The sequence below is a fragment of the Comamonas testosteroni genome, from assembly GCF_030505195.1.
GTDB lineage: Bacteria > Pseudomonadota > Gammaproteobacteria > Burkholderiales > Burkholderiaceae_C > Comamonas > Comamonas testosteroni_G.
Genome location: NZ_CP129672.1, coordinates 852,562 through 908,698, shown reverse-complemented (window position 1 = coordinate 908,698; position 56,137 = coordinate 852,562). Strand labels below are relative to the sequence as shown.

At 59.6% G+C, this 56,137-nt stretch carries 51 protein-coding genes, 2 tRNA genes and 2 pseudogenes (2 of these 55 running past the window's edge); 26 read left to right on the top strand and 29 right to left on the bottom strand.

Annotated elements, in window-relative coordinates:
- Positions 1-683, bottom strand: partial view of a heavy metal translocating P-type ATPase gene (locus tag QYQ99_RS04145; protein ID WP_302091552.1) — the 5' end (the start) only. 1,453 nt of this gene lie to the left of the window's left edge; the window shows 683 of its 2,136 coding nt (coding positions 1-683); the start codon lies at positions 681-683; the stop codon falls past the left edge of the window.
- A gap of 39 nt (positions 684-722) precedes the next feature.
- Between QYQ99_RS04145 and QYQ99_RS04140 the strand changes: the two genes are divergently transcribed.
- From QYQ99_RS04140 to QYQ99_RS04125, 4 genes are read left to right on the top strand one after another with little or no spacing between them, the layout of a single operon-like run.
- Complete coding sequence (locus tag QYQ99_RS04140; RefSeq protein WP_034395549.1) at positions 723-1,196, top strand: Cd(II)/Pb(II)-responsive transcriptional regulator; 474 nt, start codon at positions 723-725, stop codon at positions 1,194-1,196.
- A 57-nt stretch (positions 1,197-1,253) separates the two neighbouring features.
- A complete protein-coding gene (locus tag QYQ99_RS04135) occupies positions 1,254-2,057 on the top strand; it encodes an MlaE family ABC transporter permease (protein ID WP_302091551.1) in 804 nt (267 codons plus the stop codon).
- A gap of 12 nt (positions 2,058-2,069) precedes the next feature.
- On the top strand, positions 2,070-3,059 hold the full coding sequence (locus QYQ99_RS04130; RefSeq protein ID WP_302091550.1) for an MlaD family protein: 990 nt from the start codon (positions 2,070-2,072) through the stop codon (positions 3,057-3,059).
- The gene (locus QYQ99_RS04125) at positions 3,056-3,760 is read left to right on the top strand and encodes a hypothetical protein (RefSeq protein WP_302091549.1); all 705 of its coding nucleotides are present in this window, start codon (positions 3,056-3,058) and stop codon (positions 3,758-3,760) included. Before QYQ99_RS04130 ends, QYQ99_RS04125 begins: the two co-directional genes overlap by 4 nt.
- Positions 3,761-3,853: 93 nt before the next feature.
- Here the strand turns inward: QYQ99_RS04125 and QYQ99_RS04120 are convergent, their stop codons facing one another.
- Positions 3,854-4,894, bottom strand: coding sequence for a porin (locus QYQ99_RS04120; protein ID WP_302091548.1), 1,041 nt, complete (start codon positions 4,892-4,894; stop codon positions 3,854-3,856).
- A gap of 520 nt (positions 4,895-5,414) precedes the next feature.
- Between QYQ99_RS04120 and QYQ99_RS04115 the strand changes: the two genes are divergently transcribed.
- Together QYQ99_RS04115 and QYQ99_RS04110 are read left to right on the top strand one after the other, a co-directional pair.
- Positions 5,415-5,491, top strand: a tRNA-Pro gene (locus tag QYQ99_RS04115).
- A 183-nt stretch (positions 5,492-5,674) separates the two neighbouring features.
- Positions 5,675-5,751, top strand: a tRNA-Pro gene (locus tag QYQ99_RS04110).
- A gap of 103 nt (positions 5,752-5,854) precedes the next feature.
- On the opposite strand, the gene QYQ99_RS04105 is transcribed toward QYQ99_RS04110, so the two are convergent.
- Positions 5,855-6,295 carry a YbaN family protein gene (locus tag QYQ99_RS04105; RefSeq protein WP_302091547.1) on the bottom strand — a complete coding sequence of 147 codons (441 nt, stop codon included), beginning with the start codon at positions 6,293-6,295 and terminating at the stop codon, positions 5,855-5,857.
- Positions 6,296-6,512: 217 nt separating this feature from the next.
- Here QYQ99_RS04105 and QYQ99_RS04100 point away from each other — a divergent pair, with 217 nt between their 5' ends.
- A complete protein-coding gene (locus QYQ99_RS04100; protein ID WP_302091546.1) occupies positions 6,513-7,616 on the top strand; it encodes an enoyl-CoA hydratase/isomerase family protein in 1,104 nt (367 codons plus the stop codon).
- A 111-nt stretch (positions 7,617-7,727) separates the two neighbouring features.
- Here the strand turns inward: QYQ99_RS04100 and QYQ99_RS04095 are convergent, their stop codons facing one another.
- On the bottom strand, positions 7,728-8,846 hold the full coding sequence (locus QYQ99_RS04095; protein WP_302091545.1) for a DUF72 domain-containing protein: 1,119 nt from the start codon (positions 8,844-8,846) through the stop codon (positions 7,728-7,730).
- A gap of 179 nt (positions 8,847-9,025) precedes the next feature.
- On the opposite strand from QYQ99_RS04095, the gene QYQ99_RS04090 reads away from it, so the two are divergent.
- Entirely contained in the window at positions 9,026-11,407 is a 2,382-nt protein-coding gene (locus QYQ99_RS04090; RefSeq protein WP_302091544.1) for a Tex family protein, read from the top strand.
- Between the two features lie 57 nt (positions 11,408-11,464).
- Here the strand turns inward: QYQ99_RS04090 and QYQ99_RS04085 are convergent, their stop codons facing one another.
- Entirely contained in the window at positions 11,465-11,851 is a 387-nt protein-coding gene (locus QYQ99_RS04085; RefSeq protein WP_302091543.1) for a hypothetical protein, read from the bottom strand.
- Between QYQ99_RS04085 and QYQ99_RS04080 the strand changes: the two genes are divergently transcribed.
- The 6 genes from QYQ99_RS04080 to QYQ99_RS04055 all read left to right on the top strand — a co-directional run bounded on the left by QYQ99_RS04080 (position 11,825) and on the right by QYQ99_RS04055 (position 19,344).
- Positions 11,825-12,715, top strand: a complete 891-nt coding sequence (locus QYQ99_RS04080; protein ID WP_302091542.1) for an alpha/beta hydrolase family protein — start codon at positions 11,825-11,827, stop codon at positions 12,713-12,715. The genes QYQ99_RS04085 and QYQ99_RS04080 overlap by 27 nt on opposite strands.
- 66 nt (positions 12,716-12,781) lie before the next feature.
- On the top strand, positions 12,782-13,624 hold the full coding sequence (locus QYQ99_RS04075) for an HDOD domain-containing protein (protein ID WP_302093107.1): 843 nt from the start codon (positions 12,782-12,784) through the stop codon (positions 13,622-13,624).
- A 208-nt stretch (positions 13,625-13,832) separates the two neighbouring features.
- Positions 13,833-14,594: a response regulator gene (locus QYQ99_RS04070; RefSeq protein WP_302091541.1), complete on the top strand. Its 762-nt coding sequence runs from the start codon at positions 13,833-13,835 to the stop codon at positions 14,592-14,594.
- 27 nt (positions 14,595-14,621) lie between these two features.
- Complete coding sequence (locus tag QYQ99_RS04065; protein WP_302091540.1) at positions 14,622-15,464, top strand: sensor histidine kinase; 843 nt, start codon at positions 14,622-14,624, stop codon at positions 15,462-15,464.
- 133 nt (positions 15,465-15,597) lie between these two features.
- Positions 15,598-16,617, top strand: a complete 1,020-nt coding sequence (locus QYQ99_RS04060; protein ID WP_302091539.1) for a patatin-like phospholipase family protein — start codon at positions 15,598-15,600, stop codon at positions 16,615-16,617.
- Positions 16,618-16,917: 300 nt separating this feature from the next.
- Positions 16,918-19,344: an AI-2E family transporter gene (locus tag QYQ99_RS04055; RefSeq protein ID WP_302093106.1), complete on the top strand. Its 2,427-nt coding sequence runs from the start codon at positions 16,918-16,920 to the stop codon at positions 19,342-19,344.
- Between the two features lie 17 nt (positions 19,345-19,361).
- On the opposite strand, the gene QYQ99_RS04050 is transcribed toward QYQ99_RS04055, so the two are convergent.
- Together QYQ99_RS04050 and QYQ99_RS04045 are read right to left on the bottom strand one after the other, a co-directional pair.
- Entirely contained in the window at positions 19,362-20,498 is a 1,137-nt protein-coding gene (locus tag QYQ99_RS04050; protein WP_302091538.1) for an iron-containing alcohol dehydrogenase, read from the bottom strand.
- Positions 20,499-21,239: 741 nt separating this feature from the next.
- Positions 21,240-21,785, bottom strand: a complete 546-nt coding sequence (locus QYQ99_RS04045; protein ID WP_302091537.1) for a PaaI family thioesterase — start codon at positions 21,783-21,785, stop codon at positions 21,240-21,242.
- 59 nt (positions 21,786-21,844) lie between these two features.
- On the opposite strand from QYQ99_RS04045, the gene QYQ99_RS04040 reads away from it, so the two are divergent.
- Together QYQ99_RS04040 and QYQ99_RS04035 are read left to right on the top strand one after the other, a co-directional pair.
- A complete protein-coding gene (locus QYQ99_RS04040) occupies positions 21,845-22,306 on the top strand; it encodes a MarR family winged helix-turn-helix transcriptional regulator (protein ID WP_302091536.1) in 462 nt (153 codons plus the stop codon).
- A complete protein-coding gene (locus QYQ99_RS04035) occupies positions 22,236-23,474 on the top strand; it encodes a multidrug effflux MFS transporter (RefSeq protein ID WP_302091535.1) in 1,239 nt (412 codons plus the stop codon). The genes QYQ99_RS04040 and QYQ99_RS04035 overlap by 71 nt, the downstream gene beginning before the upstream one ends.
- A 10-nt stretch (positions 23,475-23,484) precedes the next feature.
- Here QYQ99_RS04035 and QYQ99_RS04030 read toward each other — a convergent pair whose 3' ends face one another.
- Positions 23,485-24,108 (bottom strand): TetR/AcrR family transcriptional regulator, encoded by a 624-nt coding sequence (locus tag QYQ99_RS04030; protein WP_302091534.1) that lies wholly within the window; start codon positions 24,106-24,108, stop codon positions 23,485-23,487.
- A 132-nt stretch (positions 24,109-24,240) separates the two neighbouring features.
- Between QYQ99_RS04030 and QYQ99_RS04025 the strand changes: the two genes are divergently transcribed.
- The 5 genes from QYQ99_RS04025 to QYQ99_RS04005 all read left to right on the top strand — a co-directional run bounded on the left by QYQ99_RS04025 (position 24,241) and on the right by QYQ99_RS04005 (position 29,190).
- Entirely contained in the window at positions 24,241-25,323 is a 1,083-nt protein-coding gene (locus QYQ99_RS04025; protein WP_302091533.1) for an alkene reductase, read from the top strand.
- A gap of 82 nt (positions 25,324-25,405) precedes the next feature.
- Positions 25,406-26,254: an alpha/beta fold hydrolase gene (locus QYQ99_RS04020; protein ID WP_302091532.1), complete on the top strand. Its 849-nt coding sequence runs from the start codon at positions 25,406-25,408 to the stop codon at positions 26,252-26,254.
- Positions 26,255-26,303: 49 nt separating this feature from the next.
- Complete coding sequence (locus QYQ99_RS04015; RefSeq protein WP_302091531.1) at positions 26,304-27,092, top strand: SDR family NAD(P)-dependent oxidoreductase; 789 nt, start codon at positions 26,304-26,306, stop codon at positions 27,090-27,092.
- Between the two features lie 27 nt (positions 27,093-27,119).
- Complete coding sequence (locus QYQ99_RS04010) at positions 27,120-28,082, top strand: alpha/beta fold hydrolase (protein WP_302091530.1); 963 nt, start codon at positions 27,120-27,122, stop codon at positions 28,080-28,082.
- A 106-nt stretch (positions 28,083-28,188) separates the two neighbouring features.
- Positions 28,189-29,190: an NADP-dependent oxidoreductase gene (locus tag QYQ99_RS04005; protein ID WP_302091529.1), complete on the top strand. Its 1,002-nt coding sequence runs from the start codon at positions 28,189-28,191 to the stop codon at positions 29,188-29,190.
- A gap of 543 nt (positions 29,191-29,733) precedes the next feature.
- On the opposite strand, the pseudogene QYQ99_RS04000 reads toward QYQ99_RS04005, so the two are convergent.
- The 4 genes and pseudogenes from QYQ99_RS04000 to QYQ99_RS03985 all read right to left on the bottom strand — a co-directional run.
- A pseudogene (locus QYQ99_RS04000) lies at positions 29,734-29,979 on the bottom strand (integrase catalytic domain-containing protein); the annotation flags it as partial.
- A 207-nt stretch (positions 29,980-30,186) separates the two neighbouring features.
- On the bottom strand, positions 30,187-31,419 hold the full coding sequence (locus QYQ99_RS03995; protein WP_437439061.1) for an MFS transporter: 1,233 nt from the start codon (positions 31,417-31,419) through the stop codon (positions 30,187-30,189).
- Between the two features lie 110 nt (positions 31,420-31,529).
- Entirely contained in the window at positions 31,530-32,654 is a 1,125-nt protein-coding gene (locus QYQ99_RS03990; RefSeq protein WP_302091528.1) for an alpha/beta hydrolase, read from the bottom strand.
- A gap of 53 nt (positions 32,655-32,707) precedes the next feature.
- Complete coding sequence (locus QYQ99_RS03985; protein WP_302091527.1) at positions 32,708-33,205, bottom strand: cyclophilin-like fold protein; 498 nt, start codon at positions 33,203-33,205, stop codon at positions 32,708-32,710.
- A gap of 97 nt (positions 33,206-33,302) precedes the next feature.
- Between QYQ99_RS03985 and QYQ99_RS03980 the strand changes: the two genes are divergently transcribed.
- Positions 33,303-34,214, top strand: coding sequence for a LysR family transcriptional regulator (locus QYQ99_RS03980; protein WP_302091526.1), 912 nt, complete (start codon positions 33,303-33,305; stop codon positions 34,212-34,214).
- Between the two features lie 518 nt (positions 34,215-34,732).
- Here QYQ99_RS03980 and QYQ99_RS03975 read toward each other — a convergent pair.
- From QYQ99_RS03975 to QYQ99_RS03945, 7 genes are read right to left on the bottom strand one after another with little or no spacing between them, the layout of a single operon-like run.
- Positions 34,733-35,710 carry an NAD(P)H-dependent flavin oxidoreductase gene (locus QYQ99_RS03975; protein WP_302091525.1) on the bottom strand — a complete coding sequence of 326 codons (978 nt, stop codon included), beginning with the start codon at positions 35,708-35,710 and terminating at the stop codon, positions 34,733-34,735.
- Positions 35,711-35,719: 9 nt separating this feature from the next.
- Positions 35,720-36,889 carry a CaiB/BaiF CoA transferase family protein gene (locus QYQ99_RS03970; protein ID WP_302091524.1) on the bottom strand — a complete coding sequence of 390 codons (1,170 nt, stop codon included), beginning with the start codon at positions 36,887-36,889 and terminating at the stop codon, positions 35,720-35,722.
- Between the two features lie 5 nt (positions 36,890-36,894).
- Positions 36,895-37,692 carry an enoyl-CoA hydratase/isomerase family protein gene (locus QYQ99_RS03965; RefSeq protein WP_302091523.1) on the bottom strand — a complete coding sequence of 266 codons (798 nt, stop codon included), beginning with the start codon at positions 37,690-37,692 and terminating at the stop codon, positions 36,895-36,897.
- Positions 37,689-38,801, bottom strand: a complete 1,113-nt coding sequence (locus tag QYQ99_RS03960) for an acyl-CoA dehydrogenase family protein (RefSeq protein WP_302091522.1) — start codon at positions 38,799-38,801, stop codon at positions 37,689-37,691. The genes QYQ99_RS03965 and QYQ99_RS03960 overlap by 4 nt, the downstream gene beginning before the upstream one ends.
- Positions 38,798-39,985 (bottom strand): acyl-CoA dehydrogenase family protein, encoded by a 1,188-nt coding sequence (locus QYQ99_RS03955; RefSeq protein ID WP_302091521.1) that lies wholly within the window; start codon positions 39,983-39,985, stop codon positions 38,798-38,800. Before QYQ99_RS03955 ends, QYQ99_RS03960 begins: the two co-directional genes overlap by 4 nt.
- A 43-nt stretch (positions 39,986-40,028) precedes the next feature.
- Positions 40,029-41,198, bottom strand: a complete 1,170-nt coding sequence (locus tag QYQ99_RS03950) for an acyl-CoA dehydrogenase family protein (protein WP_302091520.1) — start codon at positions 41,196-41,198, stop codon at positions 40,029-40,031.
- Positions 41,195-42,175 (bottom strand): tripartite tricarboxylate transporter substrate binding protein, encoded by a 981-nt coding sequence (locus QYQ99_RS03945; RefSeq protein WP_302091519.1) that lies wholly within the window; start codon positions 42,173-42,175, stop codon positions 41,195-41,197. Before QYQ99_RS03945 ends, QYQ99_RS03950 begins: the two co-directional genes overlap by 4 nt.
- A 167-nt stretch (positions 42,176-42,342) precedes the next feature.
- Between QYQ99_RS03945 and QYQ99_RS03940 the strand changes: the two genes are divergently transcribed.
- Positions 42,343-43,122: a GntR family transcriptional regulator gene (locus tag QYQ99_RS03940; protein ID WP_302091518.1), complete on the top strand. Its 780-nt coding sequence runs from the start codon at positions 42,343-42,345 to the stop codon at positions 43,120-43,122.
- Positions 43,123-43,891: 769 nt separating this feature from the next.
- Entirely contained in the window at positions 43,892-44,509 is a 618-nt protein-coding gene (locus tag QYQ99_RS03935) for a flavin reductase family protein (protein WP_302091517.1), read from the top strand.
- A 45-nt stretch (positions 44,510-44,554) separates the two neighbouring features.
- Here the strand turns inward: QYQ99_RS03935 and QYQ99_RS28465 are convergent.
- The 8 genes and pseudogenes from QYQ99_RS28465 to QYQ99_RS03900 form a co-directional block, all read right to left on the bottom strand.
- A pseudogene (locus QYQ99_RS28465) lies at positions 44,555-44,680 on the bottom strand (IS3 family transposase); the annotation flags it as partial.
- 209 nt (positions 44,681-44,889) lie between these two features.
- Positions 44,890-45,234, bottom strand: coding sequence for a DUF4148 domain-containing protein (locus QYQ99_RS03930; protein ID WP_302091516.1), 345 nt, complete (start codon positions 45,232-45,234; stop codon positions 44,890-44,892).
- A 279-nt stretch (positions 45,235-45,513) separates the two neighbouring features.
- Entirely contained in the window at positions 45,514-46,608 is a 1,095-nt protein-coding gene (locus QYQ99_RS03925) for a porin (RefSeq protein WP_302091515.1), read from the bottom strand.
- A 107-nt stretch (positions 46,609-46,715) separates the two neighbouring features.
- Positions 46,716-47,519 carry a CoxG family protein gene (locus tag QYQ99_RS03920; RefSeq protein ID WP_302091514.1) on the bottom strand — a complete coding sequence of 268 codons (804 nt, stop codon included), beginning with the start codon at positions 47,517-47,519 and terminating at the stop codon, positions 46,716-46,718.
- Complete coding sequence (locus tag QYQ99_RS03915) at positions 47,509-47,988, bottom strand: (2Fe-2S)-binding protein (RefSeq protein ID WP_302091513.1); 480 nt, start codon at positions 47,986-47,988, stop codon at positions 47,509-47,511. The genes QYQ99_RS03920 and QYQ99_RS03915 overlap by 11 nt, the downstream gene beginning before the upstream one ends.
- Positions 47,985-48,866, bottom strand: coding sequence for an FAD binding domain-containing protein (locus tag QYQ99_RS03910; protein ID WP_302091512.1), 882 nt, complete (start codon positions 48,864-48,866; stop codon positions 47,985-47,987). Before QYQ99_RS03910 ends, QYQ99_RS03915 begins: the two co-directional genes overlap by 4 nt.
- On the bottom strand, positions 48,859-51,165 hold the full coding sequence (locus QYQ99_RS03905) for a xanthine dehydrogenase family protein molybdopterin-binding subunit (protein WP_302091511.1): 2,307 nt from the start codon (positions 51,163-51,165) through the stop codon (positions 48,859-48,861). Before QYQ99_RS03905 ends, QYQ99_RS03910 begins: the two co-directional genes overlap by 8 nt.
- A gap of 115 nt (positions 51,166-51,280) precedes the next feature.
- Entirely contained in the window at positions 51,281-52,264 is a 984-nt protein-coding gene (locus QYQ99_RS03900) for a Bug family tripartite tricarboxylate transporter substrate binding protein (RefSeq protein WP_302091510.1), read from the bottom strand.
- A gap of 178 nt (positions 52,265-52,442) precedes the next feature.
- Here QYQ99_RS03900 and QYQ99_RS03895 point away from each other — a divergent pair, with 178 nt between their 5' ends.
- Entirely contained in the window at positions 52,443-52,967 is a 525-nt protein-coding gene (locus QYQ99_RS03895; protein ID WP_302091509.1) for a MarR family winged helix-turn-helix transcriptional regulator, read from the top strand.
- Positions 52,968-53,467: 500 nt separating this feature from the next.
- On the opposite strand, the gene QYQ99_RS03890 is transcribed toward QYQ99_RS03895, so the two are convergent.
- Positions 53,468-54,619, bottom strand: coding sequence for an FAD-dependent monooxygenase (locus QYQ99_RS03890; RefSeq protein ID WP_302091508.1), 1,152 nt, complete (start codon positions 54,617-54,619; stop codon positions 53,468-53,470).
- Positions 54,620-54,762: 143 nt separating this feature from the next.
- Between QYQ99_RS03890 and QYQ99_RS03885 the strand changes: the two genes are divergently transcribed.
- Positions 54,763-55,734: an AraC family transcriptional regulator gene (locus QYQ99_RS03885; protein WP_302091507.1), complete on the top strand. Its 972-nt coding sequence runs from the start codon at positions 54,763-54,765 to the stop codon at positions 55,732-55,734.
- A gap of 146 nt (positions 55,735-55,880) precedes the next feature.
- On the opposite strand, the gene QYQ99_RS03880 is transcribed toward QYQ99_RS03885, so the two are convergent.
- Positions 55,881-56,137, bottom strand: partial view of a TonB-dependent siderophore receptor gene (locus tag QYQ99_RS03880; protein WP_302091506.1) — the 3' end only. It continues 1,930 nt past the right edge of the window; the window shows 257 of its 2,187 coding nt (coding positions 1,931-2,187); the start codon falls outside the window, past its right edge; it ends in the stop codon at positions 55,881-55,883.

Sequence of the window (56,137 nt, the reverse complement as noted above, 5' to 3'; positions counted from 1 at the left end):
GGCATCACGCGCAGCACGGCGCCCAGAGGCACCTCGCTGGCGGCCATGCGCTGGGTGCTGCCGTCGGGTTGCAGCACATCGGCGGTCTCGGGCGCCAGCTGCAGCAGATTGCGGATGGCCAGGCGAGCCTTGTCCATGGCCTGGTCTTCGATGCGCTCGGCTGCCGCATAAAGTGCCATGACCATTGCGGCTTCGGGCCACTGGCCGATGATGAAGGCGCCCGTGACGGCCACGGCCATTAGTGCATGAATCCCGAGCTTGAAGCGCAGCAGATCCTTGAGACCGGCCTTGTAGACCCCCAGACCCGACAGCGCTATACCCAGCACAGCCAGTGCCATGCCCAGGTATTGAAGCGTCGAGTTAGCACCGTCGCCGCCAAACCAGTGGCAGGCCTCGGCCGCCAGAGCCGCCGCCAGAGCGGCGTAGATGCGCGGCCAGCCGGGCAGCACGCCGTGGTCGTGAGCATGGTCATGACCGTCACTCTCATCGTGAGCTTGGCTCTTGGCCGGCTCGCTGATGGAAAACGGGGCGCAGCAGCCGGTTCCGCAGGCCGATGTGGCCGTGGCGGCAATAGGTTTCGCAGTGGCGGGCACATGTTCATGCGGATGTGCATGATCGTGATCACGTGAATGACCATTGTGGCCGCCGCCATGGGCGTGTGTGGACAGTCGTTCTTGCTTCATGGCAGTATTGAAAACAATAAAGTCACTTCAAGGTCAAGCATGTCCCTCAATTCGCACGATATTCCGCGCTGGCGTATTGGCGAGGCAGCCAAGCGTTCCGGCATCGCCGCGGCCAATATCCGCTATTACGAGAAGGAGCAACTGCTCTCGCCCGGCGTGCGTGAGGACAACCAGTACCGGCTCTATACCGATGGCGATGTGCACCGTCTGCGCTTTATCCGGCTGTGCCGGGCCATGGATATGTCGCTCGATGAGGTACGAACCCTGCTGGCGCTCGATGGTGCACGCAAGGCCGATTGCGTGGCTGCCAACAAGACCCTGGATGCCCATCTGGGTCATGTGCGCGAGCGGCTGGCCGAGCTGCAGGCGCTGGAGCACGAGCTGATGCAGCTGCGCAGCCAGTGCGACGGCTCGGACAGCTTCTGCCACATCATCGAAGCCCTGCATGCCCAGGCTGACGAGCCCCTGCCCGAAGGCCTGCAGGGCAGCGCTGCGGCAAAGCGCCATGTCTGACAGACTGCAACAGCGGCGGCTGCGCCTGCACCCTGAAGTGGACGCTATCATTCCTGCATGAGCTGGAGTGAAACCACCATCAAGCTGCCGGGGCGGATCTGGGCCGCGCTTGGCGCGCAGGCCCTGGCGTGGTGGCGCAGCATTTATCTGACCGCCGTGCTGCTGGTGCTGGTCGGCTCGCCGTCGAGCTATCAGAAGCGGGGGCGGGCCATATTGGCCCAGCAGATGTATGCGCAGACCGCGCCCATACTCACGGGCTTCACCGCGCTGGCAGCTCTGCTGTGTGCGGTGATTTCGCGCATCGTCATTGTTACCGCACAAAGTTATGGCCTGTCGCGCTATGCGTTGGATCTGGTGGTGCGTGTGATGGTGATCGAGCTGATACCGCTGACGGCCGCACTGTTTGTGGCCATGCGCTGCACCATTCCGGCCGGTGTGCAGGTGGTGCAGATGCGTATGCAGGGCCAGCTCGCGAAGTGGAAGACGCAAGGCATTGACCCTGTCCGTGCGGCGTTGGTGCCGCGGGCTGCAGCGGGGGTGTTTGCGGCCGTCACGCTGGCTGCGCTCAGCTGCATCGTGGCCTTGGTCACCGTGTATCTGAGCGTCTACGGCTTCAGTCTTGCCGGATTTGTCGCCTACACGCGCATTTTTGGCCAGATCTTCACACCGTCGCTGACGCTGGTGTTCGTGCTCAAGACCTGGTTTTTCAGCCTCACGGTGGCTGTCATGCCACTGGCATCCGCTATGTATACGCCTGTTGCGCGGCACAGGCAGGGTGGGGCTGAGCTGGGTGGCTTCGCACGCATGTTTGCCGTGTTGCTCCTGATCGAGGTGATCTCGCTCATGGGCAACTATTACTGAAAGGATGGAGCCATGAGCGAAACGCGGATGGCCGAGGAGCAACTGATCGATGAAGAGTTGCTCAGCTTCAAACCCGTCGCGCATCTGCGCGCCAAGGCAGCCGCGCTGCTGGCGCTGACCTTGGTCCTGATTCTGAGTGCGGCCGCTTATCTGCTCTACGCGCGCGGAGTATTCGAGCCTACGCAGCGTCTGGTGCTGACGGCCGATGACTCCGAAGGCGTGGTCGTGGGTATGGATATGACGTTCTCGGGCTTTCCCATAGGCCGCGTGCGCAGGATAGAACTGGCCGAGGACGGCTCGGTTCGCATTCTGGTCGATGTGACCGAAAAGGATGCCCACTGGCTGCGCCAGTCCAGCGTGTTCACCTTGGTCAAGGGACTGGTGGGCGGCACTACCATCAAAGCTTATACCGGCATGCTGGGCGATGCACCGCTACCGCCGGACTCCGTGCGACCCGTGCTCAGCGGTGATGCCACGGCAGAGCTGCCTCAGATCATCAGTTCCGCCAAGGAGGTACTTGCCAATGTGGCAGCTCTGACCGCCACAGATTCGGCATTGGGCGGATCGCTGGCCGAAGTGCGCAAGCTGGCCGAGCGCATGCAGGGGCAAGGTGGCGTTCTGGGGGCGGTACTGGGCAGCGACGAGGAAGCGAAGAAGGTCGGCCAGATGCTGGAGCACGCCAACTCCCTGCTCGGGCGCATGGACCGAATGGTGGCGCGTGCCGACAGCCAGGTCTTTGATTCGAATGGCGTCATGCCTCAGGTCAAGGCAACCATGGAGCAACTCAACGGTTTGCTGGCCGACACGCGCAAAAGCATGGCCAAGGTCGATGCCGTGCTGGCCGATATGCAGGTGGTGGGCAGCAATGCCCGCGAGGCCTCGACCGATCTGGGTGCATTGCGCGCCGAGGTGGAAAGCAATCTGCTGAGGCTGGAATCCGTGCTCAACGATCTTCAGCGCAAATGGCCGTTTTCCCACAAGCCGGAGTTGAAGCTGCCATGAAGCAAAAAATCAAACAAAAACAGACTCTAGGCGAATATGGGAGAGTGATGGCTGCTATATCTGTCATAGCGATTTCGGCCTGTGGCAACCAAACCCCGGCACCGGATTGGGCTTTGAGCGCCGAAGCAGCGGCGCAAAAAGCCACGCAGGCATATTTGCAGGGACAGCAGCGTGTGGAGGCGCTGCAGTGGCAGAAGGCGCGGGATGCCGTGGCCGGCACCGGCCAACTCGCACAGGCCGCCAAGCTGGAGTTGATGCGCTGCGCAGCGCAGGTGGCCAGCCTGGACTGGAATGCCTGTCCTGACTATGAGGCGCTGGCGCAGGATGCGAGTCAGCAAGAGCAAGCCTATGCTCGCTATCTGCAGGCCCGTCCGCAAGCGGGCGATACAGAGCTTTTGCCCGAGGCGCAGCGTGCCGTGGCAAGGCAACTGCTCGGCGGCGGCTCAGGTGTGGCCGCTGTGGCAGAGATCAAGGATCCGCTGTCGAGGCTGGTAGCGGCGGGCGTGCTGCTGCGTGGCGGAGCTGCTGTGCCTGCCTTGTTGCAACAAGGCGTCGATACCGCTTCGGAGCAAGGCTGGCGCAGGCCTTTGATGGCCTGGCTGCTGCTGCAGCTCAAGGCCGCGCGGCAGGGCGGCGATGCGGAGCAACAGGCGCAGTTGCAGCGTCGGCTGAAGCTTCTGGAGACATCCGGGCCCAAGTGAACAGTCTGGCCGCCGGAGTGGATATAAAAAAGCGAGGCCAGGGCCTCGCTTTTTTGTGGACGAGCGAGCAGCAGGCCCGCTTGCTCCTGCTGCTTAGAAGCGGTGACGGATACCGGCGATCAGGCTGGTGCCGGTCTTGGGATTGGCATCGCTCACGCGGTCATACATCAGAGCGGTGTAGACGTCGGTGCGCTTGGACAGGAAGTGGTCGTAGCCCAGGGTCGCCGTGGTGCGTGTGGCGTCGGTGGCTGCTTCGTACTTGGTGCGGGCTACGGCTGCCTTCACAGTGCCGGGGGTGCCGGAGACCGGAATGTCCAGACCCAGCGAGTAGGTCTTGCTCTTGGTATCCAGATCCTTGACCTTGGCCTGGCCGTAGGTGGCGTAGAGCTTCACAACGTTGAAGTTGTAGCTGCCGCCGACCATCCAGTCGCTCTTGGTGGGCATGACTGTGCCGCTGCCGGGGTTGGTGATCTGGTCGCGCTCGTAGAAGGCCGTCAGGCTCAGAGGACCGCTCGAGTACAGAGCGTTCACGCCGACGTTCTTCTTGCTCTTGTTGCCAGGAGTTGTTTGCTCTCCGAACTGGTAGTAGACATTGGCAGTCAGACCGCCGAAGTTAGGCGTCGTGTAGACCAGCATATTGCTCCAGCCGGTGTCGGCGGGCGTGGTCAGGCGAGAACTGTCCCAGACTCCGAAGGTGGGCGTGTTCGCATGCAGCACCAGAGGCGAGATGGTGAAGGAGTCGCCAAAGGGGTTGGTCAGAATGGTGGGCAGGAAGTTGGGCGCCTTGTCGCGGCCCAGGCCGATGCGGCCGAAATTGCCGTTCAGGCCGATATTGGCGTCGCGCGAGAAAAAGGTATCGCCGGGGAAGCGGCCGGGTTCACCCGTGTCCATGCGCATGAAGGCGGTGAGGTTGAAATCGACCTTCAGGCCGCCGCCCAGGTCTTCCGTACCCTTCAGGCCCCACCAGGAAGTGGTCATGCCGCCGGAGCCGACAACGCCCTTGCGATCCTGTCCGGCCATCTTGACGGAGCCGGCATACATATCGGCCAGACCCGTCAGTTGCACATTGCTCTGGGCAAAAGCGGCGCCGGAGCAGGCCAGGGCGGCAGCCATGGCGATAAATGCAGTCTTCATGAGTGTCCTCTCGAGTTAGATATTGGATTTACGTTTTGAAATATAGCGGGGGTTTGTATACAGCTTGCTCTGCAGTTCCGCGGATGCCGATGAAATCATCTTTTCAGTGATATGACAGTGGTTTTTTTACCTCAAGGACCCAGGGAAACCACTTGTGTGCACCGCCTTGGTGCTATCGATATTGCCATGCGGAGCGACCAGTGCACGCCAGTTGCCGGTGAGTGAGTGCTGATGGATGGGCGTCTCAGGAATAACAGTCATTCCTGGTAGGCCCGGTCTCATCGAAGCCTGGGCGCTCGCCGTTTCATCGCAGGCTGCCGGGCCGCAGCAAAGGCGTATGCATGCCTGGCATCGCGGGGCGCATTCATTGCGCAATCCAGAGCGAGCAGGCGCATGGGCTTGCTTTCCAACCAAGGGCGCAGGCAGACAGCTCGCCACGTGTATTTGAGACTTTTTTGAAAAAAGTGCGCGTTTTCCCAGGGGAGACTGTTTTTCCTCCCTATAATTCATCCCATCGACACGGAATGTAGCGCAGCCTGGTAGCGCACTTGCATGGGGTGCAAGGGGTCGCGAGTTCGAATCCCGCCATTCCGACCAATTTGAAAAGGCCTGTGATGTAAATCACAGGCCTTTTTCAATGCGTGCCTCCAAAGTTGCACGCGTGAGATGCTATTAAACCTGCAGCGCCATGCGTCCGTCATGATTCATGCTTGAGCAATTGCTTCAGCAGCGGTCTTCCCGGAAAAGGGCCAGAAATCGGTTACAATAGCGTCATCGACACGGAATGTAGCGCAGCCTGGTAGCGCACTTGCATGGGGTGCAAGGGGTCGCGAGTTCGAATCCCGCCATTCCGACCAAATTGAAAAGGCCTGTGATGAAAATCACGGGCCTTTTTCTATTCCAGCTCTCCTGTTCGAGGAGAACATCGACCATGCGCATGTATTGCGGCTTTTGGGGGCCTCACCCTTCAATCTGCGGCTCCGGCCTCAGCCACAGCCAGAGCAGGACGCAGGCCATGATGCTCAGCGTCATGGCCGTGAGCCATGGTTTGTACGAGAAATAGAGAATCAGCAGGCTGCTGGCGCCCATGCTGACGGTTGCCGTCCATTTGGCACGGCGGCTGATCTTGCCACCGGTGTCCCAGTTATGCAGCAGGGGGCCGAAAACACGGTGGGCATAGAGCCAGCGGTGCAGTCTGGGCGAGCTGCGTACGGCTGCCCAGGCCGCCATCAGTATGAATACCGTGGTGGGCATGCCGGGAACCACGGCACCTATCAGCCCCAATATCACGCAGACCAGGGCAAAGGCAATGAGCAGATAGCGCAGCGGCGCGGAAAGCTGCTTGGACTCCAGGTGCGGTTCTGCGCGAGGGGTTTCGGGCGGTGGTGGCAGATCGTTCATGAGACAGAAGGTGGGCTGCAGAAACTGGTGAAGCTGCAGCCAAGCACGGCTCCCATATTAGTCAGCATTGCAGCACGTTCGGGCTTTGTGGCTGCAGATGCTGGCGGTATTTGTCACGTCCTTGTCCCGGCCTGCGTGGAGTGCAACCGCATAATCGGAGCGCATGGCCTGGCGACCGATTGGCGACCAGTATGGAATTGATTCAAGGAGCAAGACAATGACCCCCACCCCGAGCGCCGATATGTCCGATGTGATTGCCGAAGTCCGTGGCAAGCTGGGCATGATTACGCTCAACCGTCCCAAGGCGCTCAATGCGCTGTCTCTGGGCATGGTGCGCGATCTGCTGGGCACGTTGCTGGCCTGGCAAAAAGACGACTCGATTCTGGGCGTAGCCATTCGTGGCAGCAACAAGGAAGGGATGTTCGGGGCGTTTTGCGCCGGTGGCGACATCCGCTTTCTGCACGCGGCCGGAAGCTGCGGCAATCCTCAACTCGAAGATTTCTTCACCGAGGAATATGCGCTCAACCATTTGATTCACAGCTTTGGCAAGCCTTATATCGCTTTCATGGATGGCATCGTCATGGGCGGCGGCATGGGCATCAGCCAGGGCGGCTCGCTGCGTATCGTGACCGAGCGCACCAAGATGGCCATGCCCGAGACGGCCATTGGCTTGTTCCCCGATGTGGGGGGCGGCTATTTTCTATCGCGCTGCCCTGGTGCTGTGGGCGAATGGCTGGCCTTGACCGGTGACACCATCGGCGCGGGCGATGCCCTGGCTTTTGGTTTGGCCGATGGCTGCATTCCCGCCGCGCAGCAGGCCGATCTGTGGGAGACCCTGGCAACCACGGATTTTGCCAACGTGGAGGCGCTCAATGCCGTGGTGCGCTCCCGCTTTGTGAGCGCCGAGCCCAAGATAACCGGGCATCGTGCGGAAATTGATGCCTGTTTTTCTCAGCCCACGGTGGCTGCTGTTGTGCAGGCCTTGCAGGCCGGCAGCGACTGGGCTCAGGCCGAAGCCGCCACGCTGCGCAAGCGCTCACCGCTGATGCTGCATGTGGTGCTGGAGCAGATCCGCCGTGCGCGCCAGATGACTCTGGCCGAAGATCTGCGCATGGAGCGCGATTTGGTGCGCCACTGCTTTTATCTACGTCCGGGTCGCAGTGAAACCGTGGAGGGCATTCGTGCGCTGGCGGTGGACAAGGACCACAGCCCGCGCTGGAATCCTGCCAGCATCGAAGAGGTGAGCGATGCCGAGTGGCAAGCGTTCTTTGACAGCCCTTGGCCAGCGCATTCGCACCCGCTGGCGGCACTGCAAGGCTGATCTGGACCCCTATCAAAACAAAGCCCGACAGCATCGAACCTGCTGGGATTTTTTTTTTGATAGCTATCAGCGCTTTACTGGTAAGCGTTTGATGGCATTTTCACCATAATTTCAGGATGGGGGGCGTGGCCGCTTGTCCGGGCCTGCGTCTGCAAGACTCGCAAGCGCCTGCGCCAGCAGCGTTATTGAGCGGGGGGCGCATCCCTCGGCATCGTTGCTGATGGTCACAAAAGCGGGTTGACCGGCACCGGTGATGCCGGCAATTGTGTGGGCCAGCCGCTCCCGAGTATGCCGATCTTCGCTGAGGATCTCGTTGAACGGCTGGTGCTTCTTCTGGGCATCGGTATAGCCATAGGCGCCAAAGATGCGATTCAGATTCCAGCGGCACACCAGCGGCCCGGGCCACAAGGCGCGCAACGTGGGCAACTGCTCTTCGATGGGAGGCATCTTGCCGTGCAGGCCCAGACAATAGGTTGCGCCATGGGCCTTGAGTGTCCGGGGTAGCGCCGGGGTTAGCAGCTCGGGGTCCCTGACCTCGACGGCCACGACGACTTGTGGATGTTTTTGTAGCGCCTGCCTCACGGCGGCCAGCAACTGGCCCAGCCTTTCCATCAATAGGCCGGGGCGGCTGAGCAGACTCCAGGGCAGGGGACTGAGCTGAAAGACCAGCACGCCCAGCTTGCTGCCCAGCCCTTCGAGAGTGGGCTGCACAAAATGCTCTATGGCTAGGCCAGGGTCCAGAAACGCGGGGTTGGCCTCGCGCGGCTTGCCTTCCTCGCTGCGGACCTGGGCATCGGTAATACCGGCTGGGCATTTGACGACAAAGCGGAAGTCGGTATCGACCTGAGCGGCAAAGGCGGCATATTGGCTGGCCGTCAGCGGTCGCCAGAAGGTGCGGTCGACGCAGACAGTGCGCAGCAGCGGATGTTGGTGATAGGCCGTCAGGCCTTTTTTGGCCAGCACGCTACTATCGTACGCACCGTCCCAGACCAAGTCTTCCCAGCCCGGATAGGACCAGGTCGAGACGCCCATGCGCAGCAGGGGAGGCAGTTGAGCGGCCAGCTCCTGGTACTGCGCGGCTGCCGGGGCCAGGGCAATCGCGCCGCTTCTGGGTTTGTGTTTACCTGGGGCATCTGCCGGCAGCGCTTCTTCAGACTGTGCTTTGCCGGTGCCGTCTTTGGGGGGAGGCAGCTCATCGGCAAAAAAATCGTCCTGAAAGGTTTCGGGCATGTCGCAATAATTCTAATGAAATTGGCTTTCTGCGCTTGCTCATTCAGGGAAAGCAGCTATGGAAAGCATAGTTTTTAAGGTTTGCTTGCACTTCTGCCGGATATCAAGAGCAGTCTGGCGCCATGCCTATGGCAAACTCATTGGCTTCCTGTGTTGAGCGCCGTGGGGCGAATATTCGAATGCAAAAAATCATTGGTCAGATTGCTCAAGAACTGAATGTCAAGCCGCAGCAGGTGAGCGCGGCAGTGGAGTTGCTCGATGGTGGCGCCACGGTTCCGTTTGTGGCCCGCTACCGCAAGGAGGCCACGGGCGGTCTGGACGATACGCAACTGCGCACGCTGGACGAGCGCCTGACCTATCTGCGCGAGCTGGACGACCGCCGGGAGACGGTGCTCAAGGCCATTGACGAGCAGGGCAAGCTGACCGATGCGCTGCGCCTGGCAATTGTCAGTGCGCCGACCAAGCAGGAGTTGGAGGACATTTACCTGCCCTTCAAGCAAAAGCGCCGCACCAAGGGCCAGATTGCCAAGGAATTCGGCATCGAGCCGCTGGCCGACAAGCTGTTTGCCGACCCTACGCTGGATCCGCACAAGGAGGCCGAGGCTTTCTGCAAGCCAGCGACGACGCTGGACGACGGCAAGCCCGGTCCCGACTTCAGCACCACTTTTGCCGTGCTGGACGGCGTGCGCGACATTCTCTCCGAGCGCTGGGCCGAGGACCCGGCCCTGGTGCAGAAGCTGCGCGAATGGCTGTGGGATGAAGGCCTGCTCCAATCCAAGAAAGTCGAGAGCAAGAACGAAAACGACCCCGAGGTCGCCAAGTTTCGCGACTACTTCGAGTATGACGAGCCCATAGGCCGTGTGCCTTCGCACCGGGCTTTGGCTGTGTTCCGCGGCCGTGCGTTGGAGGTTCTCGAAGCCAAGCTGGTGCAACCGGTCGAGCCTGAACCGGGTAAACCCAGTCTCGCCGAGGGCAAGATCGCGCTGCATCTGGGCTGGAGCCATGCCAAGCGCGCCGCTGACGATCTGATTCGCAAATGCGTGGCCTGGACCTGGCGCGTGAAGCTGAGCCTGTCCACCGAGCGCGACCTGTTCAGCCGCCTGCGTGAAGACGCCGAGAAGGTCGCCATCAAGGTGTTTGGCGACAATCTGCGTGACCTGCTGCTGGCCGCACCGGCGGGCCAGCGTGCCGTGATCGGCCTGGACCCCGGCATCCGCACCGGCGTCAAGGTGGCTGTGGTGGACAGTACCGGCAAGCTGGTCGATACAACTACCATCTACCCGCATGAGCCGCGCCGCGACTGGGATGGCTCCCTGGCCGTGCTCGCCCGTCTGGTGGAAAAGCACGACATCAATCTGATCGCCATCGGCAACGGCACGGCCAGCCGCGAGACGGACAAGTTGGCGGCGGATCTGATCAAGATCGCCTCCAAGGCCGACAAGAAGATCGACAAGGTCGTGGTCAGCGAGGCCGGGGCTTCGGTCTATTCGGCCAGCGAGTTCGCGGCCCATGAAATGCCCGATATCGACGTCAGCCTGCGCGGTGCGGCATCGATTGCCCGCCGCCTGCAGGATCCACTGGCCGAGCTGGTCAAGATTGATCCCAAGAGCATTGGCGTGGGCCAGTACCAGCATGATGTGAACCAGAGCGAGCTGGCGCGCCAGCTCGATGCCGTGGTGGAGGACTGCGTGAACTCCGTGGGTGTGGACTTGAACACCGCTTCGGCCCCGCTGCTGACGCGTGTCTCGGGTCTGTCGGGTTCGGTCGCCAAGTCGGTGGTGCGCTGGCGCGATGCCAATGGCTCGTTCAAGAACCGCAAGCAACTGATGGAAGTGGCCGGTCTGGGTGCCAAGACTTTCGAGCAGGCAGCAGGCTTTCTGCGCATTCGCGGTGGCGACAATCCGCTGGATGTCACCGGCGTTCACCCCGAAACCTATCCGGTGGTCGAGCAGATCATCCTGGCCACGGGCAAGCCCGTGGATCAGATCATGGGTCGTGGCGAAGTGCTCAAGTCCTTGAAGCCGGAGCAGTTTGCCAATGACAAATTTGGTGCTGTGACCATCAAGGATATTCTGGGGGAGTTGGAGAAGCCCGGTCGTGATCCGCGCCCTGACTTTGTGGTTGCCCGCTTCAATGACGGCGTGGAAGACATCAAGGACCTGAAGGAAGGCATGACGCTGGAGGGCACGGTCAGCAACGTGGCCCAGTTCGGTGCGTTCGTGGATCTGGGTGTGCATCAGGACGGGCTTGTGCACGTGAGCCAGATGAGTCACAAGTTCATCGAAGATGCACGTGAAGTGGTCAAGACGGGGCAGATCGTCAAGGTCAAGGTGCTGGAAGTGGATGTGGATCGCAAGCGCATCAGCCTGACCATGAAGCTCGATGCGGCTCCCGCACGCCGCGACGGCCCGCGCGACAACCGCTTTGAAGGCGCAGGCCGCAGCAACAGCTATGGCGGCGGCAGCCGCGGTGGCTATGCGCAACCACAGCGTGGTAACCAGCCCACACAGCAAAATGCAATGGCATCAGCCTTTGCGAAGTTGCAGGGACTGAAGAAATAATCTCCTACCGGGCCGCCACTTAATTCACATTACAGGCGGCTTTTTTGTGGGAGCACATCAATGCGCAAAGCGAGAGGGCGGGCGATACTGCCAGCTATAGGGGTGGCAATCTTGGTGGTCTTTATCGGCGCCAAGATGGCATCGCGCGGCTGGATATCGTTGGACAAAATCAAGAACAAGGCCCATGCCCAGCAGCCTGCAGCCTTGGTCTGGCCACCAGCACTGGCTCCAGAGAATGATGACTTTTGTCATACCGTCAAGCTCAATCTTGCCCAGGTTGACAAGGCCCAGGAAGAGGGCATCAACATAGATCAACAACGGCGCTGCATCACGCGTGCTGCGATGGCAGAGCATGAGATGGCCAAAGTGCGTCACGCTGCCGCTCGCAAGCAGCACGAGAGCCAGCGCGCGGAGCAGGTGCAGATCGAGCAGGTGGTGGATCAACAGATCGCTTCTAGTGAAATCGCTCTGCAGAACCTGATGCAGGCTCGCGTCGGCAAGACAACACAGATTGCGGCAGCCTTGTTGCCGGCCGCCCATAAGCCCATCCAGCCGATGCCGACACCGCCTTCTCAGCTGTTTGTTTCAATGAGCTATCAGAGCGGGGATCTGAAACTCAATGCCTTTGTCACCCCGGACCCCAGGGATGGGAGGAAGCTGCCTTTGATGGTCTGGCTGACGGGAGGAGATACCAATAGCCTGGACGATTTCTGGAGCGAAGGGCCAGCCGCCAATGACCAAAGCGCCAGCGCTTTTCGCAAGGCAGGCATGGCGATGCTGTTTCCCACATTGCGCGGTGGCAATGACAATCCCGGCCAGCGTGAGTATTTCTGGGGGGAGGTACAGGATGTGGCAGCGGCCATCCTGCAGGCCGCACAGCTGCCTTATGTCGACCCGGCACGCATCTATCTCGGTGGGCACAGCACCGGAGCCACGCTGGCTTTGCTGACAGCAACGGCAGGGTTGCCAGTTCAGGGGGTGTTCGCGTTTGGTCCTGTGGACGAGGTCGGCGGCTATGGCTGGCCCGTGAAATGGGGCTTGATCTCGGCGGATGAAAAGCGCTTGCGTTCGCCCGTCTACTGGCTGCATGCAATAAAGAGTCCGACGTGGATCATCGAGGGCAGCAAGAGTCCCGGCAATATCAACAGTCTCGACAATATGTGCGCCGCACGAAAATCTAATCAGCTGCACTGCGTCTCGGTTCAGGGGGCTGATCACTTTTCCGTGTTACAACCCCTGACACGCAAGCTTGCCAGCCAGTTGGTCATGGGCCAGCCTGTGCAGCTGAATAGAGATGAAAAGCTCTGACATTCCTATGAGCCCTCTCGTGTTCATTTCGTGGTGGCGACAGCCTTGTCACTGCCTTTGGTCCAGATGAGCCGCGTCAAACCATTGAGCCTGTCAACGTTGCTGGAGCAGCATTTATTGCTGCCAAGCCAGCCGCGCGTCGTTGCGCTGCTGTCGAGTGAACTGCGCAAGCCAGAGCCCGGCATGCGCAGCCTGGTGCAATTGTTTTCCACCGATCCGGTCTTGACCGCTCGTCTGCTGGCCGCAGCCAATGGGCCAGCGCATCTGCTGGGGCAGCGCGTACACAGCATTCCCGAAGCACTGGTGCTGCTGGCGCCGGTTCAGTTGCGGCAATTGGTGCAGAAGGCGGCTCCAGTCAGCGCATCTCATGTTTCGGCAGGCTGGAGTTTGGCGAATTTCTGGCGCTACAGCCTGGACACGGCACGCATGGCGCGCGCGCTTGCAATGTCGGTTCAGGCCAACGCCTCGCAGGCCTATGCGGTGGGACTGCTGCATGGCCTGGGAGAGCTGTTGCTGCAGGCTGCCGACCCTGACACTTTCTTCAGACTTTCCGAGTTGTTGGAGCCCCTGCATCCCAAGCGCCCTCAGGTGGAGATGCAATTGATGGGCTACTGCTCAGGGCAGATTACGGCCCATCTGGCGCGACAGTGGAATTTTCCGGAGCTGATCAGCGATGCCTTTCAGTTCATGCATGCGCCGATGGAGCAGCCTGTATTCGAGCCTTTGACGGGGGTGCTGCATCTGGCCGTCTGGCGAGCATCGACCCGCGCGCTTAACTGGGGTGAGCGCCAGCTGGCAGTGACATTCCCTGCTGAAACCGGACTGGCGCTGGGCATGGACATCGACATGGTGCTGCGCCAAGCATCTATCGACTGGCACGCGGCAGGCTCCCTGGATGTTCAGTTTTAGGGCACCTGGGCGACTGTGATGAGTAATTGGCGGCTTTGAGTAGGTGTCGTCAGAAAACCGTGATTACTCAAATTGCATTTTTTCTTACGCTGAGTTGCAGTTTTAATTGCTAAAAACTATCTAATGACGCGCTGGGGAGTTTTTTTCTATATGGTGTCTTGAGCACCATCCTGAGTCCCCGGCAAGCAACTCTGGCCAGGAGAGAAAAATGGACCCGAACGGTGCAAACAACTCTGGGGATGCCTTGATGCTCCGACCCATGGCTGTGGAGCTGGGGAGCCCTTCCATGTGGCCAGATCACATGGTGGGGCAGCCCGACAAGCCTGTCAAAGTGCTGTTGGTGGACGATGATGCGCACCTACGTATGGTGATCGCACAGGAAATCATGAATGATCGGCGCACCATGGTGGTCGCGCAGGCGGACAACCTCAAGGATGCAAGAAAAGCCATTCGTCAACATGAGTTTGATGTCATGTTGCTGGATCTGAAGCTGGGGGCAGACGATGGTCTTGAGTTGATTGAGGTGATGAAAAGCCAGCGCCCGCAGGCCGAGGTCATTGTGGTTTCGGTGGTGGAGACGGAAGAGCAGGTGTTGCACGCTTTTGAGTTGGGTGCAACCGGCTATCTGGTCAAGAACTCCTGGTTTGGCAACTACCCCCAAGCGGTGCTGCAGGTCGTCAATGGCGGGGCATCCATCACTCCCAGTCTCGCCAGGCGGCTCTTGCAGCGGTATGACAAGCGGCCGGCCACCGGAGCCGTTCCGGGCTCTGATATGTCCGACAGGCTCTCCAGCCGCGAATGCGAGGTCTTGCGTATGGTTGCCAGCGGTAACACCAGTGCAGAGATCGGCACGCAGTTGGAGATCAGCACCATGACGGTCAACACGCACATCAAGAACATCTATCGCAAGCTCCAGGTGCGCACTCGAGCACAAGCCGTGCGTTTCGCCTACTTGCGTGGCTGGTTCTAAGCGCCAGTGTCTGCGAACGCATTCGCCATGTCCTACGTCTGGCAGCTACTTCTGTGGAGTGTTCAGTTGCTGCTGTGGCTGCCCTGGCTTTTGCAGACTGGAGCGGTGTTCCATTCAGCTCCCTGGTGGACTGCGGCGCTAGGTACGGTGGGCAGCATGGCGGCTGTCGCTTGGCTGTTGCCACGTGCATATCGCAGCGTGCTGTGGCGCAGACGTAAAAGCGTACGTCCATCGAGAGAGGTACAGCAGGAGCGCAGGCGCATAGCGGAGGCATTGCATGACGATGTCGGCAGCCAACTGGTGCAGCTGATCAGCCTGACCGATCTCGGCACGGACCCGGCGATTCGCAGCAATGCAGAACAATGCCTGCTCGATCTACGGCTGATTGTTGATTCCATGGATAGCCGAAATGAACCCCTGGGTATCCTTCTGGCGCGTTTCAGGCACAGGCTGCAACCTGTGGTGGATCATCGAGGCATGAGTCTGCACTGGGATGTTTGGGACCCGCAGATGTCTGGCGATATCGGCAGCCTGCCATGCGGCCCCATGGCCGAGGAAATCATGGCAGTGGTGAAGGAGGCCGTGAGCAATGTGCTGCAGCACACTGACGCGCTTGAACTTTGGATCACGCTGGCTGCCGACGAACAGTGGAAAAGTGCGTCAAATGTTTCAGATGCCTCCTTTGTGCATGCTCGCCTGAGCATTGAGGATGCGGGGCCCGTCAGACCGACGGATGGCAGGCAAATCCCGGATGTAGCATCTGCTGGCATGGGGTGGGTCAATATGCGCCGCAGAGCGCTTGCCATGGGGGCGAAACTGAGCATCTCAGCCCGACCCGGTGGCGGTACCTCGGTCACGCTCAACTGGTGAAGTCGCCGAGCTGATCCCGAGCAACGGGGCTTGCAAGCACAATGCCCACATGACGTCATCCACAAGAGCATTGCGAATCTATGCTGGTCTCAAGGCGCGGCAATCTATAGAGCGGCAGGGCTTGCAGCCGGATATGGTCAGAGTCATACCGGCGGCGGCAGGCGGTCCCAAGGGTTTGATTCTCGGACCTCTGGATCGCTTCATCTTTGGACAGTGGCTACAGGTCAGCGTGCAGCCGGTGGATCTGATTGGCGCCTCCATCGGTGCCTGGCGCATGGCGACGGCTTGTCTGGACGCACCAGTGGAAGCCTTTGAGCGGCTGGAGCGTGACTATATTGCACAGCGCTTTGATCCCCCCGCAGGGCACAGGCGCACGCCGCCGTCGCAAGTCAGTGAGCGGTTTGCGCAGTCTCTACAGGACTTTTACGGGGGGCGTGTGAGTGAGGTTCTGGCCAATCCGCGCTATAGGCTGCATGTGATTGCCGCCCGTGGGCGTGGTCTGCTGTCACGTGCGTCGCCCTGGCGTACTCCATTGGGCTATGCGGCCGCGTTTGCCGGCAATGTGTTGCATCGGCCGGCATTGGGCTGCTTGCTGGAGCGTGTGATCTTTTCCTCTTCTGCAAACGATGCCGTGCATGCTCTTCCCTTTGGTGTTGCGGACATTCGGTCTGCGCAGACCCGGCTGACGGAGAGTAATTTCATGGAAGCCTTGCGAGCCAGTTGCTCCATCCCTTTTGTGCTGGATGCCGTGCAAAACATTTCAGATGCACCCAAGGGTGCCTATTGGGATGGTGGCATTACCGACTATCACATGCATCTGGATTATCTGGCCTCTCGTAGCGGCGATGGGGTGGTGCTATATCCCCATTTCCAGAAGGCGGTGATTCCTGGCTGGTTGGACAAGGGGCTGAAATGGCGTCATGGACCGAGCTCGTATCTGGACTCGATGATTGTGCTGGCCCCTGATCCCACCTGGGTGGCGTGCCTGCCGAACGGCAAGTTGCCGGATCGGCACGATTTTCTGAGTTATGGCACAGACCATGATGCGCGTGCCAAGGCCTGGAATACCGCGGCGGCGGCCAGTCGGCAGTTGGCCGATGAGTTTGCGCAGTGGCTGCATGCACCTGATCCGGGTCGAGTCGAGGCTCTATAGCGCTTTTTTGCAAATTACGACAAAGCCTGACAGCAGAGGAGGGCAGAGCCAGATGGAATTCTGGATGAGCGTACTTTGTCTCAGAAAATCATAGACAACAGTCCATCAAGGATGCCAATGTCAGAGAACCGAAACGAGAATTCCCCGTCCGATGAGTCGTCTGCAATCCCCGAGGTCAACTTTGGCGCGGTTGCGCCAACCAAGCCGTATGCGGGTGCACCGGTCGAAATCGAGACTTTCTCGCGTGAGGCGGGTTCGGCCGGAGAGGGCCGGCAGCCTGCTCCCGGTTTGTGGGAGGGCATCGACAGACGAGCCAGGGCCAACGTGGCTCCGGGACTTGTGCATCTGGTAGAAATGCTGCCGGCCCTGCGTTTGCTCATCGGGCTGATGATTGCTTCCATCGTGATTCTTGCCCTCTATTTCGGGCGGGACATGCTTATTCCTCTAGCCCTGGCAATGCTGTTCGGCTTCTTGCTCGACCCTGCTGTCAGCAGGCTCAAGCGCTGGGGGCTGCCGCGAATGGCGTCGGCCATTGTGGTCGTGGCTTTTTCTCTGGCAGCACTCGGCGGCTTGGGCATGTATCTGGGTAGTCAGGTGCAGCAACTCAGTGCCGATCTGCCGACCTATCAATCGACGATTCGCGACAAATTGCGCAGCCTGCGCAAGAGCGCAAATATGCCCAGCGCCTGGGATGGCGTTTTCAAGACCTACAACACCGTTGAGAAAGAGATTGCCAGCGTGGACAACGCCAGGACGCGGGTGCAGAAAGTGGAGGTTCAGTCTCCCGAGTCCAAGCCCACTACGCGGATGCTGCAGTGGCTGGGGCGTATTGCCGAGCCTGTGACGACCGCAGGTATCGTGTTGCTGTTTGTCATATTGATTCTGCTTGACAGGGACGAACTGAGGGATCGGTTGCTGAGGCTGGTGGGAGGCAACCTCAATGTGGCCACCGATGCGCTGGATGAGGCCTCGCAGCGCATTGGCAAATATCTGCGCATGCAGTTCATTGTCAACGTCAGCTATGGCGTGCCACTCGCCATGGGCTTGTTGCTCATTGGTGTGCCAGGGGCGATTCTCTGGGGGGTGCTGGGCGCCATCATGCGATTTGTGCCCTATGTGGGCCCGATGATGTCTGCGGTATTTCCGCTGGCGCTAGCTTTTGCGGTCGATCCGAGCTGGGATATGTTTTTGATGACCCTTGGCCTGATTCTGCTGCTGGAGCTGATTAGCAACAATGTGATCGAGCCGTGGCTATATGGCTCAAGTACAGGTTTGTCGACCTTGTCAATCATTGTTGCCGCAACCTTCTGGACAGCGCTTTGGGGGCCGATCGGCCTGATTCTTTCCACACCTTTGACGGTGTGCCTGCTGGTGCTGGGGCGCTACATTCCCTCGCTCAAATTCATGGAGGTATTGCTGGGCAGCGAGCCTGTTCTCGGGCCGCAGCAACGGCTGTATCAGCGTCTGCTGGCCGATGACGCTGATGATGCCATCAGCATGGCCGTACAGTCCGTGGAGGAGCGCCTGCTCTCGAAGTCCAGCCTGGATGACAGAGCCAGTGCCGTCAGCGGGTTTTATGATGAGGTTGCCATTCCTGCTCTGCGTATTGCAACCCAGCAGCATCTGGAGTCGGCGACGGCCGAACATCGCTTGCGGCTGTCCAATGGCATGGCAGCCTTGCTGGAGGAGTTGCAGGACCAATATGCCTTCAGAAGCAGTAGCGAGCATGTTCGGGTGGCTCCCGGTGAAGGTGACCAGCGTCGATGCCTGCGCATTCATTGCGCGGGTGTGCGCTGGGAGGTGGATGCCCTGGGCGCAGCCATGGTGGCCCATGCAGAGAGCTTGCATGGTCATGAGGTTAGCTGCTCCGAATGGGCACTTGCCCCGGACTCGAAGTCCTTGCAGTTTGATGCCAATGGCTTGTTGGCGGATCGCGAGTGGGTCCAGGCCGTGAAGCAATCGGATCTATTGGTACTGTCGATTTTCAATCACCAGCCACAAAGCATGGCGAGACGCATTGTGCGGCGCATTCGCCGGCATTGGCCGGGTGCACGAGTGGTGCTGTGTCTGTGGAATGCTCCAGCCGTGGCAGCTGCCCCTGAGTTTGCCCGGCAGACAGGTGCGCAGGCCTGCGTGACCAGTCTGCGTGAGTTGCATCTGTGGGTAGAGGCCATGCAGGTTGGAGATCCAGGCGAGTGCGTGATTGCAGCTCCGATCCCCGATGACGATGAGCAGCGCGTCAAAATGCTGCATGAAAGCGGAGTGCTGACACCAGCGTTGACAGCGCTATATCGCGATACGGCCAAGAAGGCCGTTAACGCTTTCAACACCAAGTGGGCTCAAGTTTCCTGGGTGGATGCTGAACGTGTCTTTGCGCCGGGCAGTCTGCTGCCGCTGTCTGTGCAAGAGGGCATTCAACAAGGCTTCCCTCGTGAAGGCACGGTGTGCTCGTATGTTGTGTATGAAAAAGAGGCCATTGTGGTTGGAGACTTGGCGCGAGACCCCCGATTTGCAAGCGACTCGGCGGTGCATAGCCTAAAGCTGCGCTTTTACGCGGGTGTGCCTCTGGTGGACAAAAAAGGCAATGTGCTGGGCTGTCTTTCCATACTTGATGACGAGCCTCGCAACATGTCCGACGATGAGCTCGAGGTGCTCAGCAGCATGGCGAGGCAATTGATGGACGATGTGCGCGAGGCGCTCAAGCAAGGCCCTGTCGTTGAGGCTTGAGCGCTGTGTGAAGCCTGTCAGAGCGAGGTGCTGAGCATCTGCTCATAGTCCTGTGCGGATGCCAGTCGTGGATTGGTGGCGTGGCAGTGGTCCTTGAGTGCACCGTTGATGATTGAATCAAACTGTGCGCGCTCCACGCCCATGGCAGCCAGACCCGATGGCAGGTTCAGGCGGGCATTCATATCTCGGATCGCGTCGGGGATATCGCTTCCGCTGCTGAGGCCCATGGCATGTGCCATGCGGTTGAGGCGGTCCTCGCGCTGAACGCTTTCGGCTTCGGCATTGAAACGCACGACTGCGGGCAGGAACATGGCGTTGAGCGTGCCGTGGTGCAGGCGTGGGTTGATGCCGCCCAGGCTGTGACTGAGGCTATGCACGCAGCCCAGCCCTTTCTGAAACGCCATGGCTCCTTGCATGCTTGCGCTCATCAATTGGCGGCGGGCTTCTGCGTCGTTGCCATTGAGCATGGCCCGCTCGATATGCGCCCAGCCCCTGGTCAGCCCGTCCAGGCCAATGCCGTCAGCCGGTGGATTGAAGGCCGAGGCCATAAAGGTTTCCATGCAATGTGCTATGGCATCCATGCCGGTTGCTGCCGTCAGCATGGGGGGGAGGCCGAAGGTGAGCTCGGGGTCGCAGATGGCAGCCTTGGGCACCAGATGCCAGCTGTGAAAACCCAGTTTGCGATGGTCGTCCACGATGATGATGGCGCCACGCGCTACCTCACTGCCCGTGCCGCTGGTGGTAGGCACGGCAATCAGCGGAGCAACTCGCTCCGTAATACGAGGCGAGCCGCCTTCAATCGTCGCGTAGTGCGAGAGCGGGCCTTCATGCGTAGCCGCAATTGCCACGCCTTTGGCACAGTCAATGGCACTGCCACCGCCCACAGCGACCAATCCATCGCAGTTCTGGGATTTGTAGATTTCAGCCGCAGCACGCACAGCCGCTTCAGTGGGGTTGGAAGGAGTCTGGTCAAATACTGCATGGGGCAGGCCACCCAGTGCGTTTATGGATTTTTGCAAGATTCCTGCAGCCTTGACGCCGGGGTCGGTCACGATCAGCGGCTTGCTGATACCCACACGCTCGCATTCTTGGCGCAGCATTTGCACGGCGCCAAAGTCAAACTGGATCTGTGTCACGTAATTGATAAAGGCCATGTTCTGCTTGCTCAGTAGAAAGAGGAGTCTCGGCAATCTAGAAGCCTAGAAGCCGAATGCAGCCACGCAAAGACAGCAAACCCTAGGGGAAGGGCAAAATCGTCTCCCAGGGGACAGGGGGTTATTCTGGGTAAATAAAGTCGTAAACAGCAACCCACCATTCATGCGGGTTTGCAGGGGATGATGGTGCAGAACTAAAGTCGCAAAGTCGCCCGCGCTCAGAAAGCGCCCCATGTGTTTTTTTGAGGGTAGTGGATTGCCTTCAAGTCGCTAGCGCTTCGGTTCGGCGTACGTCCAAGAGAGTACACCCCAAAGATAGGCCAGGGATGTCTACCTGCCAAGGGATAGTCCACCCTACAACTACAGTGCTTCGAAGACACCTATCACCGGCCCAAACGACTGCTCGGTACGACTTATCGGGAGTTCACCCTGCGGCAGCAAGCGCTGCAAAACCGACCTAGGGGAGGTCGGCTCCAGGCTGGTTGCAGCGGCTGAGCTTTGGCAAGCTTGTGACCGTTGTCGCCAAGAGCAGATGTTGACCCGCTGCCTGGTCTGACGTCCGCTATGAGCCTCAAACCAGAAACTTGCTGGGCGCAGTACCCCAGACAACCAGAAGGGAACCTCTTGCAAGCTGCGAACAGGTGCTGACGACCCATTGCTGCCCTTCGAGATTCGGCAGGCGATGACCGCCATGCAAGGTTCACCGTTCGTCGTTCCGGATGCCGAAAATTTCAGCATTGCTCATGATGGTTTTGCGCCGATAGGCTGATCAAAAATCAAGCAGGTTGTGGTTGCATGGGCATACAGCTTCCCATCGGGTCCAACGATGCGCCCCTCCGCTGTGGCTACCTGCCGACCTGCGTGGATCACCTTGCCCTCCGCACGCACGAGTGGCACGCCATCGGTCAACGCACGCACCATGTTCACTTTCAGCTCCAAGGTGGTGAAGGCTTTTCCCGCCGGCAAGGTCGTGTGAATGGCGCAACCCACTGCAGAGTCGAGCAAGGTCGCAAACCAGCCCCCATGCACCGTACCGAGCGGGTTGTAGTGACGACGCTTTGGACTTCCCTGAAACACCGCCTCCCCTGGCGTCATGCGAATGGGAACAAAGTCGAGCGTATTGCCTATAGGCGCTGGCGGAAGCTCCCCAGCAAAGATGGCCTCGAACATTTCCATGCCAGAACGACCAGCGACACTTGCGTGCGGCCCAGTATCCACAGCTCTTAGATGAGCACGTACAGCAGCTTCATCGACTCGCCACCTCTCGATAACTTGATCCACAGTCATTGATGCCTCCTTCATTATTAAAACTTGCAATTACAACAGTTGTAACTACAATACATCAAATGAAGAACAGCATCAAGCCCCAGGGGTGCACCAATCTAAAGTTGCGCCAGCTCAGTCGTATGGTGACGCGGCACTACGACCACTTCTTTGCGCAGGTGGGCTTGAAGATCACCCAATATTCCCTGCTTTCCCACGTCGTCAAACTGGGGCCGATACGGCCGGTGGATCTGGCCAAGCGCATGCAGATGGACGCCTCAACATTGACGCGCAATCTTCAGCCGCTGTCGGCGATGGGCTTGCTGACGATTGGCGCTGGAGCCGACGCGCGCAGTCGTCTAGTCGCTGCAACAGAAACCGGCGTGTCCAAACAGGCACAAGCACAACAGGCTTGGAAAACCGCACAGCTTGCTTTGAACGCGCAGTTGGGCACGGAGCGTGTGGCGGCGCTGCATGACCTACTCGATTCCTGCATTGAATGCCTTGACGGCGATGAAGGGGGCGACGATGCACAAACCGATTGAATCCGCAAAATCCCTCTCAGGCGAATTGCTGCTGATGCTCGCTGGACTGGCGGCGCTGGGATCGTTGGCCACCAACATCATCCTGCCAGCCTTCCCTTCCATGGGCGCCGAGCTTGGGACATCTGTCAAAGACCTTAGCGCCACTCTGAGCACCTTCTTTGTGGCTTTCGCGTTGGGTCAGCTTTTCGTCGGGCCTTTGTCGGATCGCTTTGGACGCAGCCCCCTGGTGATATCCGGTTTGTGCGTGTTTGTGGTCGGTAGCGCGGTATGTGCCTTTGCCACAAGCCTTCCTCAGCTCATCGTCGGCCGAGTGATTCAAGCCCTTGGGGTTTGCGCGACGTCCGTGCTATCTCGCGCCATTGCACGTGACCTGTTTGAAGGCGATGCGCTTGCGCGTGCGCTTTCGCTGGTCATGGTCGCCATGGCAGCTGCACCCGGTTTTTCTCCGCTACTGGGCGGTGTCTTCAACAGTTTTTTGGGCTGGCGCGCAACGTTTGGCGTTGTCGGGGTGCTCGCCATCTTGCTGGGTATCCACTATGTGTCGCGACTTGGGGAGACGCATAGCTGTGACTTACGCCGCCCGTTGGCGCTCAGTGCTGTCGCCGCGACCTACAAAGCACTCCTGACTGACCGCCGTTTCATTGCACCAGCACTATCTGTCAGCTTGGTCTTGGGCTCGCTGTATCTGTTTTTTGCAATGGCACCGGCCATCTTGATGGAAGGGTTTGGTTTTTCGCCCTTGCAACTCGCACTTTTTTTCGCGTCCACCGTCTTTGTTGTCTTTGGAGCTGGCCTGCTCGCTCCTCGACTTGCGCACCGGTTTGGCACACTGCGCGCTGCCCGTGCAGGCATTTTCATTGCCTTTGCCGCTGGTGCGACCTTGCTGGCTGCCCCGGAGCAGGTGTACTACTTTTCGGCGGCCTTGACAGTGTTTTTGATTGGAATGGGCCTGATCAATCCCTTGGGAACTGCCGTGACCCTGCAACCCTTTGGGCAAAACGCTGGGGCAGCCTCTGCCTTGCTGGGCTTCCTGCAAATGGGCTGTGCTGCTATCTCCATTGCAATTACCTCCGCACTGCCGCTTTCTCCCTACTTGGCATTCAGCGCCGTCATCGCCACCAGCTTGCTGATGGCGATGGTGACGTTTGGGGCCGCAGTAAAGCGCTGAACGTTAAAGCTCAGGCCACATCAGATTGAGTAGCGTGAGCCGCTGCGGGAGGCGGTACGCCTTCTTGCTCCGCCAACGCGCCAAGGATCTTGCCCCGACACACAGCCAAGATTTCATCGGCAAGTGGTGAATCATCGGGACAGGCCCGAGACATGACCAGGGCCCCGACGATATGCGCAAAGGTGTCGATGGACTTGGCCCGCGCCTCGTTATTTCCTGCTCGCTCCGAGGCCGGACATTCCTTCTCAAGGGCCTGCAGCAAGCTTTCGATGCCTGCAGCAAATGTCCTCTTGACCTCTTGCGTCTGGCGCGCTGCATCGGAGCCCAGAGCGGCCATGGTGCAGCCTTCCGCCCGATTGTCACGATGCTCACGAGACAGATAGCTGTTCACAAAAGTCGACAGGTCAATGCCTTTCGTCAACTCTACGGTCTGCTCTATCCCGCAAGCAGCAGATTCCGCCATCAAGTCCGTCTTAGATCGGAATTGTTTGTAGAAGCCGCCTTGAGTGAACCCCGCTGCCGCCATCAAGTCGACCACGCCCACGCCATCGTATCCACGCTCGCGAAACAGCGCCGACGCCGTTTTCACGACATGTGCTCGGTTTGCCTGTGCCTGTACTTTGGTGAGCTTCATTTTTCTACCGTGGAGTGTCTGTGTGCATGCGGAGCCTCTACTATATATTGATTACGATCGTAATTAAAGTATTGACTTTTTAGATTACGATCGTCATCATTGAGTCTTCTAGAACATTGCTGTGGATGCAAAATGACTGAGAAGACGCTTTTTCAACCCTATGTCTTAGGTGATCTGGTACTGGCCAATCGCGTTGTGATGGGACCGCTAACCCGTAACCGCGCCGGTTCTGGCTTGGTGCCTAATGAGCTTGCGGCCACCTACTACGCACAGCGTGCTTCGGCTGGCTTGATCATTACGGAAGCAACTCAGGTCTCTGCACAGGCGCAGGGCTACCAAGACACCCCTGGTCTCTACACAGCCGAGCAGGTCGCTGGATGGCGCAAAGTCACCGACGCGGTGCACGCCCAGGGCGGAAAGATCTTTGTGCAACTGTGGCATGTGGGTCGCGTTTCCCATGTGTCCGTGCAGCCGGATGGCGCAGCGCCTGTAGCCCCCTCTGCCATCCGAGCACAAACCAAGACCTTCGTGAACAATGGCTTTGCGGAAGTATCTGAGCCCCGCGCTCTGAGCCTAGATGAGATCCCAGGCATCGTGGAGAGCTTCCGCCAAGCTGCCGCCAATGCCATGAGTGCAGGCTTCGATGGCGTGGAGGTGCATGGTGCCAACGGCTACCTGCTGGAGCAATTCATCAAGGATGGAGCCAACCAACGCACGGACGCATACGGCGGCTCAGTGGAAAACCGTGCACGACTGTTGCTAGAGGTGACCGCTGCCGTTGCCCGGGAAATTGGGCCTGAGCGCACCGGTGTACGCATCTCTCCAGTCTCCCCAGCCAATGGCATCTCTATCAGCGAGCCGCAGCCTCAGTACAACTACATCGCTGAGCAACTCAGTGCCCTCGGCATTGTCTATCTGCATGTCGTTGAAGGCGCGACAGGCGGCCCCCGCGATGTCGCGCATTTTGACTATGACGCGCTGCGCGCTCGCTTCAAGCAAACCTACATCGCCAACAACGGCTACACCCGCCAGTTGGCCGAAGCTCGCCTGCAGGAAGGCAAGCTCGATTTAGTTGCGTTTGGGCACGCCTTCATTGCCAACCCAGACTTGGTCGAGCGCTTGAAGACCGACGCGCCTCTGGCTCAGATGAACATGGCCACGCTCTACGGCGGTGGCGCCGCTGGCTACACAGACTATCCCGCGCTCGCAGCCTGATCGCCAGTGCATCCCACAGGAGCCCAACAACCGGCTCCTGCCTCCAACGCTCTATCCCATCCCCAACCATTGCGAGGCTCATATGAGCAGCACCCACATCACCGCCCCGACCCAATTCGTTGAAGCCAACGGCGTGCGCTATGCGTACCGTCGATTTGGAGGAGAGCAAGGCGTGCCTCTGGTATTCCTTCAGCACTTTCGCGGAGGAATGGACAACTGGGACCCATTGATTACCGATGGCCTTGCGCAGGGTCGTCCTGTCATCTTGGTGAACTACGCAGGTGTAGCCAGCTCCGGTGGAGAGCCTGCCGCTACGGTAGACGGCATGGCCGATGGTATTGCGGATTTCATCCAGGAGCTCGCATTTGCCAGCGCCGTGGATGTGCTTGGCTTCTCCATCGGAGGCTTCGTTGCTCAAAGCCTGGCACACCGATATCCACAATTCGTGCGACGCCTGGTGCTTGTGGGTACAGGACCGCGCAACGGTGATCGGAGCCAGGACTCCAAGGTGCTTCAAGTTGCGGCAAGCCCTGTACCCAGCATGGACGACTTCCTGTATCTGTTTTTCGCACCTACGCCGAAGAGCCAATCGGCAGGCCGCGCATTTTGGGAACGCCGCCACCGGCGTGCAGACCAAGATCCAGCCTCCTCAGTTGAAGCCATGAAAGCACAAGGTGCAGCCATCGCTGAGTGGAGTGCACCACACGGCGAACGCTATGCCTACCTGAAGGAGATAGGCCAGCCCACTCTGATCGTCAACGGCCACAACGACATCATGGTGCCGAGCATCAACTCCTTCACGTTGCAGCAGCTCATTCCCAACGCGCAGCTCATCCTGTACCCGGACTCTGGTCATGGCTCGCAATTCCAATACCCAGAACTGTTCGTCACCCAGACCGCTCTTTTCCTGGATGGACAACAGGCTGCCTGACCTCACGCCTCCCCCCTGATCTTCCCAAACCATTTCTGGATATAGAACTATGACTAATCTGCCTACAGCCTTGATCACCGGTGCGTCTTCCGGCATCGGTGCGACCTACGCTGAACGCTTCGCCCGCCGTGGCCACAACCTCGTCATGGTTGCCCGCGATAAAGTTCGCATGGACGTCCTCGCCTCCCGCTTGCGCGAAGAGACCAAGGTCACCATCGACGTGATTCAAGCCGACCTTACACAACAGAAAGACCTGGCTGAGGTCGAGACGCGTCTGCGCGAAGACACGTCGATCGGGATTTTGATCAACAACGCTGGCATGGGCCAGTCCGGGGCTTTCGTCCAACAGAACGCGCAGAGCATTGACCGTCTGGTAATGCTCAACACTACGGCGCCCACGCGCCTCGCTGCAGCAGTCGCTGCACGCTTTGCTCAGGAAGGCAAAGGCTCGATCGTCAACATCGGCTCGGTTGTTGGCTTTGCTCCCGAGCTAGGCATGACGATTTATGGTGCGACCAAGGCATTTGTACTGTTTCTCTCACAAGGTCTGAATTTGGAACTAGGGCCGAAAGGAATCTATGTGCAAGCAGTGCTGCCTGCTGCAACCCGTACTGAGATCTGGAGCCGCGCCGGCATGGATATCAACACACTGCCAGAGGTGATGGATGTCAACGAACTGGTGGATGCCGCACTCATCGGCTTCGATCGTAAGGAACTGGTGACGATTCCGCCTCTGCATGTCGCAGAGCGTTGGAATGAGCTGGACCAGGCGCGACAAGGACTGATGTCCGAAATCCGTCAAGCGCATGCCGCTGAGCGCTACCAGCCGCAGGCCTGAGCGTTTTGACCACCTAACGGAGACGATATGTTCAACGAGTCCCAAGTGCGAGCGTACTGTCTCGCAGCGCTTGCAACGCTGTTTCTGCCGTACGCATCGGCCACGGATTGGGCCACATCACGCAGTGTGGAGATCAAGAGCAACGGCACTTCTTCAACGCAATGGAAGAACGTGCAGACCCAAGTTGTTTCGGCAGGTGGTGTGGACTACGCCTACCGCGAACTGGGCCAGGAAAACGGCGGAGCACCTGTGGTATTGCTGGCCCACTTAGCTGCGGTCCTGGATAACTGGGACCCCCGTGTCGTAGACGGCCTTGCTGCAAAGCATCACGTCATCGCGTTCGACAATCGGGGGGTAGGCGCATCCACGGGGTCAGCTGCCCACTCGATTGAACAGATGGCCGATGATGCTACTAGCTTCATCAAGGCCAAGGGGTTCCAAAAGGTCGATCTTTTGGGCTTCTCCATGGGGGGGATGATCGCCCAGGAGATCGTGCTCAAGCAGCCACAACTGGTGCGCAAGCTGATTCTTGCGGGCACGGGACCTGCAGGTGGCCCAGGCATCAGTTCGGTGGCAGGCGTCGCGAACTATGACCTCTTGCGTGCGATCTTCAGCGGCCAAGATCCCAAGCAGTTCCTGTTCTTCACACGCACGCCGAACGGCATTGCAGCTGGCAAGGCCTTCCTGCAACGATTGCAGGAGCGCTCAGAGAATCGCGACAAGGCCATCAGCTTTGGCGCGTACATGGCGCAGTTGCAGGCGCTCAAGGCTTGGGGCGAAAAACCAGCGGTCGATCTGTCAGTGATCAAGCAGCCTGCGCTTGTGGCAAACGGTGATCACGACCGGATGGTACCCAGCAGCAACACCTACGACCTGGCCAAACGCCTGCCCAACAGCGAGCTGGTCATCTATCCCGATGCGGGTCACGGTGGTGTATTTCAGTATCACGAAGACTTTGTGCCCAAGGCTCTTACCTTCCTCGCACAGTAATGGCTGAACAACGGCTCCGCAGCGACACAACAAGGCAGGGGCTGACGATGAGGCGACACACGGCACTTGCGCATGGCCGCCTTCGTAACACACAAGCAGGAGCATCATGAAAGCCCTCACATTTAAACGCTACGGCAAGACCCCAGAGATCGGCATCACCGAGGTGCTTCGCCCAACACTTCGACCCAATGAAATGCTGGTTGAGGTGCATGCAGCAGGCTTAAACCCTATCGACAATATGATCACGACGGGAATGTTCAAGCCCGTGCTGAAGTTCAAGCTTCCCGCCGTCATGGGCAGCGACCTGGCCGGAGTGGTGGTTGAAGTGGGCAGCAGTGTGACCCGCTTCAAGCCAGGCGATGAGGTCTTTGCCAGCATCTTTGATCAAGGCACCGGATCACTTGCCGAGTTTGCGGTAGTTCCCCAACATCTGGCTGCACGCAAACCTGCCCATCTCGACTTCGTGCAGGCAGCGTCTGTGCCTATGGTTGGGTTGACTTCCTGGCAGGCTCTGAAAGAACGTGCCAACGTGCAGACAGGCCACAGAGTATTTATCCCTGCAGGCTCGGGCGGTATCGGCACGTTTGTAATTCAGTTGGCCAAGCACCTCGGTGCCTATGTGGCAACGACCACAAGTACCGCCAACGTTGCGCTGGTCAAGAGCTTGGGCGCGGACGATGTGATTGACTACAAAAAGCAGGAGTTTGAAGAGGTACTGCGAGGATACAACTTGGTACTGGGGACGATCCGCGGGGATGCATTGGAGAAGTCGATTGGCATCCTCAAGCCCGGCGGCAAGATAATTTCGCTGATTGGTCCGCTGGACGCTGCATTTGCACAAGCCCGCAAGTTGAACTTCGCTCTCAGACTAATCTTTGGCCTCATGAGCAGAAAAATCATCCGCATGGCAGCAAAGAAGGACGTGGACTACTCGTTTCTATTCGTGCGACCTGACGGCGAGCAGTTGGACGAAATTGGCGCGCTTCTTGACGCCGGTCATATCCATCCGGTTGTAGACAAAGTGTTTCCGTTCGATCAAGCGAAGCAGGCCCTTGAGTACTTGTCCCAAGGACGCGCCAAAGGCAAAGTCGTAGTGCGGATGCAATAGGAATGCAAAAAAACAATGCACTCCATGATGCAAGTCCTGAGCGACATACAGGTAGAGGGAAGATTTTTCGCTAAAGGCAGCCGATTGCAAGTAGTCGAAGCAGGCGATAGCTGCTTGGTGTTGCCAGACCCCGACGCCCACACTACGCTTTGCGCGGTGCCAAGAAAGAACCTAAGCCGATTGACACTGTTCCGTTTAATGTTGGTGAACCATCGAGTTGGCCTCATGAGTGAACAGAAGCGATGGGGACTCGACGCGAGCGACGTTTGCTTGAGCATTGCAGAGTCCGCACCAGACTGCGAGATACTCGAAATCGAAGAAATTTCTTCATGATCGATTCTCCCTAGCCTTTGAATTTTCCCTCGGAGGTAGCCAAATAGCACCTCAGCGCGAGGCTCGACGCGGCAACTTGCACAGCGCAAACTCAGGCAGAGCGCCTCGCGCAGTCTGGGGTCTGCATAAGCCGTTATCGATCAGCCATAAGTCGATGACGACTATCTGCCTAGATGTGAACCGTCAAGATGAACCGCTCGGCCTTGCTGACCTGCCCCCCAAGGCTTTGCAGGCTGCAGCAAACTCCTTGGCCCGGAAGGCTGCACCGTTGGCAGTCAGCAGGCGTATTCAGCGCACGCCCAGCCCCGCGTAATACGCCACCGCGTTGTGCACAAACTCGACGGCTTCGTGCTTCTTCTCGTCCCGATGCATGGCGGTGAAGGCGATGCGCGCATGGTCGTCGATGGCCGCAAACAACGTCTCCCAGCCTGCACCCTCGACCCAGTCGCGTCGGTTGGCCATGTCCGGCGACTGCGGGTCACCATAGACGTCGGCGGTGTCAAAGAAATTGATACCCGCCTTCAGCGCCTCGTTCATGATCTTGAAGCTTGCCGCTTCATCGGCCAGCTCGCACAAAATTCATGGTACCCAGCACGATGCGGCTGACCTTGAGGTCGGTGCGGCCCAGATGGGTGTACTGCATGGGGATTCTCCAGGTGGGGTTCAGGCCGTATGCTTGGCTGCCGCGCGCGCAGTCACGGTGGTTAGGGCAGCGCAAACCACCAGCAGCACGGCGCTCGCGACGAAGGTGCTGCGGTAGCCGCTGTGATCGAACAGAATGCCGCCTAGGGTCGAGCCCAGAGCGATGGATAGCTGCACCACGGCGACAAACAGGCCTCCACCCGCTTCGGCATCTTTTGGGAACACCTTGGCTATCCAGGCCCACCAGCCCACCGGAGCAGAGGTGCCGGTCAGGCCCCACAGCGCGAGCAGCAGGGCGACGATGGCGACCGAGCCGCCGAAGGCGATCAGGGCCAGCGCGGTCGCGGCCATCAGGGCCGGGATGACGATCAGCGTCTGGTAGAAGCTGCGTTGCAGGACGCGGCCGATGAGCACTGTGCCAATGAAGCCGGCCGCGCCCAGTACGAGCAGGAACAGCGAAATCGTCGAGCCACGCACATTCGTGACGGTTTCCAGGAAGGGGCGCACATAGGTGAACAGTCCGAATTGCCCCATGAACAGCAGGCTGCTGGCCAGCATGCCTACGGTGACGCCAGGGTGCTTGAACAAGGTGAACACCTTGAACACTTTGCTGATACCCGAGGCGCGCACGGCAGCCGGCATCGAGGGCAGCGCCTTCCATTGCCAGGCCAATGCGATCAGCGACACCGGCACCAGGCACAGGAAAGCACCGCGCCAGCCAACGACTGTGCCCAGATAGGCACCCAGGGGGGCGGCGATCACCATGGCGAGCGCGTTGCCGCCATTGACGACGGCGAGCGCCCGCGGGACATCGTGCGCCGGCACCAGTCGGATAGCCGTGGCGGCCGACATGGACCAGAAGCCGCCCACCACCACGCCGATCAGCGCCCGGCCCAGCATGTAGATGTAGTAGTTCGGTGCCAGTGCGACGATGGCACCGGAGATGCCCATCGCGAGCGTCAGGCCGAGCAGCAAGGTCTTGCGATTCAGGTTTCCCGTCAGCGCCGAGATGAACAGACTGGTCAATACGGCAAAGGCGCCGGAGATGGCGATACCTTGGCCGGTCATGCCTTCGGTGACCTTCAGGTCGGCCGCCATGGGTGTCAGCAGACTCACGGGGAGGAACTCGGAGGCGATCAGTGCGAAGGCGCAGATCGACATGGCGAAGACGCCGCTCCAGGATGCCGCTGGTGCGGGGGCACTATTGGAGGTTTCAGTGTCCCTCTGGGGGGTGGCTGTTGCGGTGCTTGCCATGGAGTGTTTTCTTCTGCGACGCAATAGGAAACGCAGCGCCATCCGCTGGGGCGTGCGCGGTAGGGGATACGAACGGGAGGAGGGCAGCTCGCGCGCCCCGTGTGCCAGTTCTACGCAGTGGTGGCCAGGTTCTGCTGGAAGAACACCGTCAACTGTTCGAACGGAATCTTGTCCATCTGGTCGTACAGGTCCACGTGGCCGGCACCTGGAACGATCACTAGCTCCTTCGGTTCGGCCGCCGCCTCGTAGGCGGTTTCGCTGAAGTAGCGTGAATGCGCCTTCTCGCCATGGACCAGAAGGATCGGTCGCGGCGCAATTTCCCGGATATAGCTGAGGATGGGCAGGTTCATGAATGGAAGCGGCGTGGTGATTGTCCAGGCGTTGCCGGAGTTGACCGCGCGCGGGTGGTAGCCGCGCGGCGTGCGGTAGTAGTCGGCGTACTCGATAAGGAACTGCGCCTCGCCGCCCTTGAGCTCGTTGTAGGGTGGCTGATAGGCGGGCTTGCCGGCCTCGGCGTCTTTCCAGCGCTGCTGGCCCAGTTGCTCCAGCATCTGCGTGCGCTGTTCCAGGGTCACGCTGTCGTTGTAGCCCTTGGACATAACACGGGTCATGTCATACATGGTGCTGGCCACAACGGCCTTGATGCGCTTGTCCACTGCGGCAGCGCTCAGCGCCATGCCACCCCAGCCGCAGATACCGATGATGCCGATGCGCTCACGGTCCACATTTGGCAGCAGGCCCAGGCAATCTACCGCCGCGCTGAAGTCCTCGACGCTGATGTCGGGCGAGGCGACATTGCGCGGCGTGCCGCTGCTTTCTCCAGTGTAGGACGGGTCAAACGCCAGCGTAATGAAGCCGCGCTCGGCCATGGTCTGCGCGTACAGGCCGGAGGACTGTTCCTTCACGGCACCGAACGGGCCGCTGACGGCCAACGCCGCGAGCTTGCCACTGGTGTTCTTCGGCTGGTACAGGTCGCCAGCCAGGGTGATGCCGTAGCGGTTTTGGAAGGTGATCTTCTTATGCTGAACTTCGTCGCTTTGGGGAAACACCTTGTCCCACTTCTCGGTGAGCTTCACGGCCGGCTGCGTTTGTGGTTGTGCGTGTGCCGGTGTGGCAGCAATGGCACCGACACCCGCAGGAGCGATACCGGTGGTGGTCATCTTCAGCAATCTACGGCGGCCCACGTCCAGGCTATCCGGCGTGGCGATGTCGCTTGTTTCAATGGTTGGGGTCATGATGGCTATTCCTTTGATCCAGGCTGCTGTCGTGGCGGAGATGGTCCGATGGTTCAGGGCTCGACGCGCTCGATGTGCACCATGTATGGTCCGGGCCGGGACAGAATGGACAGGCCTTCGTCCACCTTGCCCAGAGGCAGCAGGCTGCGCGAATAGGAGCGCAGCTTGATGAAGATTGCGAGATTGCCCCAAGGGGCGTAGTGGGTCAGTTCGCCGGCTGCGGGCGCCATGCCCTCGGGCGCGCCCTGCGTGGACAGCTTGCGCGGCAGGCTGGAGACCCGCTCGATGGTGTCGTAGTCCTCCATTGTCAGGGTCAGCGGCAGCAGGGAGGCGAAGTCTCGGGCGGTGGCGTTGTCGTAGAGGGTGGCAGTGGCGACCTGCTCACCAACGATCAGGCGAATCTTCATGGTGGAGTCCTTGGAGGGCATGCGCGGCGCTGGTGTCTGGGCGTCCGAGTTGCCAGGGGTGCAGGCAGCCAACCCGAGGCACGAGCCGATCAGCAGCGCGAGCATTTCGCGCCGCCAAGCGAGAGTGGGGGCTGGCTTTTTCATGGCCTCAATTCTTACGAAGCCTCGCGTGATTGACTAGCTACTGAATCCTTAATTGGCTTATAAGTGAAGCTAATCAGTATTCGTGAGAAACTGCCCCATGGCTCGACGCAACCTCAACGATCTGCTGGCCTTCGTCACCGTCGCACGCGAAGGCAGCTTTACCCGCGCCGCCGCGGCGCTCGGGGTGACGCAGTCCGCCCTGAGCCAGACCATCCGCGCGCTGGAGGAGCGCCTGCAGATCCGGCTGCTCACACGAACCACTCGCAGCGTCTCTCCGACTTCGGCGGGCGAGCGGCTGATGCAGGCCATCGGCAACCGCTTCGATGAGATCGAAGCTGAGCTTGATGCCTTGACCGAGCTGCGTGACAAGCCAGCTGGCACCGTGCGCATCACCTGCGGTGACTATGTGCTGCACAGCGTGCTGCTGCCCAAGCTCACGCCGTTGCTGCGCGAGTACCCCGACATCAAGCTGGAGTTCGATGTGAACTACGGCTTGCGCGACATCGTCGCGGATCGCTTCGACGCTGGCGTGCGTCTGGGAAAGACCATTGACAAGGACATGATCGCAGTGCCCATCGGGCCGCCCATGCGCCTGGCGGTGGTGGCTTCGCCGGACTACTTCGAGGCTCACGGAAAACCCAAGGTGCCCCAGGATCTGATGAAGCATCGGTGCATCAACCAGCGCATGCAAAGCTCCGGTGGCCTCTATGTCTGGGATTTCGAGCGCCGCGGCCAGCAGATGAATGTGCGCGTGGATGGGCAGCTGATCTTCAATACCACCCAGCCCCAGGTGGACGCTGCGCTGGCCGGGCTGGGCATCACACTGCTGCCGGAAGATGAGCTGATGCCGTACCTAGAAGATGGCCGGCTCGTGCGTGTGCTTGAGGACTGGTGCCCGAAATTCGAAGGCTACCATCTGTACTACCCCAGCAGGCGCCAGCCATCACCGGCATTCACGCTGGTGGTGCAAGCGCTGAGAATCACCACTCCTTGTTCAACCAAGCGGTGACATCAGTAAACCCCTTTCTCTCCAGTCATCCACTGGCTGTGGCCATACAGCCCGGGCGCAATCGGAATTGCACAGAGTGCGAGAAGTGCTGTGGCAAGAAAGACTTGGGCCAAGTCAATCACATTGGCCAATAGAACGATGTCGATGGAGTGCTACCGGCCAGAAGCTGTCGTCCGGTAGGTAACCGTGAACGGCAAGTCTAGGCTGGTTGCAGTCGTTCACTTCAGAGATGCTAATGACGGCTGTTGCTCAAAGCAGTCGTTGCGCCAAAATTTTCGAGAAAGTCTGCCCTACATCTCAAGATGTCGTTGGAGTCTGCTGATCGAACGCCAAGTGCCTGCTTTTGCGTGATCTGAAATGGTGTTATTGCTGCATGAGCCCAAGAATCTCGCTTTGTAGCAGGGTTGAGTTGTTTTATGAGCGTCGCCACTTCTAACCTAATGCCGTAAACACTCCAACTCCATCAGCTTGCTGATTCTGCTCGCGCTATCGAGGAAAAGCTGTTCGATTCACAACCATTAGATCCCGAAGCGCTTGAGCAATCGCTCATTCACGATTTCATGCGCCTCGCGCATGATGCGGTCCAGCAGCTCCTGCACGCTTGGAATGTCATGAATCAGCCCTGCCACCTGACCGCAAGACCAGGCGCCGCAATCGAGATCGCCTTGCTTCATCACGCGCGGATAAACACCCGCGACCTCGGTGGCGATGTCTGCGAACTTGATCTTTTCGCCCAGCTCACGCTCCTTGGCAATCAGGCGCTCGACTGCGGGGTTGTTCAGCACGCGTTCGGTGTTGCGCAGCGGGCGCATCACAAGACGCGTATCGAGTTCGGTAGCCCGCACAATTGCCTGCTTGACGTTGTCGTGAACCGGGGCCTCCTTCGTGGCGACAAAACGTGTGCCCATGTTGATGCCGTCAGCGCCCAGCGCCAGCGCTGCGACCAGTGAGCGGCCATCGGCCATGCCGCCAGAGGCCACAAAAGGCACCTTCAATTCTTCCGCCGCGCGCGGCAGCAGGATGAAGTTGGGGATGTCGTCTTCGCCTGGGTGGCCAGCGCATTCAAAACCGTCTACGCTCACCGCATCGCAGCCAATGCTTTGTGCCTTGAGCGCGTGGCGCACCGAGGTGCATTTGTGGATGACCTTGATGCCAGCCTCATGCAGTGCCGGTAGCCATTGCTGTGGATTGTTGCCAGCGGTCTCCACAATCTTCACGCCGCCTTCGATGATGGCGCGCACATAGCCGGGATAGTCTGGGGCATTGACCGCAGGCAGAAAGGTGAGATTCACTCCAAAAGGCTTGTCCGTCATCTCGCGGCAGCGCGCAATTTCCCTGGACAGGGCCTCAGCCGATGGCTGGGTGAGTGCGGTGATGACGCCAAGGCCGCCGGCATTGGAGACCGCAGCCGCCAGCTCGGCCAAGCCAACGTGGTGCATGCCGCCTTGAATGATGGGGCATTCGATGTTGAAGAGTTCTGTGATTCGGGTTTTCATGTCTCTTGATCAGTTGGCTTGGTTCAGTTCGGAAAGCACTTGGCGAGTGTGCTCGCCGAGCGATGGCACGCGGCCAGGGCGGTGTTTGTAGTCGTCGATTAAGACGACTCCTGGAATATCTGCGGGCGCGCGTTCACCGGCCTGGGTTCCAACGAACAAGTCCTTGGAAACACCTTCCTGCCCGGCGCGAATCTGGTCCATGGTGCGGATGGCTCCGACTACAACGCCAGCGTTGCTCAGCAGCTCGCAAACCGCATGGGTACTGTGGTGGTGGAAGGCAGTGTTGAGCGCCGCAAGCAATGCCGCGCGGTTTTCCACGCGTGCGCGATTGGTCGCAAAACGTGCGTCTTGAGCGAGTTCCGGGCTGCCGATGGCGTTGCACAGACGCGGGAAATGCTCCTCGGTATAGGCAGAAACCACCACCATGCCGTCGCTCGTCGCCACCACCTCGGCCGCGGGTGCCACTGTTGGCTGGCCGTTACCGCAGCGCAGGGGCACTTTGTTGAACATGCGGTACTCTGCCCAAGCGTTCGCGAGCGACGCCACGGCAATATCGATCAACGAGAGATTAATGAGCGCACCGCGCCCGTTCACGCTGCGGCGAAACAGCGCTGCCAGCACGCCACTGGTGAGCGATTGCGCGGTGAGTATGTCGACAGCGGTGAAGCCAACACGAACGGGATCGCGCCCGGCCTCGCCGTTCAGGCTCATCATGCCGCTTTCGGCCTGGGCAGCGATGTCAAGGCCTGCCCGCGAGCTGGCAGGACCGCGTTGGCCAAAGCCGCTGACTTGTCCATAGATCAGGCGTGGGAACTGCGACATCAGTTGTTCGGCGCTCAGGCCCAGCTTGTGCATGGCACCGGGGCGCATGTTTTGCAAGACGATGTCGGCACTGGCAACCAGCTTGAGCGCAGCGGCGGACCCCGCATCGCTGCGCAAGTCGAGCACCACTGAGCGTTTGCCGCGGTTGTAGGCGGTGAACATGGGGCCACAGTCGTCATCGGTCCAGCCGAGCTGACGGGCTGCATCACCTGCTGAAGGTTCGATCTTGATGACCTCCGCGCCCAAGTCCGCGAGCGATTGGCCAGCGGCGGGCACGGCAATGTATTGGCCGAATTCGATCACGCGCACGCCTGCCAGCGGCGCATCGTTTGGTACAGAGTTGATGGCTGATGTCATGGCGCTTACTGATCCTGCTGTCCAAAAACGGGCCGGCGCTTTTCAAAGAAAGCATTCGCACCTTCCTTGAAATCCGCTCCCGCAAAGAGTCCGGGCGCATTGTCGAGCTGGAACGCGAGCGCATCTTCCAGCGATATTGGCGCGCGGCGCAAGCCGGCCTTGATGCGGCCAAACGGGCGCTGCGGCCCACGTGCAATCTTGTGCGCCAACTCAAGCGCTGTGGGCAGCGCACTGCCATCCGCCACATGCTCATCGGCAAGGCCGGTTTGCAAGGCGCGCTCGGCGTTCACTTCGGTGGCCATCAGCATCATGCGGCGGGCTTGCGTAGTACCGACACGTGACGGCAGCGACCAAAACAGCGCGGCATCCGGCATCGCACCGACGCGGGTGAAGGCGCTGCAAAACATTGCGTCTTTTCCCGCCACCACCAAATCGCAGGCCAGCGCCAGACCCAGTCCCGCACCATAGGCTGGGCCATCGACCGCAGCGATGATGAGCTTGTCGCTGAGCGCAAGGCGTCGATACAGCCAAGCATTCCTCGTCATATTGCGACGCACTTCGGCTTCGCTTTTTTCTGAGAGCTGGCGCAGATCGCCGCCCGAACAGAATGCGCCACCCGCGCCCGTCAGTACGGCAGCGCGCAGCGTGGGGTCTTGCTCCAGCTCTTCGAGTGCGCTTAGCAAACCGTCCAGCACACCGGGTGCTTGCAAAGAATTACGCACTTGCGGCGCATTGATGATCATGCACAGCACGCCCGTTTCGCGTGTGGTGATGAGCGATGGATGCTCTTGCGTATTTGTCATGCGTAGCCTGCCTTAAAAGAAAGCGCGGCAAGGCGCTCGTGATGCACGGCTGCGCCGCCATACAGCGATGTAGCCAGCGCCAGGCGGCGCAGGTATTCGCCGAGTTCGTACTCCTCAGTCATGCCGATCGCGCCGTGCAATTGCAGGGTTTCTTCCCACACGTGACGGGCCACGTCAATGCAGCGAATGGCAAGCGCCGACACATTGCCTGGCGATGGCTCGTTGGCGACGTAGCGCCACAAGGCTTTGAGCTCTTGCACTTCTACATAAAGATCAACCAGCCGGTGCTGCACCACTTGGTTGCTGCTAATGCTGCGTCCAAACTGCTTGCGGGTCTTCACATACTCAATGGTGGTGGCGAGCGCCACGCTGGCCGCGCCAGCCGTTTCCGCACAATGCGCGATGATGCCGCGATCAATAGCCGATTGCACCAACACATGCATTTGCGCCCAAGGGGCCTTGCGCAGCAGCTTTGCCGGTGATTTCTCTAGCTGTAAAGAGGCAGCGTGGCGACCGTCGTACAGGCGTTGGTTGCCGAGCGTGAGGCCAGCCGCATCGGCGTTGACGAAAAATAGGCCGAAGTCGTCGTCGGCAATGCGAGCAACCAGCAGCAATGCATCTGCACCTGAAAGTCCGGGCGAAAGTCCTTTGGCGCCGCTGATTGCAAAACCGTCAGGCGTCTGTTGAGCCGTGGCGTTTGCAGGCATCACGAGGCCCTCGCATTGCGGCTCCCACATCGCAAAGGCCATACGTTTTTGACCACTTGCAAGATCACCAAGCCATTGACTGCGCAGCGCACCTTCGGCGGTCTGCACCATCAAATGACTGGCGACGATGGCGTTGGCGACAAAGGGCTCGATCAGTAGCGCACGGCCCAACTCTTCGGCGAGCACGCACAGGTCTTCCAGACTGCCGCCAAGACCCTCGTCTTCGGCGGGAATGGGGAAGGCCAGCCATCCCATTTCGGCGATTTCGCCCCAGCGCTCTGGCGGGCAGCCGTCGTTGTGTGCGGCCGAGGCTTCGCGTTGTGCAGGCGAGCTTGTTTGCGTGGCCCAACGCCGAACACTGTCGGCAATCATTTGCTGCTCTTGTTGCAGGGAGTCGCTCATAGTCCGAGTACCTGTTTGGCGAGAATATTGTGTTGAATTTCACTGGAGCCACCGGCGATGGTGTAGCCCCGCGCAAGAAATCGGCGAGAGGATGCGGTGCCCGCAATGCTCCCCATCTGCGGGGCATCGCTTTGGCCTGCAAGCCAGGCGGGGCTGAGTGCAAACGCATCGGCGCCGAGGCCGTCGACGATGAGTTCTTCCCACAGCTGAATCAAGCGGCTGCCACGCATCTTGAGCATGGAGACTTCCGCGCCAAGCAACTCGCCCGCTTGCTGGCGTTGGATGAAGCGGCCCGCGTTGGCTTCGAGCGCCAGCAAGCGCGATTGCAGATCGGCAAAGCGTTCCCGAAACCAGTGCTGCTCGCCAACGGGTTTGCCCAGATGCATGTGCGTAAGCCCAATCTCACGCGCACGTGTCATGCGGCGCTTGTTTTCACCGATGCGCGCGAGTTTCAGCCGCTCAAATTCCAGCAGCGACTTGGCCACCGTCCAGCCCTCGTTTTCCTCGCCTACGATTTGATCCACGGGCACGTGCACGTTGTCGAGGAACACTTCGTTGAAGACCACCCAACCGTGAATGCCGACGATGGGACGCACAGTGATGCCGGGCGATTTCATATCGATCAGCAAAAAGGAAATGCCCTCTTGCGGCTTGCCACCTTGGGCTGTGCGAACGAGGCAGAACATCCAGTCGGAGTACTGTGCATACGAAGTCCAGATCTTCGAACCGTTGACCACGTAGTGATCGCCATCACGCTTGGCCTGGGTGGCGAGCGATGCGAGATCCGAGCCCGCGTTGGGCTCCGAGTAGCCCTGGCACCACCATTGATCGCCAGCGGCAATCGCGGGCAAAAATCGCTCTTTTTGCGCCTCACTGCCGTAGTGCATGATCACCGGGCCGAGCATGTCGAATGTCACGCTGTTGAGCTCCGGCGCGTGGCCTTGCGCCATTTCTTCGTCAAACACCATTTGCTGTTCGACGCTCCATTCCTGACCGCCCCAGCGCTTGAACCAATGCGGCACGAGAAGGCCATCGGTGGCAAGGATTTTGTGCCAACGCACCACTTGCTCACGCGTGTGCTGCTGGCCGCGCTGCGTGGTTTCGCGAACGTCCTGGGGAAGGCGTTCGCCGACAAATTGGCGTATCTTTGTGCGGAATGCCGCAAGTTCGGTGGTCTCTTGCATGGGTGGAAAACCTAGAGTGAAATTCAAGCGGGATCAGCCTGCATCAGGCGCAAATGCGATGGCGCAGCGCACGTTTGGCAATCGCCGATCGGTGGACTTCGGACGCGCCGTCATAAATACGGAAAGGCCGCATCTGGCGATAAATCATTGACACCGGCGTGTCCTCGGAGATGCCAAGTGCGCCGCAAATTTGCACCGCTGAGTCCGCCACTTTGCAGACCACTTCGGAGACGAACACCTTGGCCATCGAGGAGTGATGGCGAATCGATTCGCCCGCATCCAGCATTCGCGCTACATCGCGCGTCATCAGGCGTGCGGCGTAAAGCTCGATATGCGCATCGGCAATCATGGACTGCACCATCTGGTGCTCGCCCAGCTTCGCACCATAAGATTCTCGGTGTGATGCGTACTCTTGCGCGATATCCATCGCACGAGACGCCATGCCGATAAAACGCATGCAGTGAAACAGGCGTGCGCCTTCGAGGCGTAGCTGTGCGTATTCGAGGCCACGGCCTTCTTCGCCGATCAATGCGCTCGCAGGCACGCGGCAATTGGTGAGCGTGATCTCGCCGTGGCCACCGGCATCAAACGGCTCCATCGTCGACACGTCGCGCACCAGGCGATAACCCGGGGTGTCTGTGTCCACCAGAAACCAGGAGACACCGGCTTCGGTGCGTGCCACAACAATCGCTACGTCGGCCCGCACGGCGCCGGTGATAAACCATTTGTGGGCATTGATTTCCCAGCCCCCTTCAGGCAGACGCTTGGCTGTGGCGCTGAGCATGCGCGGGTCAGAGCCTACGCCAGGCGCGGGTTCGGTCATTGCAAAGCAGGAGTGCAGATCGCCCGTGCGCAGCGGCTCCAGATAGCGCTGTTGCTGCTCGGGCGAGCCCAACTTTTCCAGCGCGTATATGTCTGGCTGAGTTGGCGGAGCGCATTGCAAAACCGCAGGGCCCAAAAAGCTGCGGCCCGCTTCTTCCAGATAGCTACAGCATTCCACCCAGCTCAGCGCGAGGCCGCCATACTCACGCGCTGTGCGTGCTGCGCCAAAGCCGCGCGCAACGGCCTTGCGTTGCAACACGCGCGTGGTTTCTTGCAAGGCTTTGGCGTCACCAGCTTGAAGCAAATGCTCTTGCGGAACGACTTCGCTGGCGATGAATTCGCGCAGCTCGCCGATCAGGATTTGAAACTCGTGTTCGGGGCGCGTTCTCATCGCTGAATCGCCTTCATCATTTTTGTCCAACGCTGGACATCTGTTTCGATGAATGTGGTGAATTCTTTGGTGCCCATGAAGGCTTCTTCGCCAGCGGCGGCAATGAGGCGCTTCTTCACTTCTTCTGTGGCAGTGGCCTCGCGCATTGCGGCTTCGAGCTTTTGAATGATGACTTGCGGCGTGCCTGTGGGCGCGTGTAAGCCGTACCAAGATACAGCAGTTGCTTCAGGAAAACCGGCTTCTGCGAACGTTGGCACGCCCGGCAACTCATTGGAGCGCGTGTCACTAATGTTGGCCAGCACACGCAGCTTCTTGCCGTTGATCTGCGGAATTGCCACGGCAGACGGAAGGATCGACATCGACACGCGGTTATTGATGAGATCAGGAATCGCGGGCGGCGCACCCTTGTACATCACCATCTCCAGCGGAATGCCCGCAGCCGTGCGGAACATCATCGTGGACATAGACTGCGGCGTGCCGATGCCACCATCAGCGTATTGCAGCGGCGGTGAAGCCTTCTTTGCCATGTCGACGAATTCGCGCACAGTCTTGGCGGGCGATGTCATCGGCACGGTGAAGTAGCTGGTAGACAGCGAGAAGCGGCCAATTGGCGTGAAATCCTGCATTTTCCAACGCAGATTGCTTTCCATGAGCGGCGTGTTGATCAGAAACGAGGCCGACACAAGCAAGGTATAGCCGTCTGGCGCTGCACGTGCCACCGTTTCAGCGGCAATGCTGCCGCTCGCGCCGGGCTTGGCTTCCACCACGATAGGTTGTTTGAGGATGCCTTGCAGCGTTTGAGTGAGCGCCCGAGTCTGCACATCAACCACGCCACCGGCAGCATAGGGCACGATGACGTGGATAGGGCGTTTGGGATAGTCGCTATCCGGCGCGGCCAGCGCATTACACGTAAAGGTGCTGGCACCCAAGGCAGCCGCGCCGCTTAGCAGCGTGCTTATGATTTTTCTGCGTTGCATGTCTTGTCTCCATTTTTATGTGCAATGGAAAAACTCCATTGCACATACCTGTCATAATAGGTTGCGTGCGAAGATCTAGCAATACCTGTTATGACAGCGCATGGTTGCAAGGGTGATCAAGTTCTGCCTGCCAACCCAATATCTAACGGATATAGTGCACGTCAGACATGCCTAAAACCAAGACCGAAAAATCTGTCGCCAGCGCATCAGCGGCGCAGCAAGAAAAAAAAATTCAAACCGATCTGCCACTGTTTGCACAGGTGCAGCAAAGCCTGCGCCAAAGCATTTTGGAAAAGCAGCTCGCGCCAGGGCAAAAGCTTCCTTCCGAATCCAAGCTGCAAGCGCAGTTTGGTGTTAGCCGAATCACGGTGCGGCAGGCGTTATCAGCGCTTCAGGCGGAAGGTTTGGTGGAAACCTTTAATGGCAAGGGGAGTTTTGTCACCCGTCCCTCGAATGCGCCGCAGCTTGGAATGCTCACCGGCTTTTATGAGCACATGCGCTCCAAGGGCTATCACGCGCAGGGCAAAACGCTTTCGGTGCGCACGGTGAAAGCGTCGATACGTGTCGCACATAGTCTGAAGCTGGCGGTAGGCGCACCGCTGACCTGCATTTCTCATGTGCGCCTTGTTGACGGCGAGGCGATCGTCTGCGGCAAGCTATTTGCACCTCCCTCCATGGCAGAGGCACTGCTGGCTCACGACTTGGAGACAGCGGACACCATGAGTGTGCTGGAAGCCAATTTGGGGTATCGGCTGGAAAGCACGCACATCGAAGCCCGCGCTGTGGCCGCTGGCGTGGAGCGCGGTAAAATTTTGAACGTGGCACCTGATACGCCGCTCTTGTATGTGAGCTTTGTGCCGCACGACATCGAAAACCAGCCGTTGATATATGCGCAGATGTATTTTCGACCCGACAAGTTCACTTACCGGGCAGTGATTCGTCGCTGAGCCGGCGACGGATAGATTTCAATTAGTTGAGATCACGAGCGCTTTGACAATCAAACGAGTACGACTGCTTTGTGCCGGTAAGCGTAAGTCGCTAACGTGGCGGTCGTCGGCAGCTATCGCTGCACACTAGCTATCCGTCGACAAAGCTCGGATGACAACAATGGGTCGGTAACGCCTGTTCATGAGCCGCAGTGCGGACTTCCAGCAGAGTCACTAGGATCCACTGACGGTCACTGTCGGCTACTCACCTAGAACCTGTCGTTGAGCAGTCACCAGCCTTGGATCTCAGATGACCGCTATGTAGCTGTGACCGATCGGTCACGATGCAGCCATGAGCAGCAACAATCTCTGCAAAGCAGTAGTTGCTGCATGAATACATGCTTGGTTGGTTGCCAGCGGTCAAGACTTGCTTACCGTGTGGCCATCGCCTTTCAAACCGTTCCTTCTGCAGGTACGGGGGCAGGTAGCTGCTCAGCATCCAAGACCAGTCGTTCGGCCAGAATTGATCATATGCCGCCCAGGAGCGGCTACTTGCTCGGGGTAGGGGCTGGTCTCCCGATTCAAAGGGACGGCTTTTAAACGCAAAATCAGGCGCTCATCGTTTGTGCTGAGGCGCCAGCACCTTACCAGTGCGAGTCGGCTATAGCGACGGGTTAGACCTCGGAGCCACCAGCAGCCCGATCTCCTCCAGCGCGCCGTTAGACTTGCACTATCGCCCATGAATGCAGTTGGGCACTTCCCGACAGGCCAGAGGCTAGAACAACCAGCGATGAAAACTGACGCGCACACCTATGAGCCCCGCAAAGGGCACGGACTACCGCATGATCCCTTCAACGCCATCGTCGGCCCGCGACCGATCGGATGGATTTCGAGCAGGAGCGCGAGCGGGCATGTCAATCTGGCACCCTACAGCTTCTTTAACGCCTTCAACTACGTCCCTCCCATCATCGGATTCTCCAGCATCGGCTGGAAAGACACGGTGCGTAATATCCAGGAGACTGGCGAGTTCGCGTGGAATCTGGCCACGCGTGAGCTAGCCGATGCCATGAACCAGACTTGTGCTGCCGTCCGTCCAGAGGTGGATGAGTTCGAGCTGGCAGGGCTGGAAGCCGTGGATTCGGAGTTGATACGGGTGCCCAGAGTCGCTCAGAGCCCGGTGACCTTCGAATGCCGATTGACCGACATCCATCAGTTGCGTGCCGCTAGCCACGAGTCAATTCCGTCTTGGCTCGTGCTTGGGGAGGTGGTGAAGGTCTACATCGATCATCGGCTTCTCAAGGACGGTATGTTCGACACGGCCAATTCCGGGGTGATACTGCGCGCGGGGGGCCCGGCAGACTATTTCTCGATTGGCGATGAGCAGAAGTTCCGCATGTATCGTCCCTAGTAGCAGACGGTAATCCCCCGAATTTCGCAGTTCTGAGAAGTCGAGCTATGCGGCCATGGCCAGCCGCTGTTTTGGGGTAATGCCGCCCCATGCCATTTTTGGACGTTCATGGTTGCAGCGCCGCATCCACTGCGTAGCGAACTCCCGCACCTCGTCGAAGTCGCTCCAATCAGGTTTCGGGCGCCGTCAGTGGTTCAGGCTTATCACGCACCAATTGCTTACTTGGACTGGGTGATGCCGGCATTTCAAGCATTGATCATCGCAACTCGGCAGGCAGTAATGGGGCAGTTGCTGCCGGTGGTCAGGTCACGCAAGCCGGTCATCGCATTGCGCAATGCTGGTCAAGGAAGACCGGCGCCCCAAGAAGGCCTCTATGGGCCTCAGCGAGCGGTGGACTGCAAACGAGCTTCCCGCGCTGCTGGAGATTCGCGCAGGAATTCGTTAATCACTTCTTCGCGTGTTTTACCGGGACCTGCAGGGGGTGCAAGGTTGGGGAAGTTGCTTTCTCCATACGACAGGTGGCCGTTTTTCATCGCCTCTGCAGTTTCGGCCCTGACTTGAGCACGTGTCTTCTGGCTCACGAAATGTTCCGGATGAATAGTCACACCTTGCTCGTTATTGGCTGGGTGTTCGTAGGCTGCCGAAGCCATCCCCGGCATGGCCAGTACAGCTACTGCTGCTGCGCTTGCCAATACGGACGCGATGGACAGAGGACGTTGAGACATGGTGGTAGCTCCTAAGAAAGTCGGTGAAACACAATCTCCCTGGCCTTGAGAAAGGTAAGGAGGAGATGTGTGGATCTTAGAAATCCGACCCCAACAGAAGCGGGACAGCGAGGTGACATTGTTGTCAGCTTCTTCTCATGCCGACCTGGACTGTCCTTTAGGCAGGTAGGCAAGTTCCGTCTATCTTGGTGAACGAGCCCCGCATGGGGGACTGTTGCTTCTTTTGAAAAGCGGGTGCAGGTCACCAGGCCACCTTCACCCGCAGTATCGGCACCGGTTTTAGAACGTATGGCGCAAGCCTATGCCAAAGCCAGTCTGGTTGACGCCAGGCAGCGGTGTTCCACCAGCTTGAGCGCTACTTGCTCCAAAGGCAGCATTGCCGCTGTTTTTCATATAACCCAGCGATGCATAGGCAGCAGTGCGCTTGGACAGGTTGTAGGTACCGCGCAGTACCAGCAGCTGACCCTTGTCCGCGTTGTCCTTGTACTTGAGCTGGTTGTACTGTGCGTCCACGGTCCATGGACCAAGGGGGTAGGTCACGCCCACAAACCACAGGTCGTTGCGCGGCGATGCGATATAGCCGTCATTCTTGCGACGCATATAGCCACCACCAATCTTTGCGCCACCGAGCTTCACATAGCCGTTGAGCATGGTGCGCTTGTCGACCTTGTCGCTGCTGGTCAGCCCCGCGAAAGCACCGGGGCCGCCGCGCAGTTCGTCATGCGCCAGCGCCGCCCCCCATGTCGTGGTGTCGTACTTGAGCATGGCCGACCACTCACGGCAGGTCTTGGCGTCGGTGCTGCTTTCACCTGCGCAGTTGGTACCGCCGGGGCTGGGGCCCGCATTGACGGCATCGCGGCCGAAGCTATAGGTCGCGCCAACGGCTAGGCCCGAAAACGTGCCTTTGTAGGAGATCGCATTGTCGGCACGTGCATTGGGAAAGTAGTTGTCCAGACTGGCCATGCTGTGCAGGCTCGGACCGATCACGTCAGCGTCGAGTACGGACCAGAACAGCATGGTGTACTGACGGCCCAGCCCCAGCGATCCCCAGGGGCCATTGAGGCTTACGAAGGACTGGCGGCCGAAACCGCGACCGCCCTGGTTGAGAGCTCCGCTGTCGGGGCCGATACCCATCTCCAGCGTGAAGGATGCGCTCAATCCGCCTCCCAGATCCTCGCGGCCGCGAAAGCCCAGGCGGGAGGGAACGCTGCCCGTCAGATTGGGCATGCGTGTGAGGTTGGACTTGGTTGCGCCCACGTTGTTCATGGTTTCGACGGCCGTATCCATGATGCCGTAAATCTGTACGGACGATTGTGCATGTGCCAACCCTCCCACCCCCAGAAGCGCAATGGCGCTCGCTAGCTTCTTCAGCATGAATGTCTCCAATTTTTAATTTCGTTCAGTATTTTTTGCATGCGTGGCTTGATGTGATTGAGCTGTTGAGTCGTGAGCCTCCTTCTTGGTCGGTGCAAAAACAGTGCTTACTTGTGCAGAGACTGGAGCCATTCCCGGCATTCAGACGCAGCTGTTGAAGGCCACTCGACACAGATCGTCTTGTCCATCTGACGCACTTCTACGCGTATGACCTGGCCGGCCCTGCGTGCATTGCGGGCACCTCCGAAGATACGGGCCCACCAGCCGGCTTCGCTGTATGTGTCCTGCGTGGAGGCTGTGATGGCGGCTTCCATCCGACCCTGCGGCACTGCGCTAGAACAGACTCTCGACGCAGGGGCAGGCTTGATCTCGGGGCTTGCGACAGCTGGCTTGGCCAATGAAGGCATGGTGGGCGCTGTCGAGGGGCCGGCGGATGAAGGTGGTGCGGCATCAACAATCAAGCCACCAGCTTCGATGCGAGCAGCCAGATTGCTGCCAAACTCTTCCCAGAGGCGATCGGCCTTGGTCTTCATGACCGACAGGCCAAAGGCGCCCAGGCGGCCCAGCACATCCACCTGGACCTTGATGCGCAAATCCGTGCCTCCGTTGGCAGCGGGCGTCAGAAACACTTCGCTGGTCTGCTTGAGCGAACTGGCCACCGAGGCATCCTCGCCGGTGCCTTCCACGCGCATGTATTCCGGAGCGTTCTGCTCGACGATCTTGGTCTTGAGCTTGAACCTGGCGCTGATGAAGGAAATCTTCTGGTGCATCTCCGCCACGTATTCCGTGGGACTGATGACATCAATGGACTTCATCCCCGGCACGGCGCCGGCCATGATCTGGGGATTGAGGAGCAGATCCCAGACCTGCTGGGGAGGGGCCGAAACGGTTAGGTTTTTTTCAATTTCCATGATGCATCTCCTGTGCTGCATGCAGCACCGATTCCACGATTTGGGTGTAGCCGGTACAGCGGCAGAGATTGCCGCTGAGGCCGTGGCGCACTTCTTCGCAACTGGGCTGCGGAGTGTTCTTGAGCAGGTCGCAAGAGGCCATGATGAAACCCGGCGTGCAGTAGCCGCACTGCAGTCCGCCGCATTGCATGAAGTTCTTCTGCAGTGGATGCAGCTTGTCCCCAGCGGCCAGCCCTTCGATGGTGGTGATGCTGCGTCCATGAACCTGTACTGCCAGCATCAGACAGGATTTGATGACTTCGCCGTCCAGCAGCACCGAGCATGCGCCGCAAGTACCGGTTTCGCAGCCTCGCTTGGTGCCTGTCAGATGCAGGTCGTCTCGCAAAAAGTCCGATAACAGCCGCCGCGACGCAACCTCAACGCTATGCGATTCGCCGTTGATCTGGCATTCGATGCGATGCGTGCTCATGCGGTAACTCCTTCATTGATATCAATTCCAAACAGCGTGGCTACCGTGCGGCGGGTTACCGTACGCACCATTTCTCGGCGGAACTCGCTGCTGCCCCGCAGGTCGGAGATCGGCTGGATGTCCTCAGCCACGATGCTTGCGACCTCTGCAGCGAGCTGCGCATTCACGGTCTTGCCTCGTAAGCAGTCCTCCGCGCGGTTCAGCCTTGCGGGAATGGGGGTGGATGCACCTACGGCCAGGCGTGCCTGATGGCATATTTGCCCGTCCATCTGGACGACCAGAGCCACGCTGGCCAGTGGGCGGTGTTCCGCGGCTGTGCGCAGGAAACGCGTATAGATCCCCTGGGTGCCAGGAGCCTGCAGCGGAACACGAATTTCAAGGAGTACCTCATCGGGCTCCATGGCCGTTGCGTAGTAGTCGACCAGGAACTCTTCCATCGACAGCACGCGTTCTCCGCGTGTGCTGCCCAGAACGACCGAGGCGTCGAGGGCCATCAGACAACCGGGCGGGTCCGTGGACGGGTCCGCATAGCAAAGATTGCCGCCTATCGTGCCCTGATTGCGCACCTGCGGATTGGCCACCTGGCCGGCCATCCGGGCAAGCACCGGTGCATGCTTTTTCACTAGTTCGGAGCGAGCCACGTCGATATGGCGGCTCATGGCCCCGATACGAAGACCTTTGCGCTGATCAAAGTCAATGCCATGCAGTCTGGGCAGCTTCGCCACTGAAATCAGGTGCGTGGGCGCGAGCATGCGTTGGCGCATGGCCAGCATCAGCGCCGATCCGCCCGCAATGATGCGTGCATCGTCGCCGTATTCAGCCAGCAGCTGGCTTGCTTCCTCGATGGAGTGGGGCTCTGCAAAATCAAATTCACGCATGGCTTGCTCCTTGTTGCTGCTTGTCGCGCAATGCAGCCAGCACTTTTTCCGGGGTGATTGGCAGATCTGTGATGCGCACGCCAATGGCGTCATAGACAGCGTTGGCAATGGCTGGTGCGCCGGGCAGGATGGCGGTTTCGCTGGCACCCTTGGCGCCATAGGGACCATTGGGGTCGTTGGATTCCACGAGGCCGCCACGCAACATTGGCACAGCATCGGCGGTGGGCATGTTGTAGTCCGCGAAATTGCCGTTCGCCAAGCGCCCGTTCTCGTAGTGCAACTGCTCATACAGCGTCCAGCCGATGGCCTGAGCGGTGGCACCATTGGTCTGACCGTGAATCGCAAGGGGGTTGAGTGCCTTGCCGCAGTCGTCGGCGACGTAACTGTCGATTACGCTGACCTGGCCGGTTTCAATGTCCACCTCCACTTCAACGGCCTGGGCGGCGTAGGAGTAAGCAGCGGCAATATTGCCGTAGAGCTTGTCGTCATGCATGACGGTCTTTGGGTCCCAGGTTCCGGTGACCTGAATGCCTCCTCCTCCGTGGCGCCAGATATGCTGGCGCGCCAGATCGGCCAGGGTGACGCGGCGTTCAGGCTCGGCACTTACACAAACAGCACCGCCTTCCAGCGTCAGTGCGTCTGAGGGGGCATTCAGGCGCTCGGCAGCCAGGCTCAGCAACTCTTGCCGCGCCTTGCGCGCGGCGATGATGGCCGCATTGCCTCCCGACATGGTGACGCGTGAAGCCAGAGTACCTACGGCCACCGGCGCGACATCGGTGTCGGGCACAAGCACATGAATATCGGCCAGAGGCAAGTCCAGTTCATGGGCCACGATCTGGCTGAGCATGGTGCTTGCCCCCTGGCCCATGTCGCATTCACCGCTGATGAGGAAGACGCGACCGTCCTCATTGATCTTGATGACCAATGTCGAGCCATCCCAGTTGCCGATGGTTCGGTTGCCGCTCACATGCATGGCCGCTGCCATGCCCACGCCGCGGCGCTTGACGCCGCTGGCCTTGGCGCATTGGCGTTTGTGGGTCCAACCTATAGCCTCGGTTGCCATATCTATGCATTCCCGAAGCCCGGTGCTGCCGATATGCCAGCCGTGAATCGAGACATCACCGGCCTTGAGCGCGTTGATCTTGTGAACCTGCACCGGGTCCAGGCCCAGTTTCTCCGCCATCGTGTGGATATGGCTGTTGAGCGCAAACTGCATCTGGGTTCCGCCAAAGCCCCTGAAAGCACCGCGTGGCGGATTGTTGGTGTAGTACAGCGTCGCTTCCGAACGCACATTCGGATTGCGGTGCATGTTGTCGCTGCGCATGGCACTGACGTGCATCACATCACCGGCAAGGCCTGCATATGCACCGCATTCGGCAATGATGCGAACCTGCTTGGCGACAATGCTGCCGTCCTTGAGCATGCCTAGCTTGAGGGTGATGCGCTCAGGCACGCTGGTGCATGCGGACTGGAAGTCCTCCAGCCGGTTGTTGACCAGTCGCACCGGACGCTGGGTATGCAAGGCCAGCAGGCCGGCAAGCAACTGGTTGTCGTCCTCTACGATCTTGCCGCCGAAGCCGCCACCGGTCGCCGCCTGCACCACGCGCACGCGGGAAATGGGCAGACCGAGGGTCATGGCCACCTGCATGCGCACCAGATTCACTGCCTGGGTTGAGGTGTAGAGCACAAGCCGGCCATCGGGGTCCAGCGAGGCCACCGTGGCCATGGGCTCCATATAGCCGGGGTATTGAGAGTGCGTGGTGTAAGTGGCTTCGTGGATCAGATCTGCGGCGGCAAAGCCTGCATCCACATCCCCGCGCTCAAACTGGATATGGTGGCCCACATTGTTGCGCCCTGGATGGATGCCGAAGGCTTCCTCATCCATGGCTTCCTCGGGCGTCAGAATGGCGGGTAGTTCTTCGTACTCCACCCGGATTAGATCCAGCGCGTCGCGAGCGATCTCATCGGAAACAGCGGCCACTGCGGCTACCTCTTCGCCGCAATAACGCACCACGCCTTTGGCCAGGACGGCGCGTTCCTTGTGATGCGCCCCCCAAAGATTGGCGGGAGCATCCTCGCCGGTCAGAACCGCCTTGACGCCAGGCAGCGCGCGCGCCTCGGTGGTGTCTATGCGAGTGATGCGCGCATGCGGGTAAGGGCTGCGCAGAACCTTGCCATGCAGCATGCCGGCGAGCTTGAGATCTCCTGCGTAGATGGCCCGGCCAAGCACCTTTGCCTTGGCCGTCACCTGTGGAGTGTCCATGCCCAGCGTGGATCGAGATGAAAGAGCAGATGTCATATCCGTACCTCGCGGCAGAAGACCCGGGTCACTGCGGACCACGGGCTTGTGCCACGTCAGTCATGTAGAGGTCAGTTCGAATCGCCCAGGCCTGTGCCTGCGCGATTCATCGGTTTCACTCGGCCACGATGCCGAGTTCCTTGATGGCCTTGCCCATCACCATGTACTCGCGCTGATTGAGATCGCTGAGCACCTTGGGAGAGCCGCCGGCTGGCAGGGCTCCGAAGACGGCGAGCTTTTCCACGACTTCGGGCTCTCGCAAAATGGCATTGAGGTGCTCGTTGAGCAGATTGATCACCGCTGCGGGAGTCTTTTTCGGCGCGAAGAAGCCGTTCCAGGCGCTGACCACCACATCCTTGTAGCCCAGCTCGGTCAATGTCGGCACGGTAGGTGCAAGCGATGAGCGCCTGGTATCGCCGATGGCCAGCGCCACCAGCTTGCCGGAGTCCAGATACTGGCGCACAGGGCCGAAAGTGACCCAGGCAGTATCGACATGGCCCGCCACGACATCGGTCACCGAGGGGCCGACACCGCGGTATGGAACATGGGACAGCTTGACGCCAGCGGCCTTGTTCAGCCATTCGCCAGCGATGTGCATGGGCGAGCCGGCGCCCGGACTGGCATAGGAGACGGTGGCCCCACTCTTGGCTCTGGCAATCAGCTCGGGCAGGTTTTTGACGCCCAGCTTGGGGCTCGTGACCAGCACCAGGGGCTGGGTGGCGGTGTTGATGATGGCTTCGTAGCCGTTGAGTACGTCGTAGGCAGCAGCGCCCGATAGCTTCATGACCAGGGGGGCGGTGGTGAAGGGGTTGGGAGTGAACAGCAATGTGTAGCCATCGGAGCGTGCACGCCCCACCATGCCGTTGCCTATCGCACCCCCAGCACCTGGGCGGTTGTCAATCAGCACGGTCTGCTTGAGTCTGTGACTGAGCTTGTCGGCAAAGAGGCGGGCGATGGCATCGGTATCCCCGCCTGGCGGGTAGGACACGATCACCGTGATGGGCTTGCTGGGATAACTTTCTTCGGCAAGCACCGGCTGCGCAAGCAGCGTGCCGCAGGCAAGAGCAGTAAAGCAAAACTGGCGTCGATCAACTGACATGGTCGCCTCTCCTTGGGCCGTGGGTATAAATCTCATACGCAACCTCTGATGTTTCAATAGTGAATCAATAGATCGCAAAAGAAACAATGAATGGAGTTATACGCCTATAGTTGATTGATCAAATTGCTGTTTTCACTATTGACATTGGATTTTGTTAATCTAGATGGAACAATGGCGCATGAACAAGAAAATGAGTGAAACGCCCTGGTCGCACTTGAACGCGCAAGGTGATGGGCTGACGGTGGACGACTTCATCACCACATTGATGAGCCAGGTGGGCAATGCTCTGCGGCGCACCATTACCGTTCCCTACGCCGAGAAACACGATCTGACGGTCTCGGAGTGGCGCTTGCTGGCCTTGATTGCCCACGCCGGACGGCTGGCCTTCTCGGATCTGGTCATTCAGTCCACCTCGGACAAAGCCTTGGTGAGCCGCGCTCTCAAGCGGCTGCAGGCCAAAGGCCTGGTGGATCTGCAGGGTGAAGGCAATACGCCGCGCAAAAAGATTTTTTGTCAGGTCACCGAACAGGGCGAGGCCCTGCATGCGCAGGTCATGCCCTTGGCGCGTGCCAGCCAGGCTGCTGCCATTCGGGCATTGCCTGAAGATGAGCGCAATGCCATGTACAACGCGCTGATGCGCTTGCGTGCACATTGCGAGAGAGCAGGCGCTTTGTGCGGCGAGGATGAAGCAGGTCTGGAGTAGTTCCTGAGGCCCTGCGTTGGATAGCCGCCTGGATGCTGTTGCAACACATATAGACGCACGAATTTCCGCGTGCTGCAGGCGGGGTCATCCGCACATTACATGTGCTTCGCCGGTTGATGCGCCATTTTGAGAATGAGGGCTGGAGCCGGCAACCTCCAAAGCCGTGGCCGGGTGTCAAAGGCGCACACTCTCGCCAGGCTTCCGAGGTCGCTCGTCACCGTCCTCGGATAGGTCTCGCAAGTCTGAAGCGCTTGGCGAGATCCGGATCCGCCATGGCAGGATGCACTCTCGCAGACTCCTGCCTTCTTGCTCATGGATGGAGGCAGGCCCCATGCAATGGGCCAAGCAACGCATGGGCTCCTGCCAGCCATGCACCATGCTTTGCGTCAGATGTCGACAGCGCCACGATGCCCGTTCATGGCAGAACCATCGGCCCCAGTGGCGCAGCGCAGGGCAACACTGCCGGGGTGTGATGGCGCTCAGATGGAACAGGCAGCAGGTTAGGCCGTCAAAGCAACTTGCCACGCGTCATAGCCATAGACCCAGTCGGCATTGCCTCCGGCACGCAGCCAGTTATTGCCCCGCGAGCCGATCTGGATCTGACTGGTGCGCTGCTTGCGCATGGCCTCGTAGTTCTGCAAGGCTTGCGCAACGTCTTCGGCATCCTGCACTGCATCAAGATTGCGGGCCAGCACTACGGCGTCCTCGATCGCCATGCCGGCACCCTGGGCCATGAACGGCATCATGGGATGGCTGGCATCTCCGAGCAGCGACACTCGCCCCTGCGACCAGTGCGGCAGCGGGTCGCGCTCATATAAAGCCGTCTTGAGCACGCTGTCACACGCATCCAGCAAGGCTCGGGCATGTGGATGAAAGCCAGCATAAAAGCTGCGCAGTTCGGCTACGCTGCCCTCGGTGGTCCAGGATTCCTCATGCCAGGACTCCTGCGCCGTGGTAGCGAAGATAAAGGTGTCGCGGCCCTGATTGAGCGGAAAGGTCACGATCTGGCTGTCCGGAGTCGGTCCCCACCATTTGGTGAAGGCACCGATATCGGGAACATGGTGCACGCGCTCGGTGGGAACCACGGTGCGAAACGCCACCACACCGGTAAAGCGCGGGCTCTCTGCGCCAAACAGTGATGTGCGCACCACCGAATGAATTCCGTCCGAGCCTATCAGCGCATCCAGTCCATCGACTCGCGCACCGTCGGAAAATTCCACGGCAACACCGGCATCGGCTTGCACAATCCGGTTGACGCGTTTGGCGAACTTCACCTGCTCATGGGGAAAGGCGTCGGCCAGCGCAGCCAGCAGGTCTGCGCGATGGATAGTGAGTTGGGGCGCACCGTATTGACGCTCGGCCTCATCGCCCATGGTCAGGCGTGATGTTTCCTCGCCGTTGTCCCAGGTGCGGCTGATACGGTGCGTTGGGCGGGCAGCCGAAGCCCGCACGGCAGCCGCAATGCCGTCGCCCAGTCCGTCTAGCGCGCGTACTGCATTGGGCGTCAGATTGATGTCGGCGCCTACGCGCAGGTATTGCCGGCTCTGCTCGAACACCGTCACCTCGTGTCCGTTGCAGTGCAGCGCGTTGGCGGCGGCCAGGCCACCAATGCCGCCGCCCACAATGCCTATTTTCAATCGTGTCTTGGACATGTTTGCTCCTTGATATGGGTATGGTTTGCGCGTTCCGTGCTGCACTGGCAGCCCGCTTACGGTGCCTGCCAGTGTCGACAAGGCCGCCTGTCACGTGAAGCGCAAACCATCCATAAAATGACACAAATCGTCCGGAATCCTCCATGAAACAAAGCAGCGACCATTTAAGCGACGTGCTGGCCATCTGCCGAGCCGAGCGCGCGGTGACGGCCAGCTTTTCATTGGGTGAGCCTTGGGCGCTCGCGTCCGAGGGAGTGCCGGGGACCATGATCCGCGTCGCCCAGGGGCAGCCGTATTGGCTGCAAGTACAGGGCCAGTCACCGCTGCAGGTCTTGCCTGGCGATCTGGTGGTGCTGCCGCTGGGCAGTCCGCACGTAATTGCGTCGGACCTCGCGCTGGCTCCGGTTCCGTTCGCACGCATGATCGAGCGCTTTGCCCAGGGGCCAAAGGACGAGAATCCTCTGACGTTCGAGCATGGCGGAGGCGGGGCCCAGACCCGCATCGATTCGGTGCTGCTCTGGATATCGGCCTACTGCCGGCACACCATATTGACTCTGCTGCCGCCGCTGCTGCACATCCCTGCGGCGCAGGCCGCACCACCGGCCATGCTGGGCAGCATGCTGCAGACTCTGATAGAGGACTCGCTGGCGCGACGCGCCGGCTGGCGCTTGGCAGCCGCGCGCCTGGGTGAGTTGGTCCTGATCCACCTGCTCAGCAACCATTTCGCCGCACAGCAGCAGCACGGTCAAGGCTGGGTGCGCGGCCTGGCCGATGTGCAGATTGCCAGGGCCATGGCCGCCATCCACGGCCGCCCCAGCCATGGCTGGACCTTGCAGGCCCTGGCCAGGGAGGCGGCCATGTCGCGCTCGCTCTTTGCCGAAAAATTCAAGACGCTGGTTGGAGAATCGCCCATGGCCTATCTGCAGCAGCAGCGCATGGCACATGCCGCCCAGCAACTGGAATCGGGTTTGCCGCTGGCCCAGATCGCCGAGGATTGCGGCTACGAGTCAGAGCGCGTTTTTGCCCGCGCCTTCAAGCGCTGGTGCGGTCTGCCGCCGCGCGCCTATCAGCGCAACACCAAGGCGCTCAGAAACGAATTTGCTGCGCTGAAATGAGATCCTCCAGCCGCTTGCGTGCGGCACCTCAATCAAGCGCAACCTGCCTCGCCAGCTGCCCTCGCAAACCAAAGAGCAGGTGCTCTTGACGCCTTCGCCTCGGATTTCATAGTGGCGGCTGGACGTTGCTCGCATTGCCTGTCCGCTCAATAGCGATAGGTGGCCGTCAGCAGAAAGTTGCGGCGTTCGCCGTAGAAGCAGTCGCCGCGCGACAGGCATTGGGTGATCACCACCTTGTCGCCGATATTGTTGGCGTGCAGAGCCAGGCGCCAGTCGCCAGCGTCATACGCCACCATCGCGTCTGCCAGCAGGGAAGAGGGCGTGCTGATGGCAGAAGTACCGCTCCACTGTGGTCCGACATAGCGCAGACCGGCACCGAGACTCCAGCCTCCGCGGCCCTGAG

Bases quoted from the DNA above. Each gene is read 5' to 3' on its own strand.
- QYQ99_RS04140 (WP_034395549.1), top strand. From the start codon at position 723: ATGTCCCTCAATTCGCACGATATTCCGCGCTGGCGTATTGGCGAGGCA.
- QYQ99_RS04135 (WP_302091551.1), top strand. From the start codon at position 1,254: ATGAGCTGGAGTGAAACCACCATCAAGCTGCCGGGGCGGATCTGGGCC.
- QYQ99_RS04130 (WP_302091550.1), top strand. From the start codon at position 2,070: ATGAGCGAAACGCGGATGGCCGAGGAGCAACTGATCGATGAAGAGTTG.
- QYQ99_RS04125 (WP_302091549.1), top strand. From the start codon at position 3,056: ATGAAGCAAAAAATCAAACAAAAACAGACTCTAGGCGAATATGGGAGA.
- QYQ99_RS04120 (WP_302091548.1), bottom strand. From the start codon at position 4,894: ATGAAGACTGCATTTATCGCCATGGCTGCCGCCCTGGCCTGCTCCGGC.
- QYQ99_RS04105 (WP_302091547.1), bottom strand. From the start codon at position 6,295: ATGAACGATCTGCCACCACCGCCCGAAACCCCTCGCGCAGAACCGCAC.
- QYQ99_RS04100 (WP_302091546.1), top strand. From the start codon at position 6,513: ATGACCCCCACCCCGAGCGCCGATATGTCCGATGTGATTGCCGAAGTC.
- QYQ99_RS04095 (WP_302091545.1), bottom strand. From the start codon at position 8,846: ATGCCCGAAACCTTTCAGGACGATTTTTTTGCCGATGAGCTGCCTCCC.
- QYQ99_RS04090 (WP_302091544.1), top strand. From the start codon at position 9,026: ATGCAAAAAATCATTGGTCAGATTGCTCAAGAACTGAATGTCAAGCCG.
- QYQ99_RS04075 (WP_302093107.1), top strand. From the start codon at position 12,782: ATGAGCCGCGTCAAACCATTGAGCCTGTCAACGTTGCTGGAGCAGCAT.
- QYQ99_RS04070 (WP_302091541.1), top strand. From the start codon at position 13,833: ATGGACCCGAACGGTGCAAACAACTCTGGGGATGCCTTGATGCTCCGA.
- QYQ99_RS04065 (WP_302091540.1), top strand. From the start codon at position 14,622: ATGTCCTACGTCTGGCAGCTACTTCTGTGGAGTGTTCAGTTGCTGCTG.
- QYQ99_RS04060 (WP_302091539.1), top strand. From the start codon at position 15,598: ATGGTCAGAGTCATACCGGCGGCGGCAGGCGGTCCCAAGGGTTTGATT.
- QYQ99_RS04050 (WP_302091538.1), bottom strand. From the start codon at position 20,498: ATGGCCTTTATCAATTACGTGACACAGATCCAGTTTGACTTTGGCGCC.
- QYQ99_RS04045 (WP_302091537.1), bottom strand. From the start codon at position 21,785: ATGACTGTGGATCAAGTTATCGAGAGGTGGCGAGTCGATGAAGCTGCT.
- QYQ99_RS04040 (WP_302091536.1), top strand. From the start codon at position 21,845: ATGAAGAACAGCATCAAGCCCCAGGGGTGCACCAATCTAAAGTTGCGC.
- QYQ99_RS04035 (WP_302091535.1), top strand. From the start codon at position 22,236: ATGACCTACTCGATTCCTGCATTGAATGCCTTGACGGCGATGAAGGGG.
- QYQ99_RS04030 (WP_302091534.1), bottom strand. From the start codon at position 24,108: ATGAAGCTCACCAAAGTACAGGCACAGGCAAACCGAGCACATGTCGTG.
- QYQ99_RS04025 (WP_302091533.1), top strand. From the start codon at position 24,241: ATGACTGAGAAGACGCTTTTTCAACCCTATGTCTTAGGTGATCTGGTA.
- QYQ99_RS04020 (WP_302091532.1), top strand. From the start codon at position 25,406: ATGAGCAGCACCCACATCACCGCCCCGACCCAATTCGTTGAAGCCAAC.
- QYQ99_RS04015 (WP_302091531.1), top strand. From the start codon at position 26,304: ATGACTAATCTGCCTACAGCCTTGATCACCGGTGCGTCTTCCGGCATC.
- QYQ99_RS04010 (WP_302091530.1), top strand. From the start codon at position 27,120: ATGTTCAACGAGTCCCAAGTGCGAGCGTACTGTCTCGCAGCGCTTGCA.
- QYQ99_RS04005 (WP_302091529.1), top strand. From the start codon at position 28,189: ATGAAAGCCCTCACATTTAAACGCTACGGCAAGACCCCAGAGATCGGC.
- QYQ99_RS03995 (WP_437439061.1), bottom strand. From the start codon at position 31,419: ATGGCAAGCACCGCAACAGCCACCCCCCAGAGGGACACTGAAACCTCC.
- QYQ99_RS03990 (WP_302091528.1), bottom strand. From the start codon at position 32,654: ATGACCCCAACCATTGAAACAAGCGACATCGCCACGCCGGATAGCCTG.
- QYQ99_RS03985 (WP_302091527.1), bottom strand. From the start codon at position 33,205: ATGAAAAAGCCAGCCCCCACTCTCGCTTGGCGGCGCGAAATGCTCGCG.
- QYQ99_RS03980 (WP_302091526.1), top strand. From the start codon at position 33,303: ATGGCTCGACGCAACCTCAACGATCTGCTGGCCTTCGTCACCGTCGCA.
- QYQ99_RS03975 (WP_302091525.1), bottom strand. From the start codon at position 35,710: ATGAAAACCCGAATCACAGAACTCTTCAACATCGAATGCCCCATCATT.
- QYQ99_RS03970 (WP_302091524.1), bottom strand. From the start codon at position 36,889: ATGACATCAGCCATCAACTCTGTACCAAACGATGCGCCGCTGGCAGGC.
- QYQ99_RS03965 (WP_302091523.1), bottom strand. From the start codon at position 37,692: ATGACAAATACGCAAGAGCATCCATCGCTCATCACCACACGCGAAACG.
- QYQ99_RS03960 (WP_302091522.1), bottom strand. From the start codon at position 38,801: ATGAGCGACTCCCTGCAACAAGAGCAGCAAATGATTGCCGACAGTGTT.
- QYQ99_RS03955 (WP_302091521.1), bottom strand. From the start codon at position 39,985: ATGCAAGAGACCACCGAACTTGCGGCATTCCGCACAAAGATACGCCAA.
- QYQ99_RS03950 (WP_302091520.1), bottom strand. From the start codon at position 41,198: ATGAGAACGCGCCCCGAACACGAGTTTCAAATCCTGATCGGCGAGCTG.
- QYQ99_RS03945 (WP_302091519.1), bottom strand. From the start codon at position 42,175: ATGCAACGCAGAAAAATCATAAGCACGCTGCTAAGCGGCGCGGCTGCC.
- QYQ99_RS03940 (WP_302091518.1), top strand. From the start codon at position 42,343: ATGCCTAAAACCAAGACCGAAAAATCTGTCGCCAGCGCATCAGCGGCG.
- QYQ99_RS03935 (WP_302091517.1), top strand. From the start codon at position 43,892: ATGAAAACTGACGCGCACACCTATGAGCCCCGCAAAGGGCACGGACTA.
- QYQ99_RS03930 (WP_302091516.1), bottom strand. From the start codon at position 45,234: ATGTCTCAACGTCCTCTGTCCATCGCGTCCGTATTGGCAAGCGCAGCA.
- QYQ99_RS03925 (WP_302091515.1), bottom strand. From the start codon at position 46,608: ATGCTGAAGAAGCTAGCGAGCGCCATTGCGCTTCTGGGGGTGGGAGGG.
- QYQ99_RS03920 (WP_302091514.1), bottom strand. From the start codon at position 47,519: ATGGAAATTGAAAAAAACCTAACCGTTTCGGCCCCTCCCCAGCAGGTC.
- QYQ99_RS03915 (WP_302091513.1), bottom strand. From the start codon at position 47,988: ATGAGCACGCATCGCATCGAATGCCAGATCAACGGCGAATCGCATAGC.
- QYQ99_RS03910 (WP_302091512.1), bottom strand. From the start codon at position 48,866: ATGCGTGAATTTGATTTTGCAGAGCCCCACTCCATCGAGGAAGCAAGC.
- QYQ99_RS03905 (WP_302091511.1), bottom strand. From the start codon at position 51,165: ATGACATCTGCTCTTTCATCTCGATCCACGCTGGGCATGGACACTCCA.
- QYQ99_RS03900 (WP_302091510.1), bottom strand. From the start codon at position 52,264: ATGTCAGTTGATCGACGCCAGTTTTGCTTTACTGCTCTTGCCTGCGGC.
- QYQ99_RS03895 (WP_302091509.1), top strand. From the start codon at position 52,443: ATGAACAAGAAAATGAGTGAAACGCCCTGGTCGCACTTGAACGCGCAA.
- QYQ99_RS03890 (WP_302091508.1), bottom strand. From the start codon at position 54,619: ATGTCCAAGACACGATTGAAAATAGGCATTGTGGGCGGCGGCATTGGT.
- QYQ99_RS03885 (WP_302091507.1), top strand. From the start codon at position 54,763: ATGAAACAAAGCAGCGACCATTTAAGCGACGTGCTGGCCATCTGCCGA.